The following is a 57671-nucleotide window of genomic DNA, read 5'->3' as shown; positions in this document are numbered from 1 at the left end:
GTCTGATTATTCGGCTGCGCTTGAAAGAGACCCCGGTGTTCAAAGCCGCAGAGGCGCAGGGTAAGACCACCCGCAAACCCATCCTGGAAGTCATGAGGACCAACCCCAAGGAGCTTCTCCTCGCAGCGGGAATCAGTTTTGGATTCGGCACGCTCGCGTACATCCTCGTGACCTGGTTGCTCAGCTATATCACCATCGGCCTCAAGCTTGACGCGGGGGTAAGCCTTATCGCTTTGACCATCGCTTTCGTCTTCTACGGCCTCAGCGACTGGGTCAGCTCAGCAATCTCCGACAAGGTGGGTCGTCGACCGGTCATACTCGCAGGGGGAATTGCCTTCGCTCTCTGGGCATTTCCTATGTTTGCCCTGGTTGACACCAAGAACCCGGTATTGATCACGGTGGCAATGACAGGTGGCACTATCTTGGCCGGTATGATCTACGGCCCGCTGGCCTCGTTGATCAGTGAGCTCTTCGCTACCAAATTCAGGTACAGCGGTGCTTCGATGGGTTACCAATTCGGACAGACCCTGGGCGGCGGGTTCTCGCCACTGATCGCAACGGCCCTGTACGCAGCAACGCTGGCTTCCTGGTCCGTCGCGCTCTATCTGGTGGTGGCCGGGGTCATCACAGCAGTGTGTGTGTTCTTCCTGACGGAAACCAAGGGCCGAGACCTCACACACTGACCGTCAGCCAACTGTCGCCGACTCTGCCCACCCGGACGCTGCCGCGGACAGGGCAGAGCTCGGACCAGAAGTTGGTTGGCGCATATTCGGGGGTTGTTGACGCGGACGGCTATGGCTTGGCCATGGGCCGGGCACTAGCCTTAATCAAGAACGGATCTGTGCGAAAAATTATCGCACTGCCATTAGTTCGCAGAATTCTTCCGTGCGAGCCGCACACGGAGATAAAGGAAATGAGTTTTCATGACGACAGAGAGTTCTGAGGGCGTCGGGTTTCGGTCGCGGCGAGGACCTATCCTCATCGCCTTGAYGCTCGCAACGGGTCTGGTGGCGATTGATTCGACGATTGTTGCGACGGCGGTTCCTTCAATTGTGGGTGACGTCGGCGGCTTCACGTCTTTTCCTTGGCTCTTTTCCGCTTACCTGTTGGCGCAGGCTATCTCGGTGCCGGTCTACGCGAAGCTCTCAGACATGGTTGGGCGTAAACCGATTATCCTTTGCGGTATCGGACTCTTCCTGCTCGGATCGATCCTCTGCGGAGTAGCCTGGAGCATGCCCGCCCTCATAGCATTCCGGGTTCTTCAGGGTCTGGGCGCCGGAGCAGTCCTGCCGATGGCCATGACCATCGTGGGTGATATCTACACTGTGGCCGAACGGTCTAAAGTGCAGGGCTACCTTGCCAGTGTTTGGGCCCTTTCCTCGGTTGTTGGCCCAACCTCCGGAGGCGTGTTCGCCTCGCTGGGCATCTGGCGTGGGATCTTCTTCGTGAACATTCCACTTTGCCTCTTGGCGGGTTGGATGCTGATTCGCTCGTTCCACGAGAATATTGAGCGGGCCAAGCACCGTGTGGACTTCCTGGGGGCGGGCCTGCTGTCACTTTCCCTGAGCCTGCTCATTCTTGGGGCACTCGGCGGTGGCCAGTCATGGGCCTGGAACTCTCCCATAAGTATCGCGATATTTGCTGCCGGCTCTGTCCTGTTCGCTGCGTTTGTGCTTGCCGAAAGGAGGGCAACGGAGCCGATACTGCCTGCGTGGGTAGTGTCTCGTCGGCTGCTGGCGACGACGGCGATGACCTCTTTTGGCGTCGGTGCGGTCATGTTCGGCCTCACCTCCTACGTTCCCACGTACCTTCAAGGAGCCACCTCGACCTCCCCAATCATCGCGGGGCTCGCTTTGGCTGCCCTGACCATCGGTTGGCCGATCAGTGCATCCCAGGCGGGTCGTTTCTATCTCCGCATCGGGTTCCGGAGGACCGCCCTGATTGGTGTCACGATCACGGTCGTGAGTACAGCTGTTCTTGCTCTGACTGCATCCGCGCCCAACATTTTTGTGGTGGCTGCGGGCTGCTTCGTCGTCGGGCTTGGCCTGGGGCTGGTGGCGACCCCGAGCCTCATTGCCGCCCAAACCAGTGTCGAATGGAATGAGCGAGGCGTAGTTACCGGTACCAATCTTTTTGCACGTTCGATCGGCAGCTCTGTCGGCGTCGCCGTTTTCGGGGCTGTCGCGAACGCGATATACGCCCGCGTTCCGGGCGGAGATTCTGATCCCCAGACAATCGTGACGGCATCTACCGCTGTATTCATCGCCGTGCTGGTCAGCGCCATACTCACTGTGGTCGCCGTTATCGCCATGCCCTCGGTCAACGGCGAAAGCAACACACTCGAGGCATCGGCCGAGGCCAGGGCGGCCTCTTCATCTGGTTAGGAACGAATCGCTGTATAGACCCGAATCAAATTCTTGCGCTGAGCGCCCGACCCCCTCGTCGAGGGGGTCTTTGCTTTTAACGTGTGCTCCTGATCGTGGGAACCCCAGCGGCAAGGAACGTGCAGGCCGTCCAGGCACTCGACAAATACTATGATTCGAACTACGATACGAACGTACCAAAAAACGTACTCAACAGATCAAGGGTGATCACATTGGACGTAGACCTCTTCACCGATATCAGCGGCCCCTATGTGGACGAAAGTGCGTGTGCTGCCTGGCTTCTCTGCGACCGCCATGATCCGGAGTCAACGGCCTACACGGTAGTCGAAGACAACGGAGCGGCAAAAGCGGTCACTTACGGCGAACTCCACAACGAATCGATCAGGCTTGCCAACGGCTTTCGCGACCTCGGGGTGCAGTCCGGCACCCGCGTCGCCACTCTTCTCCACAAGGGCCCCGAACTTGTGACCACAATGCTTGCGGTATGGCGACTGGGCGCGGTGTACGTGCCGTTGTTTACCGCCTTTGCAGGCAAAGCGGTCGAATTTCGGATCCATACGGCACAGGTAGGCCTGGTTATTACGGACACAGCCCAACGCGGGAAGCTTCCGGACCTCACGGGGAGCCCCATCAAGGTCGTCGTTGTCGATGGAGCCGGCGAGCCCGAAGATGTTGACTACCAAACGTTGCTGGCTAGCGCTTCCACCAAAGACCTGGAGGCTTTTGTTCAGGGTCCCGATGGCCCGCTCGTCCACATGTTCACATCCGGTACAACGGGTTCCCCCAAAGGTGTCATTCATCCGCTGCGACAGGCCGCAGGATGGCACAGCTACCTTAAATACGGGCTCGGAGTCGCCAGCGACGACGTGTATTGGTGCGCAGCGGACCCTGGATGGGCCTACGGCCTATATGCCGGAATCGTTGCCCCGCTCGCGAATGGGACGGGGGCGATCCTGCAGGCCGGAGCCTTTGGGCCCACTGCTGCATGGAAAATCATCGAGAACCTGGGAGTCACAAACCTGACGGCGGCCCCCACCGTATACCGGGCGCTACGCACTCATTTCCCGGTCCTCCCATCGCGCACCCGTCTGAAGCGCCTGTCAAGTGCGGGTGAACCGCTCACGCCGGAGGTCAACGTATGGGCAGGGGAACAGTTGGGCCTGGAGGTCCACGACCACTTCGGCCAGACAGAAGTTGGTATGGTCTTCGGCAACGTCCACCACCCCGCGATCGCCCGCAAGGTTGTCCCGGGATCCATGGGCTACCCGCTTCCCGGATGGGCGGCGACGGTGCTTGGTGAAGACGAGGCCATGGAACTCGCGCCGGGCGTGATGGGCCGGGTGGCCATCGATGTCGCGAAGAGTCCAGCGATGACATTCCGAAGCTACCAGGACCCCTCGCAGACAGCATCGCGATTCACCCGCGATGGGCGCTTCTATCTCTTGGGCGACCTCGGCCATCGGGACGCTGATGGAGCATTCCATTTCGCATCCCGCGATGACGACGTCATCATCATGGCCGGCTATCGGATCGGCCCGTTTGAGATCGAATCGATGCTCAGCGAACACCCGGCCGTCGCCGAAAGCGCTGCGATCGCCGCTCCCGACGCGGATAGGGGAGAAGTGCTGGAAGCCTATGTCGTACTCAGTGATGGGTGGGAGCCGTCTGACGCCCTCCGGCAGGACCTTCAAGGATTTGTGAAAAGCCATTATGCCGCTCATGCATACCCCCGATCCATCCACTTCATCCAAGAGCTTCCGAAGACACCCAGCGGCAAAATCCAACGCTATGTCTTGAGGCAGCAGCGACGTTCCGAGGTGGAGAAGGCAGGGCAGCTGTGACGTCCCAGCATCTCCAAGTCGAACAACGGGGAGCGGTCCGGTGGCTCTTCCTGAACCGCCCAGCCCAGCGCAACGCCATCAATGGCGCCTTAGCGAACGCCTTGGCCGCTCAAGTCGACGATATCGCCCATGATCCAGGGACGGCCGTCGTCGTGCTGGCCGGGAAAGGCAAAAGTTTCAGTGCTGGCGGGGATTTCCGGCATTTCCTTGCACTTGAGGACGAAAGCGAAGCCGGCGTGGTGGAATTCCTCGAACGTCTTTCGAACGTCGTCACGACTATAGAGCGAAGCTCCAAGCCCTGGGTCGCAGCTCTCCACGGACACGCAATCGCCGGCGGTCTTGAACTCGCTTTAGCCTGCGACGTCGTCATTGCTGCTGAAGGAACACTGGTCGGCGACGGGCACCTGAACAATAAGCTAACGCCCGGGGCAGGGTCCAGCGTTCGGCTGGAGCGCGCTGTTGGAAGGAGCCCGGCACGGTGGATGCACCTCAGCGGTCAGCCCATGACAGCGGAAGCATTGCGACCAACTGGCTGGCTGCATGACGTGGTGCCATATCAGCAGTTGCACCTGAGGGCCGCCGAGGTCGCTGCCCAGCTCGCCGCCAGGGACTCGCCGGCGCAGCAGAATCTCAAAAACCTGCTTTCGTCGATTGTCGAACTCGACGATTCAGACGCCCTTGATCTGGAACTCGCAGCATTCCAGGCCAATTGGCGTGACAACAATGTTCCAGATGCGCTCCACCAGTTCCTGGCAGCACGCGGGCTCAACCAGAAGTAGGAGACACACGCCTTGAAAACCCACAAGACCCCGGTGACCGACCGATATATAGGCAGGACCGTGGCGATAACAGGGGCTGCGCAAGGCCTTGGATTGGCTATGGCCAGCCGCTTTGCAGCGGAGGGTGCTTCCTTGGCGCTGGCCGACGTCAACGACGTATTGCTCAGCGAGGCCATGAACCAGATCCAGGTCCACGGCGACGCCACCGTCAGCCAGAATGTGGTTGACGTGACGGACTCGTCCACGGTGAATGGATGGATCTCGGAAGTGGAACAAACTCAGGGAGCAGTCGATGTGCTGGTGAACAACGCTGGGATCATCCGGGACAACCGCATCGAGAAAATCAGCGACGCGGACTGGGACGACGTGGTGGACGTCAGTCTGAAAGGTGCCTTTTACTGCTCGCGTGCCGTATTCCCGGGGATGCGGAAACGCCGCTACGGCCGGATCATCTCGTTTTCGTCGATGTCCTGGAGAGGTAACTTCGGACAGTCCAACTATGTAGCAGCCAAGGCTGGCGTGGTGGGGCTGACGAGAACCCTTGCCCTGGAAGGGGCACGAGACGGTATAACTGCCAACGCCATCGCGCCCGGGCTCATTGAGACGCCCATGCTTGCATCAATGAACGATGCAGCACGGAATCTCCTCATCAAAAAGGTCCCGATGATGCACACGGGTGACCCCTCGGACATCGCGGAAGCAGCAGCCTTTCTGGGCTCCGAGGGAGCGGCATTCATCACAGGTGTAGTTCTCGATGTTGACGGAGGCATCTCGATCGGCTCCTCCATACGTTGAACAGACCCCGATGCGGGGAAGGTGCTCGCCCACCTTCCCCGCATACTTACTGGGGCTTAGCCGTCAATCCGTGGATGACGAGCTCGCCGATTTCCGTGAACGCCTCACCTGCAGTCAGTCCCGTCGCCTCCAGGAGCTCGCCGGACTGCACACCGTCAATCAGCAAAGAAATGGCTTGTCCAGCCAGGGCTGCATCTGCGGCCCGGAACGCTCCCGAGGCCACACCATCTTCGATCATGCCTTGAACTTTTCGGGCAGCGGCACGGGAATTCAACCGATAGATCGCCGCGGTTGGCTCATAGGTAATCATGTCGAGGTAAAAGGCGCGCGAATTACGACTCATGGCGGAGCCGACACCCGCAAGATAGCGAATTATCCGGTCTGCGGGATCCTCGACAGCGGTAATTCCAGCCTCTATGGCTTTGGTAGACCGTTCAAAAAAGTGCCTTGTAACTTTTTGGATGATCTGCTCGCGGCTGCTGGCCACTGAGTAGAGCGTAGTTTTGGAGCATCGAAGCCGGCTGCAGAGTTCCTCGATCGTCAAACCGCTGAATCCCTCAGCCAAAAAGAGAGCCTCAAGCTCCACCAGTAATTCCTGGCTCCTGGACCCGTCGTCGGTCTTGCGGGATCGACGGGCGCGGCCCGTTGCCGAAGTGGCACCTTGAGGCATCATGTGACGAGCCCTCCTTGTCTGAGCTTGGGAGTACGAACGTATCATGTCCCGTACACCTCAGTTCTTCCTTGGCGCCTCGGCTTGCCGCCGTGCCCTCCCAAACTGTTAACCGGCCGCCGTCGAACATTGAATGTTCGACGGCGGCCGGGGCTCGGGCGGTTCCTAGCGGTTGATGACCGGCAAGACCAGCCGGCTGGGGTGTTCGGATCCATGCATGATCCGGTTGGTCGCTACTATCGCCTGATCCAAAGACTCCTGGGCGATAAAGCCTCCGGTGTTCGTATTCCGGTCGTACCGGGGGAAGTTGCTGCTGGAAATATCGAGCCGGATGCGGTGACCGGGCAGGAAGACGTTGGAGGTCACCGCCATCGGTACGGTCACCTCGTACACCTCACCGGGGGTCAGGGGCGCGGGGTTCGACAGGTCGTTCCGGTAGCGCAGACGCAGGATGCCGTCGCAGAGGTTGATTGCGCGTCCGTCGGGAAAGACGTCAACGAGTTTGGCGGTGATATCCGTGTCCACGGCGCTTGAAGAGACGAACACCTTGAGCTCCACGTGCCCGGTCACTTCAATGGGCTCCTCGAGGACGGGTCCGGTGTAGCAAAGGACGTCGGATCGGCCATCCACAACCTTCTGGTCAACTGGTCCCACCAATCCCGGCACACTCGGAAGAAGGGCGCCACCGGCGGTGGGCAGTGGATCACGTGGATCGTACTGGAATTCGTCGTGGCCCGCCATCGAGGATGCCGCGGACTGGAGGGTGCCATCGCCGTGGCGGGTGTTGGCCGACCCGCCACTATGCAGGTGGTAATTCGTGTAGGACGTGTCGGGGAGCGGCCAATCCTGCTCATCCCGCCATTGGTCGATGCCCATGACGAAGATCCGCACCCTGGGCGCGGGGGACTCGGGTGCGAGACCACGGAGCGTCTGGTTGAAGAAGGCGATATGCGACTCGGTGACGTCGCCAGCGCCAAGGATCCCGAAGTGCCTGTCTGCGAACTGCCCGGTGGTGCTGACGTGTTCCCATGGTCCGATTATCAGGCGGGAGTCCTCGCGCGCTGTCTCGGATGCACCCTGTGTGCGGACCCTAACGAAGTCGGAGACTGTTCCGTTGATCTTGAGGTCGTACCAGCCGCCGGTGGCCAAGACAGGAACCTCCACCGAACTGACCAGGGGCGACCAGTCCTGGGCGGCCCAGTAGCCGTCGAAGTCGGGGTGGGCCAGCCAATCGTCGAACCAGCGCCCCTTCCCAATCACCGGCAGATCAGCAATGGGCGTGGCATCGTTGAGCGAAAGCGGGTTCAGCAGTGAGCCGCCGAGCTTCATCAGGGCGGCGGGGTCAGTCGTCTTGCCACTCGCCAGGTCCCGTTGTTCTTCGCTGGCATACATCATGGCATTCCACAAGGTGTCAAGGCTCAAAGATAGGGCGCCACCCCTTGAGTACCAGAGCTCTGAGTACCAATCCGTTGCTGCCATGGTGGGGGCAATGGCTTTCAGACCCGGCGTTTCCTTGATGGCCAGGGCCCACTGGGTCATTCCCGAGTAGGATGCCCCATACATACCGATGGTGCCGTCTGACCATCCCTGCCGGGTGATCCACGCTGCTGTGTCCTGACCATCAGCGATTTCGTTGATCTTAGGCTCGAACTCACCCTCAGAACCATAGGTTCCGCGCGCGTCTTGAAGGACGACTGCATATCCTGCGTTCACGAGTGCCATCAGGCTGGGAACACTCGTTCCCGGCCCGCCGTAAATGAATGGCATCCGTTTGCTGTACGGAAGCCGCAGGAGCAGCGTCGGCGCCGTTCCCTCGAGTGGGCGCCAGATGTCAGCAACGAGGGTCACTCCGTCCCGCATCGATATCGCAACGTTCGGCTCATAGATGTGCTTCATGAGTCTCTCCTTTGAGAACTCGAACTATCAGCGCTGGCGTACGCCTCCGCTGTGTCCTGTCGTGGTCAACGTGAATGTTTTGCAGTGTGCCTGGAATGAGGCATGGCGTCAGCGGGTGAAGCGGGGGCAGATAGTGCCAACGAGGGTACGATACTTGATACGAATTACCCTTAAAACGTATCACAAAGCACGGGGAGCGCAAGAGGGGTGATTTGTCTGGCGCGCGCAGTTTGCTTACCGCTGTTACACTGAATGATGAAACCATCAATCAGTCAGGCGGCTCCCATCATGGGGCGAGAGGCAAGCATGGATGAACTTTCAGATTTCCGGGCGCCTCTGTATGAGGTGAAGGCCAACCTCTTCAAAGGTTTGGCGCATCCAGTCAGGATCAGGGTCTTGGAGTTGCTGAGCGCAGCTCCGGAGGTATCGGTGACCGACATGCTGGCCGAGACTGGTCTGGAAGCATCCCACCTGTCCCAACACCTGTCCGTGCTGCGCCGCTACCACCTTGTCACCGGTGAACGCCGTGCGTTGCAAATGTTCTATTCGTTGGCCTACCCGCAGGTCGCAGAACTGCTGGCGGTGGCCCGGCAATTGCTACATGACATGCTGGACACCACCCGCGAACAGCTTGAACATTCGACGGCGAACCTTTCTGCGTCAGCCCCTTCCGGCGCCCCGCGATGACCGCCCTTCGCGCGGCCCGGGCTCTGCTGCCGTCCTGGCGGGACTATGCGGAACTTCCCCGGTCGTGGAAGGGGGATCTCGTTGCCGGGCTTACCGTTGGAATCGTTGCGCTGCCCTTGGCTCTGGCTTTTGGAGTCAGCTCCGGGGCCGGAGCGGCCAGTGGACTGATTACCGCGGTAATCGCCGGAATTGTTGCGGCTGTTTTCGGTGGGTCCAATATTCAGGTATCCGGGCCGACCGGCGCCATGGTGGTTGTCCTGGGCCCGGTTATCGCAGCTCACGGCATCGGCGCGTTGGCGGCGGTGTCGGTCCTTGCCGGGGCCATCGTCATCGTCGCTGGTGTCCTTAAACTCGGCCGCGTGGTGACCTTGCTGCCTTGGCCGGTGATCGAAGGATTCACCCTGGGCATCGCGCTGATCATCTTCCTCCAGCAGGTGCCCGCTGCATTCGGAGTGCACGCGGGGCCCAGCAGCAACGCGGCTGTCTCGGCTTTCCAGGGGCTGGCGACGACGTCGCCGGCCGCCTTGTGGGCTCCAGTGGCTCTGGTGGTCCTGGTAGCAGTGATCATGGTCGCCGCACCGCGGATCCATGCGCAGATTCCCGGTTCCCTCCTCGCCATCATCGTGGCCAGCGTCGCTGCCCAGGTTCTGGACCTTCCGGTGGCGAGGATCGGCGCACTTCCTGGCGCGCTGCCGTCCCCAGTCGCCCCCGCCCTTGACTGGGGCACTGTGGCAGCGCTGGCAGCCCCGGCCGCAACGATCGCAGCGCTGGCTGCGATCGAGTCACTGCTTTCTGCACGGGTCGCCGCCTCGATCTCTGACACCGGTCCCTATGATGCGGACCGCGAACTCCTGGGCCAAGGCCTGGCCTCTATCTGCTCCGGGTTTTTCGGCGGTATGCCTGCCACCGGTGCAATCGCCCGTACAGCAGTGAACATCCGCTCTGGCGGCCGGACCCGGCTGTCCGCCGTCATCCACGCCGTAGTCCTGCTGGCCGTTGTCTACCTTGCTACGGGTCCAGTCTCGCGGATTCCGCTCGCTGCTTTGGCCGGTGTCCTGATGATCACCGCCACCCGCATGGTTTCCGTGGCCACCCTGCGCAGTGTGATCGGGTCCACGCGGGCAGATGCTGTCGTTTTCTTTGTCACTGCCGTGATCACCGTGTCCTTTGACCTGATTCAGGCCGTGGCCATCGGCATCGCCGTCGCGTCCTTCTTTGCCCTGCGCACGATGGTCAAGTCCAGCGGGGTGCACCGTGAGGAAATTCCCGGTCCTGTCCAAGACGGGGATGAACACATTGCCGTGTTTCGACTGGATGGGGCGTTGTTCTTCGGCGCCGCCGAGCGTGTTCTGGAACGCGTCAGTGCTATCCGCAACGTTGACGCAGTCATTATCCGCATGTCCCAACTCCAAGTCCTGGATGCTACTGGGGCGCGGGTCATCACCGACATCGTCAATGCACTGGAACGGCGCGGAATCACAGTGTTGATCAAGGGAATCCAGGCCCGGCACCTTGCCTTGGTCACGCGGGTGGGAGTGCTGGAATCCCTACGCCACCACAAACACCTGTTCGAGGACCTGGCCCCGGCCGTCGAGCACGCGCGCAGTCATGTCGCCCGGGCGATGGCCGCCCGCGCCGCGGAGCAAGCCGGCGCACCTCCAGGACGACGGTCCGATCAATGATCATGAACCCCTTCGCCGGCCTGAGAAGGCCTGTCCACTGAGGATCTATTCGAATGAGGCACGTCGGGCATCATTTGTTTTGGTTTGCCACACGTCGGGTGGGTTGACCTTGAACCGCCGGCCTGTCAGGGCGCGGGGTACCAGTCGGATGTAGTTATCCTTGGGGCCAGGTTGCCATGGTTCAAGTCCCAGCGCATCGACCTTCGCTGTCTCGTCGGGATCTGTCATGAGAATTGTTTCACCGCGGGCGACGACACTCCAGGCTTCCGTTGTCGCGGCGTCGTACCCATCGATTTCCAAAACCCCGGGCCTGGACGCCATTGCTCCCCACAGTTTCCGTCCGGGGCTGCTGCGGAAAACGATGTGACGGTCAAAGAGAACGTAATTCACCGGGAAGATTTCGGGGTGGTCATCCACCACCAGGCCAAGGCGGCCTATTGTCGCCGCAGCCAGCAAATTCCAGCACTCGTTAAAGGACAGCGACGAGTCATGACCTTCAGAGGTTCCGTCGTCCAGCGTTGGGGAATCATTCATCTCAGACCTCACATCTTCCTGTGGTTGGTTCCGGAGCTGTCGCTTCCAACAATGCCTTGTGGGCTGGTTCGGTTCAATGGCCAGGTTCCGGCCGTTTAGTGTTCCCGTCCTGTACCGAAGAAAAGTGCGACGGCGGCACTCGCCCGAGTGCCGCCGTCGTCCGGTTCCTTCTAGCTAAGCCAGGACGTCACCGTTTGCTGGTGCGCGTCCACCCACTTTTTGGCTGCGGCTTCAGGCGTCATGCCGCCCTGGATATCCGTGGCAACTGAATTTTGGTCATCATTGGTCCATTTGAAGCCCTTGGCCAGTTTGGCTGCAGGTGAGCCGCTGTCCGCGAACTTCTTGGAAATGACCTTGTTGAGGGTATAGGTCGGGTAATCGCAGGCGACCTTTTCCGCGTCGGTATCGCAGCCCTCGGTCCAGGCCGGCAGGGCGACCTTCTTAAGTGGAACCTGGGACAGGAACCACTGTGGCTCATAGAAGTAGCCCAGCAACGGCGTCTTGTTTTGCTCCGCCGTCCGGAACGACTGAATCAGGGCAGCCTCCGAGCCGGAGAACACCACCTTGTAATCCAGGTTCAGATTCTTCACCAAGGCTTCGTCGTTCGTGACGAAAGCGGGGTCGCCGTCCAGGACCTGGCCCTTTCCGCCGGACTCGGAAGTAGTGAACATCGAGGCGTACTTGTTCAGGTTCTTCCCGTCCGTGATGTCCGGGTACTTCTCTGCCATCCATGGTGGTACGTACCAGCCGATGTGGCCTTCATTGCCGGTGGCACCGGCATCTACAGCCACCTTCTGATCCGTAATGTACTGCTTGGTGAGGTCAGCATGGCCCCAGTTTTCCATGATCACGTCCACCTCACCGGAGGCGAAACCCTGCCAGGAAATCTGCTCGTTCAGGTCCTTCTGCACCACAGTGCAGCCAAGCTGGTTTTTCGCTACATAGCTGTACACGGCGGCATTGGCCGTATAGCCGACCCAAGCGTTCATCGCGACACTAACAGCTCCGCAGGGTGCATCCCCGCCACTTGCGGGGGCGGCGGCCACCTGGTTCACGGAAGCACCCCCACAGCCTGTCAGCAGCAAAGCGGCCGCGGCGACTCCTGCCATCAGCGGGATAGTTCGTTTCAACAGCGGTGGGACTTTTTTCATTTGTCGGGTCTCCTTGTTGGGGGTGGGAGTATGGCGGGCTGGATTGTTGTTTTGAGCGACTAGGTTGAGGGGGTCTTGGCCGAGGCAATTTTCCGTATCGGGGCTGCCGCTGCAGCCTGGGTCATCCTGTCAAGCAGGATGCCGAGGAACACGATGGCAAGGCCGGCGGCCAGGCCCTTGCCGAACAGGGAACTTTGGACAAAGCCGGCGACGACGTCGTACCCGAGTCCGCCTGCACCGACCAGGGCACCCACGACCACCATGGCAAGGACGTAGATCAGCCCTTGGTTGGCGGCGAGTGCCAGGGATTTCCTGGCCATCGGCAGCTGGACCTTGGTAATGACCTGCCATGGCGTTGATCCGCTGGAAATGGCAGCTTCAAGGACGGTGGGGGAGATCGCTGCGATGCCGTCGGCGGTGATTTTGATGGCGACAGGAGCTGCATAGATGATGCCTGCGATGATCGCCGTGAAACGGGTAGCGCCGAATAGTCCCAGGAACGGAACGAGGTAGACGAACGCTGGCATCGTCTGGCCGGCGTCGAGTATTGGCCGCAGGACTTGGTCCACCCTTTGCGAACGGCCCATGGCGACGCCGAAGACCACACCAAGGACCATGACCAGYACGGTGGCCACCAGCGTTCCTGCGAGGGTGACCATGGAATCGCTCCATAGGCCGAGGTAGATGATGACACCAAGGCAGGCGGTGGTCACGGCGGCGAGCTTCCAGCCGCCCAATGCGTATGCCGCCAGGGCAATGACGCCCACGAGGATGTAGAAAGGCGTGTCCGTGAGCAGGGACTGGAACGGGTTAAGGATGCCAGTGGTGATGGATTCCCGCAGGGACACCGTGAACAGGGACAGGTTGTTCTGCATCCACTGGCTTGCGGAGCTTACGGCCTGAACGATCGCCGGGCCGATGTTGAAGTCTTTGGGGAAAGCCGCGGCCCACAATGAGCTCCTGGACAACTGGACCATGACCAAGGTCAGGCCCAGCGTGACGCCCAAGAGTATGTATCGATTCCTGCGGGAGATTCGTCCGTTCCGGGCAGCGCCGGGTTCCGCACGGCGGCTGGCCGCAGTGGTCACCCGGTCCAGCACGATCGCCAGCAGGACGATGGAGAGGCCGGCATTTACTGCAGTGCCGACGTCGAGCGATTGCAACGCGCGGACAACAACCTGGCCAAGCCCTGGAGCGGCAATCAGTGCCGCAATAGTAACCATGGATAGAGCCGCCATGGTGCTTTGGTTGATTCCCATGACAACCGTCCGCCGGGCCATGGGAAGCTGCAGGGTAAGCAGCCGCTGGAGGCCCGTTGTACCCAGCGAGTCCGATGCCTCCCGGGTGTTCTCCGGGATGCTCCGGATGCCGTGGGCCGTAAGGCGGATGACCGGAGGCGCGGCGTAGATGACGGTAGCAATGACGGCCGAGGCCGGGCCGATGAGGAAGATGAGTGCCAAGGGTGCCAGGTAAACGAACGTGGGCAGCGTCTGCATGAAGTCCAGCACCGGCGTGATGACCGTAGCAACCCGGGTGGAGACGCCGGCGAGGATACCGAGCGGGATTCCGACCAGTAGTGTCAGCAGCACCGCGGTGAGGACCAGAGCGAACGTGTAAGTGGCCTCGACGAACAGACCTTGGAAGCCGAAGAAGGTAAAGACGACTACCGTCAGGAGGGCCACGCGGGCGTTCCCGACTGCGAATGCAATCCAGCCAAGCAGTCCTACGGTTCCAAACCAGCCAATTTCTGGCAGTCGCAGACCGGTGGAACTTGCGGCAAAGAGCGTGATGAAGAGGTTGGCGACGTTGTCCACCACTGCCCGCAGGGGCGTGAAGACATACAGGAAGATCGGGTTGTCCGCGCGGTTGGCAGCGACCCAGGCGTTGAACTGGTTCAGCGAACGATGCAGATCAGTCAGCTCGGAGGCAGGCAAAGTCAGAGTTGACGTCCCGTGCAGGATCAGAAATCCCAGGATCCAGACGACGCCCGCGCCCACCAGCAGAACGGTGCGGCGGCTGGGACGGCGGCGCGGTTCCTTGACAGGGGACGATGTTGGCTTGACCTTTTCCTGGTCCCGGACAAGCGTAGTCATCAGGCCGCTGCTTCCGCTGGCTGCAGCACTGAGAGGATGCTGTCACGGTCGATCTGCCCGATGATCCTGCCTGTTTCGTCCTCCACGAGGACAGGGCAGGAGGAATGCATCACCGCTGTTATGGCGTCCCGGATGATCATCCCGGAACTGAGGACCGGAGCATCCAGGGGCGTTCCATCCGTCACGGGACGGATGATCCACTTCAAGGTCAGAACGTCCGCGCGGGGAACTTCGGACACAAAATCCTGAATGTACTTGTCGGCGGGGGATCCCACTAACTCATCCCCGGTGCCGCACTGGACCATCTCGCCATTGCGCATGATCAGGATGCGGTCACCGAGCTTGAGTGCCTCGGAAAGGTCATGGGTGACAAAGACCATGGTCTTACCCATTTCCTTGTGGAGCCGGATGACCTCGGCCTGCATGTCACGCCTGATGAGGGGATCCAGTGCCGAGAAGGGCTCGTCGAAAAGGATAGTGTCTGGATCGCCAGCCAACGCCCTGCCGAGGCCAACGCGCTGCTGCATCCCGCCGGACAGTTGGTCCGGATAGTGCTGTTCGTACCCCTTCAGTCCAACCAGTTCAATGATTTCCCGAGCCCGGCCGTAGCGCTCGTTCTTGGCCGCCCCACGGATCTGCAGCCCGTAGGAGACGTTGTCCAAAACCGTCCGGTGGGGCAGGAGTCCGAAGTGCTGGAACACCATGGACATTTTGCGCCGGCGCAGTTCCCGCAGCTCCCCGACGCCTGCCTGCAGGACATCCTTGCCGTCCACCATTACCTGCCCTGACGTGGGTTCGATGAGCCGTGTGAGGCAGCGGATAAGGGTTGATTTGCCGGATCCCGAAAGACCCATGACTACAAAGACCTCACCCTTTGCGACGTCGAAACTCAGGTTTCGGACGGCCGCCACGCAGCCCGAGGCTGCCAACAGTTCAGCGGAGCTAAGGGACGAAAGCTGAGGATCGCCAGGGACCTTTTCGCCAGCGGCGCCAAAAACCTTCCAGAGGTTCCGTACTGAGATGTCGGGGCTGTTCATTGCTGTACTCCTGCTTATGGCGGCTCGAACCAATGGCCGGGCTTCGAGTGGACGTTTTGGTGCTTGTTCTTTCGCCGAAGTCAACCCACTCGGCTTGGGGAAGGCTGGGTTACATCGACGCCATGCTCCAGACGCCCGCGGGCAAATCCTTGCGCGATGTCGCTAGGGCACTGTGAATCTTCTTGCTGCGAACGGGCTTGATCTACATGCGGCTGGTTGTGCATGCATCAACATCACCCGTAATACGCAACAGTGATGTATCTCACTCAGCCTGTCAAGGTTTGGAAATAAATAAAAACGATGGCCAACAGCTTCGATGAGTCTGGGCATCAGAAAGGCCCTGGGGTGCCTGCTGCCGGCGAGAGTGTCGATTGTTCGAACTAAGGCTGCCAGCGAGCAAGGTTTCAACACGAACGTCCAGCCACCAGGAGCGAGGCTTGCGCGGTCCAAATAATTGGCGGGCTGGGTGCGTAGCCAAGGGAAAAGGTCACCTTGAGGGAAGCTGCTTTGTGACGGTACCACCGCGTCGTATTACGGCAATGACGTAGTGGGTCCCCGGACTGCACTGTTGGCAGCCAGGGGACCCACGGGTGCTACTTCTTTCCGGAAAGGAACATCGACTGTTCCATTGGCGTCACGGTCAGCGACTTCAGCTGCGCGGTACCGCCTTCTGCAAAGAGTCCCATCTTGTCGGCTCCGGCGTTCGGGAACACTTGGTCGGTGATGGTCTGCAGGCCGTTGCCAGTGAACACCTCTACTGATGAGCGGTCCACGTAGATCCGAAGGGTGACATTGCCCTTAGTGTCGAGGGCGACAGGGGCGTCATCCACGGAAGAGAATGCCGAGTGGAAAGCGGTGTTTCCGGACTTTGTTCGGTCAACGAAGATCTTTCCGGTCATGGCGTCGTAGCCGATGATGGTGGAAGAGCTGCCGTCGCCCAGTACGGTGATGCCGGACTTCTTCGCGGTGCCGGGGGCGAAGGTGATGTCCACACGCTGGACCTGGCCCGAAGTCGACGCCGGCAGCGACGTTGTTCCGGTCGCGACGGCGCCGCCCTTCTTATCGGCGTAGCTGGGCTTTTGCGCGAGATCGTCCACTTGCTTGACGGCGCTCTGGGTAAGGCGTGGTCCGTCAGGTGTCTGGGTCAGCTGCACATCGCGGGGCAGTGACATGGCGCTGCGCCACGGGTTGGTAGGGATGTCGTTGGCATAGTCCCAGTTATTCATCCAGCCCACCATGACCCGCTTGTTGTCGGGCATGTTCGCGAAGGAGACGGCCGCGTAGTAGTCGCGTCCGTAGTCCAGCCAGTCATAGGACTCCAGACGGGACGTCGCTGCTGCGGAGCTTGCGGTGAACTCGTCCGCGAGTATGTGCCCCCAGCCGAACCTGTTGTTATCGACAACCTTGATTTGTGCCTGCTGCCCAACGAATTCCTTGACATTCCATGAGGCCCAATCCAGGGTTTCACTGTCGTTGCCTGTGGCCGTACGAACCACCTGTCCGTTGACTACCAAGTTCACCGTTTCTTCATCGGACCTCGGGACGGCGGGGGTGTCGGTGAGCATGACGTGGTCAAGGGTCAGGTGACCCCACCCGCCGGTAGCTTGGTCAACCACCCGCAGCTGTGCATTCTGGCCCGCGAATTCCGAAACGTCCCAGCCTTTCCAGTTCAGCAGTCCGGCGTTATCGCCCGCCAGGGAGCGGACGACATTGCCGTTGATGAGCAGCTGGACGGCCAGGGTCTGACCGGAGTCCGCCGAGCGGTGGCCGCCCCCAACGAGCATGCTCATGAAGTTCTTCGTGATGGGGAACTCAGGGGATGTCAGGGTACCCTGACGGTCATCACCGGGTACGGTGCCGGTTTCGAACGTGTTGATTCGTTTGGCGCCAAGGTAAAAGTCCCCACCGCTGGTGGCCGGCTGGAAGTTGGGGGTCAGGTCTCCTGTGCCGGTCCAGCCGGCATCGGCCAGCGTTGTGCCATCTGGTACCTCGAAGCCGTCAAACTTGAGTTCTCCTGGGGGCGGGGTGTTGTCCAGCTTGTCGGAGACGCGAGGGTGCTTGCCGCCGCCTATGAGGAAATTCAGGTAGTCGTCGGTCACGGTAAAGGTTGGTGACTGCATGGAACCCAGTGGCCAGTCGCCGTCGTTGAATGAGTTGATCAGTCCTGTGCCGCCAAATTGGGTCACCGGATTTTGACCGGGCAGGGAACCGGCGGCGGGAGCGTCGCCGAAAGGGCCGTTCTTCCAGTTGCCGGGTTCGTTGTTGACGGTCCAGCCGCTGTAGGTGCCGTCGTTGAAGCCGGCCAGGACAGTGCCGGCCGGTGCCGCTGTGGCTGGTTTCGTGGTTTCGGAGGTGAACGTGGTGCCGTCGAAGTTGCCCACGAAGTACTGTCCAGCCGAGCCTCCGGCGACACCGCCGGGGTTGATGTTGACGACCATGACCCACTTGATGTTGTTCGTATCCCCATCCACCGCGAGCGGGAACATATCAGGGCATTCCCACTGGCCGCCGCTGGCGTTGGCGGGTCCGAATTCGCTGAGGGCAGTCCAGTCCTTGAGATTGCCGGATTTGTACAGGAGGACCTTGTGATCCTGTGATTCGACTGCGGTCATGACCCAATATCCGCCGCCGGACGGGTTGTCGTACCAGAAGACCTTCGGGTCGCGGAAGTTTGCTGAATTGCGGTTCAGCACAGGATTGCCGGAGTACTTGGTCCAGGTCTGGCCGTCATCCAGGCTGTACGCCAAGGACTGGGCCTGCAGGCCCCGGTTAGGGGAGGGCTCCTTGTAGGCACTGGTGTAGACGGCCACCAGCGGGGGGTTTTCCTTCGTCCCGAAGCCGGTTGTGTTGTCCTTGTCAACCACAATGCTGCCGGAGAATACATCTTCCTGTGCGTCGGTTGAGAGAGCGAGGGGCTGCTCCTGCCAGTGAACCAGGTCCTTGGACGTCGCATGGCCCCAGGACATGTTTCCCCACGTGTTGCCGGAGGGGTTGTGCTGGTAGAAGAGGTGGTAGACACCTTTATGGAAAATCATCCCGTTGGGATCGTTCATCCAATTCTTCGCGGGTGTGTAGTGGTAAGCAGGCCGAAATTGCTCACTTCCCACCTCTGGTCCCGCGGAGGCTGGTGTCACACCAGCCATGACGCCCGTAAGCGTCAGTCCCGCCAACGTAAACGCAGACGTTGCTACCCGCATGCTTTTGATCTTGAGTTTTCTCATTGTTTTTTTCGGTCGCCCTTCATCGCGGCGTGCCTATCCCCACTTAGACAACGTTGTCAGTGTCAGAAGCTATGGCAAGTCCATCGGACAAGTCAACGGTTTCTTTTAGCCCTCTTAGGTGGCGCTTTCCGAATCAAACGTGGTGATTGACCGCGTGGAGTAACGCGGGTAACCTCAAACACATACTCAGTCGATAACGCGCGTTACTCCGCGCTTGCTACGTTAGGCGAGGCGACCAGACAAAGACTTCAGAGATCGTCTTCGGGACGGGCAGTGAGAATCCGATGGGCGCTTTGCTGCAGGATGCCAAGCGACTCTTGGACCAGGGGCGATGTGATGCTGCCGCGCCGCACCGCGGCGACAATGCGGCGCGAGGGCTTACCCCTGCCGGTGATACGGAGGCGAACTACGTTTTCTGCACTACGCAGCGGCGCCAGTCGCGGCAGCAGGCCCACGCCCAGCCCTGCGCCCACGAAGGCGATTTGGGTTTCCCACTCAACGGCCTCATGGGCAATTCGTGGTGTTACCCCGGCCGCGGTGAACGCCGCGGTGAAGAGGGAATGGTAGGTGGAGCCGGCGGCCTCGGTGATCCAGGGTTCTGACGCCAGCTCTTGGAGAGTCACTGTTTCCCGCGATGCCAACGGATGGTCAGAGGGAATGATCACGTCCAGGGGGTCATCGAGCAGGACGGTCTGTTCGAAGCGGGGATCGTCCTCAGCGTAAGTGTCGGACTGCATGGCAACGATGACCGCAAGGTCGATCCGCTCGGCAACCAACAAGTCGAAGCAGCGGGCAGGATTGGCTTCAAGGACCTGCACCTCCAGCAGGGGACGTGTTGAGCGAAGGGTCGCGGCGAGCGGCGCGAGCAACTGGGCGGCCGCCGTCGAGAATCCGCCGAGGCCAAAATGGGACTGCACCTGGTCGCCAGCCTCCATGGCGGCTGCACGCAGGCTCTCCCAGTCGGCAATGAGGGTGTCCGAACCCGCCACGAGAAAGCGGCCAGTGGCGGTCAGTCGCACCCCCCGGCCGTCCTTCGTCAGCAGCTGCATTCCAAGCACGCGCTGGAGCTCGCGCAACTGCGCGGAGACGGCGGAGGGAGAATAGCCTGTGAGCTCCGCGGTGGCGCCAATGGTGCCGCAGCGGGCAAACACTCGAAGTGTGATGAGTCTCGCATCGATCATGCACCTATTGTGCATGGTTATCTTCCAAATGTTGCGCTTTTGTTGCAGCTCATTGGTCCCTAATCTCATGACTACAAGGATTTTGAAAACAACATCGGTTGCACCCAAGCACCCTTGGTCGCCATGAATCGCACGCTAACCCAGGCCTCCCGGGAGGAAACACATGTCTGCTCCAGTCTTGCCCMTCAATTCACGCGGAAAACTCGCTTCATCTTTGCCTGCAGAGCAGCTGGCAGAGATCAACGAGTTGTTCGAGTTCCGGCGCAAGGGGTATTCCCTCGATGCGCCTTTCTACACCGATGCCACGATCTTCAAGATCGACATGGAAGCCATTTTTGGCCAGCACTGGATCTTTGCCGCCAGCATTGCCGAGCTCCCGGAGCCGGGCGACTACGTCACCGTCGACTATGGACCCTACTCCCTGATCGTGCTGCGCAATGACGACGGCGGCGTGAACGTACTGCACAACGTCTGCCGCCACCGCGGCGCCCGCGTCTTGACTGAGCCCGCCGGATCAACAGGCAACCTGGTCTGCGGCTACCACTCCTGGACATACTCCCCGGAGGGCAACCTGATCCATGCCTCGGCGCCGGGGGAGACGAAGTTCGACAAGGGGTGCTTCGGCCTCAAGCGCGCCCACAGCCGCGTGGTTGCCGGACTGATCTTCGTCTGCATTGCGGACGAACCGCCCACCGACTTTGACGAGACCTCCAAGATCTTCGAGCCTTACCTCGCACCCCACGATCTGTCCAAGACGAAAGTCGCTTACCAGCAGAACATCGTTGAAGAGGGCAACTGGAAGCTCGTCATGGAGAACAACCGTGAGTGCTACCACTGCGACGGCCACCCGGAACTCGCTTGTTCCCTCTTCCCCACCTGGGGCCTGACGGAGGGCTTGATCCCGGCCCACCTTGAAGAGGTCTGGGACCGCAACAAGGAAGCACAGGCATCGCTCGAGGAGCGTTGCCGCCGCTATGGCCTTCCCTACGAGGTGGTGGAAGAGCTCGACACCCGAATTGCTGGAATCCGTATCTCTCGGGWATCGTTGGACGGCGACGGCGAATCGTTCTCGCCCGATGGGCACAGGCTCTCCAAGAAGCTGCTCGGCGATTTGCCCGACTTTCGGCTTGGCCGCTGCTCGATGCACCTTCAGCCAAACAGCTGGTTCCACTTCCAGAGCGACCACGTCATCACGTTCGGGGTCTTCCCCATCAACGAGCACCAGTCCTTGGTCCGCACCACGTGGCTGGTAGCCGACGACGCCGTGGAAGGTGTCGACTACGACCTGGAGAAGCTCACCTACACCTGGAAGCAGACCAATCTGCAGGACAAGGCGTTCGTGGAGCTGTGCCAGACGGGCGCCGGCAGCCCCGCCTACGAGCCCGGCCCGTACATGAAGAGTGAATACCAGGTGGAGGCATTCATTAACTGGTACGTGCAGCGTGTCCAGGAGCACCTGGCATGATTGAACTCCTCACTGAGACGGCAGTCCAGGAACCGCAGCGCATTCGCGGCCTTGAGATGCCCTGGAACCGGGTGATGGGAAGCACCGAGGGACCCGCCAGCGCTGCCCGCGCGCTGGGCCCTTGGCATCCCCAGGAGTTCATGGCCGAGTGTGTCGAGGTGGTTCCCGAGGTGGGCGGCATGATGACCTTCGTGTTCCGCCGCTGCGACGGTGCGCCGCTGGCGTTCCGTGCGGGGCAGTACGTGAACGTCGCCTTTCCCGTGAACGGCGAGGACCAGGATCCGGTGGACCGGAGTTACTCACTGTCCAGTTCGCCAACTCAGCCGTGGACCTTTAACATCACAGTCAAACGCGACGCCACGGGCCTTGTCTCTCCTTGGGTGCACGAGAACATCAAAGCCGGCACCGTCCTGGACATGCTCGGCCCGGTTGGGGCATTTCACCTGCCCGATGCCGACCGCCGGGCACGTTACCTCTTGTTGGCTGCCGGCGCAGGGATCACGCCCATCATGTCCATGGTGCGGACCATCCACTCCCTGCCCGGGCACGCCGACGTCATCGTGCTCTATCACGGCGCGGAGGCTGGAGGCTTTGCGTTCCACAAGGAGTTGGCCTACATCGCCTCCGTGGATTCGCGGGTCAAGGTCTTCTACTCCCTTGGCGACCGCAGCAAGCCGGAGGGGTGGGAAGGGCTCACCGGAAGGCTGACGGCGGCCATGTTGGACGAAGTGGCCCCCGACGCCAACGGCCGCCAAGTCTATGCCTGCGGTCCGGAGGGTTACCTGAACACCGCAACGGAGCTCCTGGGGAAGGTCGGCGTCGACGACACCTCCATCTACATGGAATTCTTTTCGGGAGACCGCCAGACGATCCTTGAATACCAGGCGGAGCTCGCGCTAGCAGCGGACATTGCCGAGGAAATCGCGGACGAAATCGCCGATTCCGCGGAGGACTACTACGAAAGCCAGCCCACAGCGTTCGGGCTCTACGAGCCAGGCTACGACGCCGAGGGAACCCTGAAGGCCGGGGGACTTCCGCTGGAAACCATCGATCCGGATGCACCTAGTGCGGAAGCGCTCGACGGCGGTGCGGACGCGGTGCCGCAGGCAGCGTCCCCGGATGCCTCAAGCTTCGACACAGTCGGAACGGGGAGCCTCACCCTGTCCTTTATGCGCACCGGAATCAATGTGCGCATCGATCCCACAGAACACATCCTGGGGGCGGCCCAGCGTGCGGGCGTCAGGATCGGGGCGAACTGCAAGGAAGGCATGTGCGGCTCGTGCAAGGTCGTCAAGCTTTCCGGTGAAGTGGAAATGAACCACCAAGGCGGGATCCGGGCTAGGGAAATCGATGCAGGCAAGTTCCTGCCCTGCTGCTCCACAGCGCGGACCGACATGGTGATCGATGCCTAGGGTCTTCCAGTCGCGGCGATAGGATCCTCCACGTTTTAAGAGTCCAGCGTTTCGAGGCCGGAATCGCCGTTCGGGTCCCACTTCGGGAACTGTATTATCTACGGCCAGGGGCCTACATGGCCCCTGACCGTGGACAAAACCACTGAAGGTGCTATCGCTCTGGGATCAAAACGGGGGAAATTCTCACCGTGAGATCGGGGATCTCAGCCGACCACGCTTCGACCTCGACGAGCGCGTGTTGCGCCGTCGTGGCCTGTGACAGGCTTGATGACGGCCTGTCTGCTGTCAGGACATTGGCATTCCCATGCCTGCAAAAGGAGGGGTCATTCGGTGCCGGATCGTACCAAGCTCCGGCCGAAAGCTGAACAACACCCCGCCGCAGAGAAGGACTGATAGTCAAACCCGCTAAACACCTTCCCCGATCATTCCGCACGAGAACAACCTGTCCGTTTTCAAGGCCGCGAGCTGCCGCGTCATCCGGGTTCATTCGTATGGGTTCTCGCCCCTGGATCTTGGATTTCTGGCTTGTGGCCCCTACATCGAGTTGGCTGTGAAGTTTTGTCTTTGGCTGGTTGGCAATGAGGTGCAGGGGATAGTCGCTTGACGAGCCAAGCCATTCGTCAGGCTCGATCCACACGGGGTGGCCCGGGCAATCGGCATAGCCAAAACCGGCAATTGTCGAGGAGAATATTTCGATCTTTCCACTCGGTGTTCCGAGCGGGTACTTCCCGGGATTCTGACGGTAGTCCGAGAGCAAAACCTGGCTGGGTTCAATGACGGGGATCTCGATCTTCTCTGATTCCCAGAACGTCTCGAAATCGACGACTTTGACGCCTCGTTCGCTGAGCTTGCTGCTCCATTGTCCGTACAGGTGGCGGAGCCAACCCATAGTGTCGCGTTTCTCCGTGAACGCGTCAACTGTTCCAAGCTTTGCTGCTATTGCGGAGAAAATATCATAGTCATCGCGGGCGATGCCGGCAGGTTCAGTCAGTGCATGCATCGGGAAAAACGAAGGGTCATTTCGGCCCGCTCCATAGTCGTTTCGCTCGATCGACATGGTTGCTGGAAGCACGATGTCGGCATGGCGTGCTGTACTGGTCCAGAACTGTTCATTCACGATGACAGTAGCTGGTTGGGCCCATGCCTTCCGGAATCGTGCCAAGTCCTGATGATGATGGAACGGGTTACCGCCGGCCCAGTAAATCAACTCGATCTCTGGCAGGGTGATTTGCTTGCCATTGAAATCTATCTGGCTTCCTGGATTGAGCAGCATGTCGGCTATCCGGGCCACAGGAATGTATGAAGTCTCGGGATTGCGGCCTTGGGGAAATGAAGGCGCACTGGAGACACCCAAAGGTAGTCCTACATCTGCGGAGGAACCGTAACCGTGCTGGAACCCTCCGCCAGGCAACCCGATCTGTCCAAGCATCGCGGCGAGGGTCACCCCGAGCCATATTGTCTGCTCACCGTGCTGTTGCCGCTGCATGGACCAACTCAGATTGATCATGGTTCGTGATGCAGCCATGTCACGTGCGAGTTGGGTAATTCGAATCGCCGGAACCCTCGTCAGCTTTTCAGCCCAGCTCGGATTTTTTGGTTCACCGTCAACATCCCCCCGAATGTAGGGCAGGAATTCATCAAGACCGACACAATACCGGGCGAGGAACTTCTCGTCGGCGAGTTTTTCATTGTCCAGTACATACGCAAGGGCCAGCATCAGGGCGGCGTCGCTTCCAGGTATCGGCGCGATCCACTCGGCACCGGCTTCCTTGTACGTGTCGTCGCTTATCGGCGTCACGTCAATGAAGCGGCAGCCCCGAGCTACTGCTTTCCGGATTGCGGCCCTTGCAACATGGCGTCCGACTCCGCCAGGAGCAATTCCGCTGTTCTTCTCGGAAATTCCCCCGAAGGCAACGAAGAGCTCTGTCTTCTCACTTACTACTTCCCATGAGGTTGCGCCAGCCATGACCTGGTTGGGCGAAGCACCGATGACGTGCGGCAGAAGCACACCAGAGGCGCCGTAGCTGTAGTCTGTTACGCCGGAAACATAGCCCCCCAACCCGTTCAAGAATCGGTGGATCTGACTTTGCGCGTGATGAAACCTGCCGGCGCTGGCCCAGCCATATGAACATCCATACACAGAGGAAGGGCCTTTTTCGGAGTAGACCCGCCCCAGTTCTGCGCTGGCCAACTCAATTGCACGATTCCAGGAAACTTCAACAAAGGGTTCATTTCCCCGGCCAGACCCGCTTCCGGGTCCATGTTCCAGCCAGCCAGCACGAATGGCAGGGCGCAGTATACGAGTCGGGTGGTGTTGTGCGGACGCCATGTTGTCCAAGAGGTCACGGGGGTCGAGGTCTTGGGACCAAGGTCTGACAGACAGCAGAGCTTTCCCGTCACTTTCGGCTTCGAAGGCTCCCCAGTGCGTCAAATGCGTGCGCATGCGTCAGACTCCCTTGGATGCTGTTCGGATGACCGTTGGCCAGTGTTGGAAAGTCACGCTCAGATGAGGGAACGGAAAATGTCCCACCCGGTGCCAATGGTTTCGTCGGTGGGAACGAACCCGCTGTACTTGAGCAGGTCGCCGTCCGGGTTGATGGCGATAGTGTCGTTTCGGGTCACGGTGTGCCCCCAATGTATAGCCTCGCCCAGGTTGTGTGTATAGCTGCCGACGCCGATGATCTCGGACATCGCGTCCCAGCCAGGGCCCCAGGTACCAGCCCCTTCCCAACCTCCTTGGCCATTGGAGCGGTATTCGTGCATGTAGCCGCTGTAATCACGTCCGAGGACATCAACATTACCGTCGCCGCTTAAGTCGCCGGGGGCAATGATCTTGTCAAAGACCTGCCACCCGGTGCCCACAACCTGTGGTCGCTTCCAGCCACCGTCGCCATCGCCGGGGTACAGGTGGAGATCACCGTCGGCGTCGCGGGCGAGCACGTCGTTGATGGAGTCTCCGTCGAAATCGCCGGCGCCCACGATCGTGTCGAATATGTTCCAGCCCGTGCCGACGACCTTTCTGTCCAGCCAGCCTCCGCGGCCATCACCCGGATACAAATAGAGGTCTCCCTTCGCGTCCCGCGCGAGGATGTCGTTATTGCCGTCGCCGTCGAAATCGCCGGGTGAGAACACGATGTTGAAGACGTCCCATCCGGTGCCAACAAGCCTGGGCTCATCCCACTGCGCCACCTCATAACTGGGGCACAGTCCTGCGTCGCAGGCTCCTAAACCATAGGTATACGTGCGTGGATAGAGGACCAGGTCCCCGTCGTCAGTACGGCCCAGCAGCTCGAAGTTGCCCCGCCCGGTCCAACCCGTTGCCCGGTTGGAGGCCGCAATTGGTGCGGTCTCCTTACTGTGCAGCAGGGTGTTTTCATCGCCCCGCAGGGAGTCGCCGCATTGTGGCTTTTCCGGAGTCGTGGCGTAGACGTTGAAGGACAGTCGGTTCCCGCGGTCCTCAGGCAGAATTTTGAGCGGTTCCACCTGACGTTCTGTAGGAAGAGGAGTTCCATTACTGAGCCATTCGATCGTGTAGCCAGCAGGCGCTGCTTCAGTCTTGTCGCAGCCCGAGAATTCTGCTGGAGCACCCATTCGAAGCTCTGACCCTACGTACGGCATTCCGATCAGGGAGACGATTCCATCCATATCAATGTGGTGGAGGGGGCGGGTATCTGCGGCCGCTGCAGGCGCAGCGCCGCCAGCAGCCACAGTGGTCACAGGCAGGGCAGCGATGACGCCGGGGCCCGTCAACGACAGCGCATGCATAGCGGCAAGAACTCGTTTGCTCAGTGATGAGGAGATCATTTAGGCCCATTCCTGGTAAGGGTCATGGTTGTTGCGGACCCATGCAGGCCCTCGGGTATCAACCTATCGGCAGACGTTCCGGGACGGCAGGATTAACGTGCCGCGAATGTGATGCTGGAAGGTGGCGGGAGCGTAACAGGTAGCGCGGCCGCGAATAGGGACGAAAGACGAGTACTGACTACTCGTGCACCAAGTTTGCATGTTGGTCTTTACTAAATGCAGCGGAACCCAAATAACTGCCAATGACCCCCCAACGCTTGGCGGTTGGTGCCCAAGGGTTCCGTCGGCCTGGACCGGACAACTGCAGCCAATGCAGATGTCCGGCCCTTAGCCAGGCCAAGACAACATTAGAAGCCGAAAGGTCCGAAGCGGGAGATCGCTACGCCAGCGGCAAGAATGGCCAAGGCCAGGTTAACGATGACGTTTGGCTTTTCGCCGCGCGCCCATGGGCTTCTTGAGGAAGGTGTGACTACGAACCGGCCGGGTGGTCATTATCCGCAAGGATTTCGCGGACCATGGGAACTACCCTGCTGCCGTAGAGTTCTACTGCTTTGAGCCGGTGGCTGATCGGCTGGGCTCCGGAAGTGAAGATGAGGTCGAACCGGCCAATCTCCATTGCGGCGACTGCCCGGGCGATCTTCTTGGCCACCGTCTCCGGGGATCCGATGTACATGGAGCCGTGCTCGATTTCCGCTTCAAAGTCTGAGCGGCGGACGGGGGGCCAGCCGCGGAGTGCTCCGATCCGATCACGGACTATTTTGTAGTGGGGCCAGAAGATCTCTTTGGCTTCGTTGTCCGTGTCGGCTATGAACCCGGGGGAGTGCATTCCTACAGGCCATGCTGTGGTGCCGAATTCTGCGGAAGCCCGCTTGTACAGATCAATGAAGGGCGTGAATCGCTCAGGCTGACCTCCAATGATGGCGAGCATCAAAGGGAAGCCATACTTTGCTGTCCGGACCACGGACGCGGGTGTGCCTCCGACGCCGACCCAGGTCTTGAGCCCGTGTTCGGTCTTCGGATAGACATCCGCGTCAACCAGCGGCGTGCGCGTGGAGCCGTTCCATGTGACGGGTTTCTCTTTCAGGAGTTGTGCGAAGAGCTCAATCTTTTCCTCAAAGAGTTTGTCGTAGTCCTTTAGGTCATAGCCGAAAAGCGGGAACGACTCCGTGAAGGAGCCTCTGCCCAAGATGACCTCGGCACGACCATTGGAAAGTGCATCAACGGTCGCAAACCGCTGGAAGACCCTCACCGGATCGTCCGAGCTGAGCACCGTAACGCCGGATCCAAGCCGGATACGGGAGGTAACAGTCGCCATCCCGGCCAGCACAGTTTCCGGGGACGACACCGAATATTCCGGGCGGTGGTGCTCGCCAACGGTGAAGACATCCACGCCGAGCTGATCAGCGATCACGGCCTCATCCACCAATTGCCGGATGGCCCGGGCGTGGCTCACTGGTATGCCTGCATCGTCCAGGGGGATATCACCGAAAGTATCCAAACCAAAGATCACGTGCTCACGGCCCTTAGCTAATTGATGCGTCAATTACCTAATTGACGCGTCAATCATCACCCGGTATTGTTGACATGTCAAGCGAGGGGAAAAATTGTGATGAAGCAAAGCAGCAACGGCGTCAGGCGGAGTCCAACTGCCGATGAGCTTGCTATTTGGCGTGAGTACGTGGAGACAAGTGAGGAAGTCAAGCAGGCGATGGCAGCAGGGCTCCAGGCCACCTCCGGCGTATCACCGGGGGATTACTCGGTGCTCCTGAGACTGAGCGAAGCGGAGGGGCATCGCCTCAGGTCCTCCGCCCTGGCTGAAGGAATTGGGTGGGAGCGGAGCAGGCTCTCCCATCATTTGGGGCGCATGGAGAGTCGGGGGCTCATCTGCAGGAAAAAGTCCAGTAACGACAGTCGCGGCGCCGTGGTGGAACTGACCGACGACGGCGCACGCACTTTCCGCGCGTCGTCTGCGCCACATCTTCGGCTCGTACGCGAGCTGTTCATAGACGCGCTCAGCACCGAAGAGCTGGACACCCTTGCCGAAATCGTCAAGCGACTGCGCCGACATCTGGAAGATGTCCTGGACGTCTCCGCTCCCGGAACCCCTGAGGCCTAACCTCAGAGTTAGCCACGGGAGGCACCTGCCGGCGTCGTGCATTTCCACCTGATTCAAGGCGATCTATCGCAAAACGTTGAGACCGACGCCAACAGGCGCCGGTCTCAACGGGGTATGTAGATAGGAGCGGGCTCGCGTTATGCGGTGGCGCGTCGCGCCACGTTGTAGAAGCGGATGTTCTCGTATTCTTCCAGGCCCTCGGCGCTTCCTTCGCGTCCGAGACCTGACTGCTTGACGCCTCCGAAGGGGGCGCCTGCGTTGGATGGGACGCCTTGGTTGATGCCGACGATCCCTGTCTGGAGACTGTCGGCGACGTTGAGGGCGCGGTCCAGGTTCTCGGTGAAGACGTAGCCGGCGAGTCCGAATTCTGTGGCGTTGGCGCGGTCGATTACTTCGGCCTCGGAGCTGAAGCGCTGTATCGCCGCGATGGGTCCGAAAATCTCGGACTGGGCGACGTCGGAATCTTCCGTAACGCCGTCCAGGACGGTCGGGGCGAAGAAGTTGCCTACGGAATCGTATCCGTGGCCGCCGGTGAGCAGGGTGGCGCCCAGAGCAACGGCGTTCTCGGTGTAGGAGTGCATTTGAGCGACAGCACGGTCATCGATCAGCGCGCCAAGCCCAGTCTGCTGTCCGAGGCCGCTTCCCACAGCGACCTGGGCGAAGCGTTCGGTGAGCGCTGCTACAAAGTCATCCGCTATTCCGTCCTGGACGTAAATCCGGTTGGCTCCAATGCAGGACTGGCCGCCGTTGCGGAGTTTTGCGGCAAACGTTCCATCCACTGCCCGCTGYAGATCGGCGTCGTTGAAGACGATGAGCGGAGCGTTGCCGCCAAGCTCCATTGAGCTTCGGAGAACATTCTGGGAGGCGAGCTTCAGGAGCTGACGGCCCACCGGCGTCGATCCTGTGAAGGATACCTTCCTGACCCTTGGATCGAGCAGGACGGCTTCGCTGAACGCCCCCGATTTTGAGGTGGTGATGACCTGGATCAGGTCTTCGGGAACCCCGGCTTCGACGGCGAGTTGTACGGCAAAGTACGTCGTGAGGGGAGTGAGGGTCGCGGGCTTGATGACTACGGGGCATCCTGCAGCCAGGGCGGGTGCGATTTTTCGGGTTGCCATCGCTAAAGGGAAATTCCATGGCGTGATCAGTACCGCCAGGCCGACGGGGGAGCGGCGTGTCAGGAGGCTAGCACCACCATCCGGCGTTTCGCGGAAGTTCCCTCCGGGACGCACGGCTTCCTCGGCGTACCAGCGAACGAAGTCGGTGCCGTATTTGACCTCGCCGCGTGCCTCTGCCAGCGGCTTGCCCATTTCGCGCGAAATCAGGTGAGCGAGATCCTCAGTGTGGGCCACGAGCTTGTCGTACCATGCATGAAGCACGTCCGCGCGATGGCGAAGACTGCTCTTGGACCAGGCCGCTCCAGCTTTGTCGGCCGTCGCAACAGCTTCCAGTGCGGCCTCGACATCGGCGTCGGGGACATGGGCTATGGTCTCACCTGTCGCAGGATCGTGGACTGCGATGCCCGAGCTGGGAAGGCTGATGGATTGAATGACGGCATCCGCGTGTTGGAGGTTGACGGGGTCTGCCGCAATCAGGGGAGTAGTGACGTCGGATATGAGGCTCATCGGTTCTCTCTTTAGTAGTGGGCTGCCTGAAGCCAATGTATCTACGACGAAAAGTAAATAAAAGCGAACCTTTTTGACGCGTATATGTAAGCGCTCCTTACATGTCGGTGGCGTGCAGCACTTGGGCTATCGCTTCCCTGACGGCGACAAGGGAAGCGCTGCGCTCAGAGCCGGACCGAACGAGGAACTGGATGCTGCGCTGTTGGTCGGCCGGCAACCAGGAACCAGGTGAAATGAGACTGCCTGCTTCGCGCACCACCATGTCAGGCAGGAAGGCAGCGGCGAGGCCTTGTTCAACCATGCGGAGGTGGAAAAGGAGATCCGAAGACACGTAGGCAATCACGGGTTCAATGCCTAGTTCACGGCAGACGCGCATTGCCCATTGTGACGAGGCCGTATGCGGCGGCTCTGCTGCCCAACGAAGCTCCTTTAGATCGTCAAAGCCAGCGAACTCCAGGCCATGGGGAAGGTAGCCGCGGATGGGGTCCTGGCCGATCACGGTGGTGTGCACTCCTCCGGGCGGCGCCACTGTTGTTCCAGGAAACGCATCGCTGACCACGGCATCGACCTGCCGCGAGATCAACTGGACGACTGCCTGCTCGGGATCCTCGCGTCGCAACCTGACGTCGAGACCGGGGAAATTTCGGGCCAACTCCGCCAGCGCAAGGGGCATCACGCTGCGGCTGATGGTGCTGAATGCCGCTATGGTCACAATCCCTTGAGGCCGCTCATGGGAGGTCGCAAGATCAGCCTCAGCGCGTTCCATCGCCGCCAATATTGCCTCCGTGTTGTGTACTAGTTCCTCGCCTGCCGGGGTGAGCCGGACGTTTCGCCCCACCCGTTCAAGAAGGACGACACCTGTTTCCTTCTCCAACAAGCTGAGCTGCTGCGAGATGGCGGAGTGGCTGTAGGAAAGTTCGCGGGCGGCGGCACTCATGCTGCCGTGCAGCTTGACTTCCCTGAGAAGGGTGAGGCGATGGAGGTCGAGCATGCTGGCACCTGTCTGATTGCTGTCGGTTGAGTTCAACGGCGCGCGATCCAGCGGTGTGACTGGGTGTGCTCCCCTCCAATCAAACCAGTTGGGGCGACATCCGAGGATACGGGTAGATGCGGCAGATCGAGATGCCGGTGTGCATGTGCCCCATGGGAATCGGGAACACCGCGGTGGACATTGGTTCGTTGTGTGGATGGATCCAGGTAGTGCCGCCTGCTGTCTCATCCCCGTTGAGTAAACGTCCGGGTCGGGCATCAGCCACCCCGGATATTTCCTGCACGGATTCCATGCCGATGTTCGATTCTCCGTCGATCGCGGTGAAAGCTATTTTGAATCCGCGGCCGATCGCCGCGAACTCATTTGATCCCAGCTGGCGGATGATCCCGTAAGCGCATGTGCCGATAGGGTCGGTTCCGATGGCAGTCATCCGCGTTACAGTCATTCGAACAGTCGAAAAGACGAGGTCGATCTGCGGCTGCTGATCAGTGAGGAAGAACCCGCGCTGTTGGCCAGCGGAGTACACGGTGTCGCTAAGTAGATGATCGGCGCGGGCGAGGAGATCGTAGGCGTCAGCAAGTGCTTGGAGATCCTCGGCGCTGCCGGAATCAACGCCGAATGGTGATACGCCGAGGGCGCCGAATTCTCCGATGGCTTCAAAGATATGCCCGACTCCAGTAATGTCGCGCCGCATTTCCGGGATGAACAGTCCCTTGGATGCGGCAACGTAGTTGCCGAAGATTGTCCTGCTGTCTCCGAAATAGAAATCGGGCGCCAGCAGATCGATGGAGGGCGCGCACGCCTGCCAGATATCGGCGACGTGGGGGAGCGGCCCACCACTTGGATAGATGCCTGGCCGCTGGCCTCCAGCAACAGCGAAACCCGGAAGGTCGACGTCGATATCGCTGTCCAGCCACGTGTTCACAAATAGGGGAAGTGCCGAGTGCTGCCGGCCGGCATGTGCGACACGTTCGATGTGGGTTGCGATCCCGTACGCCATGAAGGCCTCGTCAGAGCGGTCGGGAGAGGGAAGTACTTCCGGCCACACGGTGATATTGGCGCCCAGTGCTTCTCGTGGCCGGTTTGCCAGGGCATCAACCACAGGCTGCGGCACTGGTTTGGTGAATGCAGCATTGGCTGGATGGGAATGATCCCGCGGAGCTCCAAGAAGGCCGACCTCGTTCTCCACCTGCACCATGAGGACGGTTCTCTGCTCGCCGTCGATCATCTCGACGTGCCGCATCAGAGCGGCAAACGCCGTGGCATCCAATGGCTCCTCTGTGAAGGGAGAAAGGGTGTCAGTGAGACGCCCATCCTCCAGAACGCATCGCGTAAAGCGCGTCCAGTCCCTCTTTACCCAGGCAGGAGCATAGGTGGAGGCCCCATTCTTCCAAGCCCCGAACCAGAGGATGATCAAACGCAATCCAACACCGCGGGCCGACTCAATCAAGTGTGTAACTTGGGCCAGTTCAAAGGTGCCTTCAGTGGGCTCGACGGTCTCCCACGACACCGGTGCCAGGACTGTATTCGCGCCAACCGTGAGGGCTGACTCCAGTCCATTCCGGAACGCTTCAGGGGACGAACTGGACGAGTTATGCAGTTCGACGCCTCGGACCAGAAAGGGCGAGCCATCGACGATGAGTCGTGCCCGTCCAGTTGATCTTTCGAGCGTGGGAACATGCGTCGAATTCAACTTCATTTCGAGAAGTACTTCGGTTGACACGATTTGGACCTCCATTGGTTAAAATGTGGCAAGTGCACGGTTTTAGAGTAGCAGGGCAAAGGAACTTTTCTCAAAATGTAGCGCATGCACTGTTTTTGAGCTATCGTCTTCCTTGTCGGACGTTCGTCCCCATGCAAAGGAGCATCCTAAATGGCAATAACTTCCTCAGCCCCAGGCCAGTCTCAGGACACTGTGCCGGCCGCACGACTAGGGCGCCTCGGGCCACTACTCTTCTTGGCGCACGCTGGCTGGATGCTACCGTTCAGTGCTGCTGGGGCCCTTATCCCCGCCCTGATGGCCCAGATTGATCCCGATCAAAAGGTTGCACTCTATGCCACGCTGGCAGCGGCCGGTTCGATCGCCAGCATGATAGCGACCATCGTTTTCGGTGCCTTGTCTGATCGGACACGTACCCGTTTCGGACGGCGAAATCCCTGGATTGCAAGCGGTGGAATCGTGCTCGGCCTTGCCGCCACGATGATGTCGTTCACGAGCGAGTTTGCCATCCTGGTCGTTCTCTGGGTTGTTCTTCAGATCGGGCTTGCTGTCGTCCTCGYTCCGCTGTTCGCCGTGCTGCCCGAACGAGTGAGCGCCAAGAACCTTGGAAAGGCCTCCACCCTCATCGGACTCGGTCAGCTGCTGGCGCAGAGTCTGGGCGCGATCGTTGGTGGCGCTTACATCACGATGCCGAGGGAGGGACTCCGTTGGCTGCCGTGGCTCATAGCCGTGGCAATGATCATCTTTGTCCTCCTCTCGCGTGAGAAGGACAACCGCGACGTCGCACGCGAACCCCTGTCTCTTGGCGCACTGTTGCGCGGCTTCGTTCCGCCAAGGGACAGGGATTTCCTGCTCGCCCTTATCGGCCGCTTCCTTCTTCTCCTGTCGTTCATGATGGTCTTGCTGTACCAGCTCTTCGTCCTCACGGACTACATCGGACTGGATATTGCTGAGGCGGGCGGCGTGATCGGGACCGGCGGAGTGATCATGGCCATCTCTTCAGGAATCGCCACGCTGATCTCGGGCCCGCTCTCGGATAGGATCAAGCGACGCAAACCAATCGTGATCGTCGCTTCGCTGGTTTTTGCCGCAGCCGAACTTCCACTTGTTTTTGCCGCCGACCTTAGTGCCTTCTACCTGTTCCTCGCTGTCGGTGGTTTCGCCTACGGAATGTATATCGCCGTTGACCAGGCGCTGCTCGCTGAAGTTCTCCCGGACGCCGAGAACCAAGGCAAGGACATGGGCATCCTGAACATTGCCAATACTGGACCCCAGATCATTGCCCCGATCGTCGCCGGGATAGTCGTATCGATCGCAGGATTCCAACTGGTGTTCGGGATGGCGGTTGCGCTAGCGGTTCTGGCAGCGGTGGTGCTGGTTCCGATTCGCCGCGTCCGATGACGGTAGACGGGGGGTCTGCCACCTGGTTGACCCCCCGGTCCGCGTAGCATTGCCACGTGACTACATCCGCTACGCCGACCCCCAAAAGAGCTACGCGCGGCAGCTACGCGAAAACGGAAGCCCGCCGGCGGCAAATCATCGAAGCCGCCACCGTTGAGTTCGCCACCCGCGGTTACACAGGTGGCTCTCTCCGGGAAATCGCAAAGGCCCTTTCGTTAAGCTTCACAGGCTTGATGCACCATTTTCCGAGCAAGGAACTGCTCCTCGAAGCCGTGCTTGAGCACGCGGACCAGTTAGCTGCCAGCGAGTTCGAACGCCGTCGACTTGCCGACGGTCTCCTCGAAGCGATCCTTTGGCTGGCTGAATATAACCTTGGGCATCCTCAGCTACTACGTCTCTTGGCCGTCCTCAGTGCAGAGGCATCGTCGCCGGGGCACCCTGCGCACGGATGGTTCACAACCCGTTATACAAACCTCCGGCAGGCCTTCACCGCTCACATTCGCGAGGATCAAGCTAAGGGACTCATCGATACAAGCTGTAACGCTGAGCTCGCCGCTGCCTCCATCGTGGCCAGCTGGGACGGGACCCAGCTTCAGTGGCTCATCGATCCAAGCTTTGACATGATGCCCGCCTTTAGCCACTCAATCCGGACCGCGCTGCGCGGCATGGCGTAAAGCCCATCACAAGGTATTCCCGGATTGGTCAGCCCGTGGTTCCGGTGTCATCATGAGCCGAGCCGACGGGTTTGGACTCCGGGGATCCGCGTTGGCGAAGGTAAATCGACAGGACCACCATGGATCCGACCGCAAGGAACTCCGACTGCCAGTTCTGCAGGGTACGGTTCCAAAAGTCAGGGGACACCAGGTATTCAGCCCATGACAGGGGCTCTTGGAAGTTGCGCAGTTGCTCTTCGTTGAAGGCGACGTGACCTGCGATGGACTGGACCAGCCACGACAGGATAAAAATCAATCCCATGGTTCCAGCAAGTGAGTTTGAGAAAACGGTGAGGCGCCAACCTTTGGCCTTGGCCCATGCGGGGGACTTGGCATTGGCATGCTCGCCAACGAGTTGTTCTTGGTCGGATTCCAGGCCGGGTTTGTCCAGCTCTTTTGATTCCGGCGAGCCCTTCTGAAGCAGCCAGATGGTGGCTGTGATGTAAAGGAGAAACTGCAGGTACTCCGACTGCCAGTTTTCTGACACGTCAACGGCGAAGCTGGAAGAAGTGATGTATTGGGTGAAACTGATTTCCTCAAGGCCGGCAGTGAGTTGACCTTCGTTGAAGACGGCCTGTCCAGTAATGGCTTGACCCGCCAAGGCCAGGATGAAGATCAGACCGAAAAATAGACTCAGTCCGTTGTTCCTCAAAGCTGTTCTCACGTCGCCCCCTATCCGTGAACCAGTCCAACGGCGGCCATGTAGGCAAGCCCGCCGAAGATGAGAATGAGATAGAGAGTAAAGACCACACGCATTGCTATCTGCCTCCTACTTCACAGGAATAGGGGGTTTCCTCCCTCGGCGTGCATCCGGCAGCAGTCACACGCCAACTTGAGCCGGAAACAGCCACGAAAACCGCATCCCCCTCGAACTCCACCAACGCTTCCCGGCCATAGGCTTCGGTTTTGACCACTTGGCCGGGGACTCGAAGATGTACGGACGCCAGGTGGGTCTGGCAGTCATCACCATTCTGCTCGTCTGACTTTTCCCGGACTGTTGGCTGGAGCAAATCGCATGCAGCAGCCCAGTTTGATGCATCCACGGCATGATGGAAATCCTCGGCGACCTTCGTTGCGCCGGCAGTGTCTATGGCGCAGCCTGTTGCAGTCAGAAGGAGAAGGGTGGCGGCAGTGGCGGGGAATATTCTGCGCATGGGGCCCAGCCTAAGAGACTGGGCCAGCCAACCGTAGCTTCGACATGCGCCCATGCGTTCCTCCCCGCCACCGACACTAAGCAACCTGATGATCTGGTATGGCTTCAGTGTAAACCAAGGGACTGCTTAGCTACTCGTGGTGAAGGAACTCCACTTCTGCCAGGTTGGTGTTGCCGCCGTGTTCGTCAAGCACCCTGACCTGGGCGTAGTCGGCCCGCTGGGGAAGGCTGAAGGCGTACCAGTCGGCCGCAGACATGCCAGTAATGGTCAGGAATGTCTGCCATGTGGCCCCGCCATCGTTGGACCCCTGGACAACAGTTCCATTTCCGCGGGCCACATAGCCGGTTCGCGGGTACACGCGGACGATGTCGGCGGTAATGCGTGTCGCGTCGGTGGGCTTTACCGTTACCCAGCCGTTCGCCGTCGTGGTGTCCGTGTACGTGGTGGTGTTGTGGTCGAACATCTTCCAGCCGTTCTCTTGTGTGGTGCCTGTTCCGGGCCATGCCCGGGTGGAGGCGTTCACCCAGCCTTGAACCACCGGAACCCGCTGTATTGCGGTGTTCCACAGGGCAAGCCGGCTGTTATCGGTGGTGGCTGTGAGTGTTGTCCCGGTCTTACCAGAGGCAGTCTGATAGTCCACGGTGAACTGCACGTCACGGCCATATCCGACGTCGTTGGGCAGCTCCGCGGTGGCCTTCCAGTTGATCCCGTCGGCAGATGTGGCGACGGCAGCTTGTCCCTCGACGAGGACCTTCAGTTCGGACAGTGGCTCATTTGCGACGGCGTTGAACGTGACCGTGTCCCCGTTGGTCGCCAGACTCTTGTCCGGGTTGGAGGTGGAGATGGACAGGGAGGAAACAGCCATTGCCATCTCGTGCCGTTCCCCGTGGATATGGAACTCGCCGAAGGAGGAGATGCCAGGGTATGCGGGATCAGTAGCAACGCCGGGGTGATCCACCTGGACTTTGAAGTAGCGGAACGTCTGCCCCACGGCGTCGGCGCGCACGGGGATGGTTTCCATCGCGAACCCACTGGCCGTTGTGTCGGTCGTTTCACGCTCGGTCAACAGGGTCCAGGTTCGTCCGTCACGGGAGCCGTAGACGTTTGCGCCTTGGGAACGATTGGCGAAGTTGTACCGGGCCTGAAGCCCGAACGAACTCGCTGAAACCTGGAAGCCCTGTCCGAAGTCGACGGTAAACGGCGCGCGCAGGTCTCCAGTGGTGGTGTCAAAGCTTCCGTCCAACAGGTTCCTGGGCTGAACGCTTGCCGGGTCAGTGGTGACGAGTCCGCGGTAGTCGATGGATCCGTCGCTCGCCAGCCGGGGTGTCAGGAGTTTGAGTGCCTTGACAGCATCCTGGAGACGAACGAGCTGATCGAGGAAGCCGGCGTCGTCGGCCGCGTCCAAGGCGGAGCGGACCTCGGCCCGAACCTTTTCAAAGGCCGAAAAGGACGGCGTTTCATAAACGGCATTCGGATCGAAACCCGCTAACGCGGTGTCGACGGCGGCCTGCCGGTTCGCTRCAATGATCACTTTTGCCGGACGCGTCGCCACGGAGATACCGTCATCTGCAGTGACCTGGAACGAGTATTCGCCGACCGCTGCGATGGGCGCAGCCCACGTAAGCTGGCCAGTTGCGGGATCCAGCCCGACACCCGACGGCAGCCCTACAGCGGAGTACTGGAGTGCATCGCCACCAGCATCGGTTGCAGCGAGCGAGTGTGAGAGTTCCGCTCCCGCCAGGCCGATGAGCGCTGTTGTGGTGTCCTGGGGAAACTGCGGGACAGTCAATTGTGTCTTGGCCTCGAGGTTCACATAGTCAAAGTCGACTTGTGTATCCTCCCGTGGGCTCATAACCGTGAAGTAGGCCAGGTTTTCGCCACCAAGGCTAACGCCCGTTAACTTCTCGGCGTCAACGTCATAGGTAACGTAACGCCACTGACCATGGGTATCAGGAAGAGGGACGGATAAGCGGTTTGCCGGGTCCTTACCGATGGCCAGGGTCGCCGGCCCGTTGGTTCGGAACTGGACACCCACGGGACTGTATCCGCTTCGGCCAACGTACATCAGGGTCCGCACTGCGATCGTGCGGCCTTTGCCTGTCGCGTTGACCTGAACATAGGTTCGTCCGTCTTCACTTAGGACCTTGAGCTTCTTACCGTCCGTTGCCGAGCTGCGCGTCTCCATCTGTACCTTGGCATCCGTGGCTACGGGGCGGGCCTGGCCGGCGACGGATGGCGGCAGGGACAGCCAGAACTCGGGGCTGTAGTCGGGGTTGCTTTCCCAGGAGTTGTAGGCGCCGACGCCCCAGAAGAACTTTGGTCCGTCCGCCTTGGCGTGCAGTTCGGCGACATAGGGCGCCTCACGTTCAACATCCACGCCGAGCTGGTACTTGTAGACGTTGTAGAGCTCGTCAACGGGGTTATAGATGCGGCCGCGGTATGCCTCCGAGAGTCGGCCCGGTCCGCCGGTGGTATCGATCCAGGGAGTGTCGTAGCCGAGCATGTAACCAGTGAAAGCGTTCGCGGCCATGAGCAGGCGGTTACCAAGGAATTTGTAGGGCGAGACTGCATTGGGTGCGTTGGAGACTGTGCCGGCAGACGGATCCACTTTCGTCCCCTGGATTGTCAGGAAGCGCGCGATTGCCCCTGTGGTGTTGATGCCGTCCCAGGCGTGGGCTTGGTCGCGGCCCATCTCCTGGTGCTGAACGAAGGAATAGCCATAGGGATTCAAGGGATCATCGGCCGATATGAGGGGGAACTGGGCTGCGATGGAACCGTTCTGCTCCGGACGGGACGTGGAAGCGTTGACCGTGTACCATTCGACGGCCTCGGAATAGCGGTCCCGGTTTCCGGTGAAGATGTATCCCGCGATGGAACCGACCAAGGGATAGGTGTGTTGATTCAGGTAGCGCCAGTTCGTGTGCAGGAAAGTTTCCGTCATCGGCACGATGAGATTGCTGCTGAGTTTGCTCGTGTCCTGGTCATGCCAGCCCAGGTCATAGGCCGTGTAGCCGTCCGGAACACTGGTGGATCGGAAAATTTCGGCTGCCGCGACAAGCCTGTACAGCGGGACGCCGGAGTGGATGTGCGCATCCGGATAGTAGACGTACTTCGAGGGGTCCATATTGCTCCACGTCCGGATAATCCGCATACCGTTTTCCCAGTACACCGGATCGCCGGTAATGACGTAGAGGGTGGCCTGCGTATAGGCCCCGAACGCGTCCCGGATGAGTTTGCTCTGTACCCCTTGGGAGTTGAAGGCAGTGGTGCCCGGCTGGTCAATGATGCTGCTGGAATTTGAGGAGCGGAAATCGCGCGCTGCGAATGGTGTCTCTGCCATGGCAGCGTAGTAGCTCTTCCACGGTTCCGTGCCCGCCTTAACCATGGAGCGGGCGTTGCGCAGGCTATCGGCGCTCACACCAATTCCAGGGTGGACGAAGCCACTCGCGTCCACGCTTTCGGTAATAGTCACCTCCTGCCCGGAATCCGCAATGGCCGGGGCCGCGCTGCCAAAGACGGGGATGCCTCCAGCCGGCGCAATGAGGGCGACGGCGGCGCCAAGCGCAAGCACGCGGGCCCACCGCCTTACAGTTTGAGGATGCTTCATCGGTCCTCCTGGATCGATAAGTAATGAGAGTGAGTGGTGCAGTTCTGGCGTGGACATTTCGCCTGCCGCCTGGGGTAGGCCCAGCGGACACGAAAGGGCCAGACGGGGGTATTCGCAGACGAGCCGAATTGCGTGTGGCTCGGGACATCGGGCGGATCGGAAAGGTCTTCACCACCGTTCCGGCGGCAGTCAGCCTGCCGCAACGGGTCGAATGTCGGCAAGCTTAGCTGGGGAGAGTCATTCAGGCAAACGTTTTCCTCAAGCCGCACTGATGGCATCCCGGAGATCCCCGAGTCGCCTTTACGCCGACTACGGGCAGCCTCTTGACAGCCCGTGATTCACGCCGCAGGATAGGGGATAACGTTTTCCTCGCTATCCCTTCCACCCTCCGCCAGTACGGAAACATGCCACGGTGGCATCGTCTCCCATCACTGTGAGTCCCACCTTCTAGAGTCAAGGGAGTGTGCCATGCAACAGCGCATGACCGCCCACAACGAGAACACCGCGGATTATGCGGTCTCTGTTCCTAAAGCACGCGCCAAGCTTTCACGAAAACACCGCAGCCGGGGTTCCGGTGTCCTGCTGCTTCTGGCGGCGCCGGGAATCGCCTGGTTCCTGATTTTTGCCTATGCACCCATGGCCGGCCTGATCGTCGCCTTCAAGAATTTCGATGTCAGCAAAGGCATTTTCAACAGCCCTTGGAGCGGACTGGATAACTTCAAATACTTCATCGAAAGCGGTGATGCTCCCGCCATTGTGCTGAACACTCTTGTCCTCAATGTTCTCTTCCTCGCGGCAACCTTGGGAGCTGGCCTCGCCCTGGCCATCATGCTCAACGAACTGCGCGCCCGGGTGTTCAAGAAGTTCATGCAGTCCGCGATCTTTTTCCCTTACTTCGTGTCCCCGATAGTGATCAGCATCATCCTTCAAGTCATACTTGCCGGCGCAGGCGGCCACGGGGGAGCGGTCAATGACGCGCTGGGACTGTTCAACCTTCCTCAGATCAGTTGGTACACAGAACCAGGTCCCTGGCCTTGGATCCTTACCATCGTGAAAGTCTGGCAGCTGGGCGGCTACATGTCGGTCATTTTCCTGGCAGCCATTACCTCCATCCCCGAGGACGTCTACGAGGCGGCAATGCTCGACGGCGCCACCCGGGCACGGATGGCATTGTCCATTACGATGCCACTTCTGAAGCCGACGGCCGCCATCTTGATCGTGCTTGGTGTGGGAAGGATCTTCTACGGCGACTTCGGCACGATCTTCGCCATCATCGGCGACAACGGCACCCTCTTCTCTACCACTGACGTCATTGACACGTACGTTTTCCGTTCCCTCAGGACCATCGGTGACTTCGGTACTACGGCTGCGATTGGCCTCTTCCAGTCCGTTGTTGGATTCATCCTCGTCACGGCGGCAGTGCTTATTCAGCGCCGCTACTCGAAAGAAAGCAGCATCCTGTGAGCACCTCCACATCACCGGCCGTGACAGCAGATGACAATCCTTCAGAGGCCAGCGTAAGCGCACCCAAAGGGCCGTTCTCCCGGGCAGCAAAACTGACCAAGGTTTCGCATGGCAAAGGACCCAAAAAGACCAGGCTTGAGCCCTTCACGGCAGTTAGTTATGTGGGTGTTACAGTCTTTGGCCTCTTTGCCCTGATCCCGTTGTGGATGATCGTTGCAGGCTCTTTGACGGAAGAGTCCACTCTTGCCCGCAGCGGCTACAGCTTTTTTCCCGAACCATTTTCGTTGGATGCGTACGTTGCCATTTTCAGCGGTACGGCCCTCTTCCAAGGCTATGCGGCCACGTTGTTCATCACTGTGGTGGGCACCGCGCTGTCCCTGTGTGCCACGGCGTCGTTGTCCTGGGTCATTGCCCGCCGGATGCCCCGGATCAGCCGGCCGCTGACGGTCTTCGCCTACCTTCCCATGCTCTTCTCAGGTGGTCTGGTGCCCCTGTATCTGCTGGTAACGCAGGTGCTGCAGCTCCAGAACAGCTGGTTCGCCGTCATTCTTCCGCACATGATGGCCCCATTCCTGGTCTTCGTAGCGGTCAGCTTTTTTCGTCAGCTCCCCGAAGAAATCCTTGATTCCGCGAAGGTAGATGGCGCGGGCGAACTCAGGGTCTTCTTTGAAATCGTCCTCCCCTTGTCGAAGCCCATCCTGGCTGTCATTGGCCTGTTCTATGCCGTGTCCTACTGGAACGAGTGGTTCACGGCCATGCTCTTCATCTCGGATCCCGAGAAATATCCGTTGCAGCTGATGCTGCAGAACCTCATCGCCAACGTCACCAACGCCGCGATGCTGCCCGGATCCGGCTCGGTGGCCCCTATTTACCAGCTCCGTCTGGCACTGACCGTGGTAACCATCGGTCCCATCCTCCTGGCGTATCCGTTCGCGCAGCGTTACTTCGTCAAAGGCCTCACGCTTGGCGCCACCAAAGGCTAGTCGCTCCGCAAACACCAGCTCTTCGTTCCAGTCTCCAGCCCCAAAACTCTTTAGCCCCACAAAGTGTCTGGCCCACGATGCCAGCGTACAAAGGAGTGCAGCACATGATCCCCAACTCATCAGTTTCCCGGCGCGGTTTCCTTGGTCTGGCCGGTGGACTTGGAGCAGCGGCAGCGCTTGCCGGCTGCGGTACATCAGGATCGTCCTCCACGGGCGGCGCCGTCACGGGCACGTCGGTGGCAGTCCTGCCCAGCACTGCTCCGGCCACGTGGAATGCTGTCCTGGCAAAGGTGAACAGCAAGCTCAAAAGTGATCTCGGCTTCGACTTGGACGCGCAGTTCATTAACTGGTCCAACTACCAGCAGCAGTCCCTGCTCAAGTTCACGGCGGGAGAGAAATTCGATTCTGCCCTGCAGGCGCTTTGGCTGAACATGGCGCAACTACAGCAGAGCGGGTCCCTGGCGGATCTCACCAATGAGGTGGCCAAATACAAGAACCTCAGTGCAACACTGCCCAAGAAACTGTTGGACTCAAACAGCTGGGACGGGAAGCTCTGGGGGATCCCGCAGGTCAACAGTGCAGCCCGCGTCCAACACTTCGTCATTCGTCAGGACATTGCCGACTCCGTTGGTTTCTCCACGATCGCAGACTTTGACCAGCTCGAGCAGTTCTTCTACGCCGTGAAGCAGAAAAACGATGGCACGGTTGCTTATGGAGCGGCTTCCAACAGTGGTTATCTTCACGCGCTCCCCGTTCCCACGGGAATGTTCAATGCCTCCTCATGGGAGAACCCGGACACGATCGCCCGCGCCTTCAGCGGAAAGGGTATGTTCTTCCTGCTCGCCAAGGACGCGGCCAAAACGGGGTCCTCAGCGCCCAAGGCCTTTTGGGACGACGAAGGCATCGTGGATACCCTGCACCGGATCCGCAAGTACTACAACGACGGAATCATCAACGCCGATGCGCTGAACACCGATGCAGCAACCCTGAAGAGCCAATGGATCGCCGGTAAGTACGCAGCTGGATGGGCCATGACCGATGGCACCGCGAGCAACTCACTCAGCACCCTGCAAAAGGCCGTTCCCAAGGCAGCGTTGGCCAATATCATGCCCCTCACAGGTGGCTTGTCCGCAAAACCCAACCAAACATTCCAGGCCGACAATCTCGTCGTGGTCAATTCCAAGGGCGGCAATCTGGACCGGACCATGCAGCTTCAGGACTGGCTCTCCATCAAGGAAAACCACGACCTCATCACGTATGGGATTGAAGGCACTGACTGGGAACCTGCAGACGGGAACAAATTCAAGCCCCTGAACGACTACGCGTTTCCGGGTTACGCGCTGTCCTGGCGGTCCAGCCTGGAGCGGAAATCGATGTCCATCAGTCCCACGGAAGAGAAGATCTTCGACTGGGCACAGAACTTCGACAACTTCACTCTTGACCCCTTTGCTTCCTTCATCCCGGACACCACACCCGTGAAACAGCAGGTGGCGGCGATGTCCAACGTCATCACGCAGTTCGCCAACCCACTCTTCTACGGTGTGGTGGATGTAGACGATCAATTGGACAAGCTGAAAAAAGCAGCCGACGGTGCCGGTGTCGCGAAATTGCAGGAAGAGATGGAAAAGCAAGCCAACGCCCATCTCAAAAAGCAAGCCTGACCCTGCCTGAATAACTGACAAAGAGAAAGGTTCCTGATGCTGTCATACCGGTTGGCGCTGCCCGAGTCACCGGCCACTGCCGTCGTCATCGCCATCCACGGCCTGATGGAGTCTGCAGAGTGCCTCGAAGCTGCCCGTCCGCACTGGATTTCCCGGCAATGGGCAGTCCTGACAATGGATCTTCGCGGGCATGGCAGTTCGCCCCGCTGGTCAGAACAAGAGCTTCGGGAACACCCTGGGGATGTCATGGTCAGGGATGTCCTGGACCTCCTCGAGTTGGAGGAACTGCAGGACGTGGCACAGCTCCCGGCTCTTTACTATGGGCACTCTGCCGGCGGTGGCGTTGCAGCCGCCGTTGCCGCCAGCGCGTTGAAAAGGCCACCTGCCGATTTTCGCCCGGCGGGTGTCCTCCTCGAGGATCCATTCTGGCGGCTACCAGTGACGACGCTGCAGGACCGTGATGTTGCAGAAGCCGCCTACGCTCACCTCGTTGACGTTCAATCCCGCACGCCGGAAGAACGTGTGCAGATGAGGAGACGCGAGTGGCCCAACTGGAGCGAGGCCGAGATTCAGCGCAGTTGCAAGGCGCAGGAGGATTGCGACACAAACCTGGTGCGCAACGGCAACGTCATTCCAAGCACGCCATGGCCGGAGTTGCTGGCGTCATTCACGGCATCCGACGTTCCTACGCTGATTATCACTGGCACCGTCAGAACCGGGATCACGCCGCGGCACCAGCAGATCGCCCGAACCGCAGGCGCCGCGATTGAGGTATTCGACGGCGCGTCCCACTTCATCCGGCGCGATATGGAATACAGATTCATGGACACCGCAACCAACTTTTTCACGAAATCCCTGGAGGGGAAGGGCAAGCAACGGGCAAAGCCCGTCGCCATGGCAGTCATGGCACCGCCTGAACTCTTCTCCAAGCTTTTCTCGAATGCCGCGATGAGCACGTTGGACCGGTTGGTGGACCTTCCCGGACCGGTTTTCAAAGACTTCTCGACGCCGGGCGCCCAGGCAGCACTTGCCGACGTCGAAGTCCTCATTACCGGCTGGGGATGCCCGAAAATCGATGGGGACGTCCTTTCCGCAGCCCCCAAGCTGCGTGCCATCATCCATGCCGGTGGGGTCATCGCGGGAAACATAGGGCCGATTCCCGCAGGCAGGAAAATTGTGGGTTCCAATGCTGGTGAGGCGAATGGACGTCCCGTCGCCGAGTACACGCTGGCCATGATCCTGCTCGCCAACAAACAAGCTTTCGAAAGCGCCCGCATGTATGGGGAACGCCGTGGGCCGATAGACCGTGAACAGGAATTTCCCCGGGCGGGAAACTACGAGAAAACCGTGGGTCTGGTGGGAGCTTCCCGCATCGGCCGCCAGGTTGCCAAGCTGCTGCGGCCGTTCGATCTCGACGTAGTTATTCATGACCCCTATCTGGACGAGGCAGAAGCAGCCGCCTTGGGCGTGACGTTGCTGCCATTGCAGGAACTGATGACCCGGAGCGACATTGTCTCCCTGCATGTTCCCGTCACGCCGGAAACCACAGCGATGATCGGGGCGTCCGAACTGGCGTCAATGAAGGATGGCGCCACGCTCATTAATACGGCGAGAGGCGAGGTCCTGGACCAGGCAGCCCTCGAAAAAGAGCTGGCCAGCGGACGGATCAACGCGATCCTCGATGTGGCAGTGCCAGACGTGCTGCCCCCGGAACATCCTTTTTACGAGCTGCCCAACGTCATGCTCACGCCGCACATCGCTGGTTCCATGGGCACCGAACTGCTCCGCATGGGGGACCACGTGGTGRCCGAAATGGAACGGTACGTCAAGGGCCAGCCGTTCGCCTACCCCGAAGAGCTTTCCTAGCATGGAGAAATTAGTGACCCCCATTAGCAACCCTGTCCTGCCAGGGTTCTCGCCAGATCCGTCCCTTATCCGTGTAGGTGAGTGGTTCTACCTGGCCAACAGCTCCTTCGAGTGGTACCCAATTGTCCCGATCCACCGCTCCCGGGACCTGAAAACCTGGGAGTTTGCCGGCTCGTTCAGCGGCCCGGACGCGGTTCTGGAACTCAGGGGACTGGGGGATTCGGCAGGTGTCTGGGCGCCCTCGTTGAGTTGGTCTGATGGCCTTTTTTGGCTGGTCTTTACCGTGGTCCGGAGTTTCGGGGGACCACACAAAGACATGGACACCTACATCACACGTGCGGCCGACGTCGCCGGTCCTTGGTCAGCCCCTGCCCGTGTGACCACCACGGGTTTTGATCCATCCATCTTTCATCACGAGGGCCGCCACTGGCTATTGAACATGGAATGGGACCACAGGCCAACCGGGCGCGGAGGTTTCGCCGGCATCAACCTCCAGGAGCTGAACGCAACCGGGACAGCGACCATTGGCGAGCCTCGCATCATTCATCGTCGTGCCGAGCTCATCGAGGGACCCAATCTCTACTTCTTCAAGGACCGCTTCTACCTCATGCTCGCCGAGGGCGGAACGGGTCAGAACCATGGCATCGCCATGATGCGTTCCGGTTCTCTTTTCGGCCCTTATGAACCGGATCCGCACGGTCCGGTGCTGACCTCCCGCGACGATCCCACCCACATGCTGCAAAAGGCCGGGCACGGTGAAATCGCCGTCGCTGAGGATGGGACCCTTTTCCTGGCACATTTGGCTAGCCGGTGGGCTGAAAAGGACGGCAAGCATTATTCCATTCTCGGACGCGAGACGTGCATTCAGCGGATGCGGTTTACTGACGACGGCTGGTTGCGCCAGAATCAGGATGGCTGGCATCCGTCGCTGACGGTGGAAGGTCCAAAACCAACGTTCGACGGCGCCGCTCCGGTTTCGACGTCGATGCCGGCCGCTCGGGCTGCTGATACCAGCACCGTTGGCGGGTTCGCCACAGAAGCGGTGACCAATGATGGCCACCTGACTCTGGGTTGGCCCTGGAGTTCCCTGAGGCATCCCGTCTCATCACAGTGGGCCAGCCTTTCGGAACGGCCTGGATGGCTTCGCCTCAAGGGCCGATACAGCACGGACTCGGTCCTGGAGCAGTCACTGGTGGCGCGCCGCTTGACCAGCGGCAGCCTGAGGGCGGGGGTGACCGTTGAAGCGCAACCAACCAATTTCACTCAAAGCGCCGGACTCATTTTCTACTACAACACCTCAAGTTACTTCTACCTCAGGACGACCGTACGGGAAGCCGGGGGAGAACTGCTTGATGGCGACGCACCAACTGAGCAGATTCTCGAAGTGTTCGAGAAAGACCCGTATAAGGGCCTGCATTCCTTCGGGTCCGTTATGGTGGAATCGAGCTTTCCCCTCCGTTTGGAAGCCACTCTTGACGGCGGACGTTTGCAATTCTTCTGGTCCGACCTGGGTAAACCGCTGCAACGGATTGGGCCCGAACTCAATGCCCTCCAATTGTCCGATGATCATGGGGACACATTGCGGTTCACTGGGGCCTTCGTCGGCGTCGCCGCACAGGACCTGCGCGACCAGAGCTTTACTGCCGACTTCACGGACTTTCAGTTCCAGCCACTGGCAGGGCAGTAAGGCCCATGAGCGAGAGCCCTAAGAAGCAGACCCCCACGCATCAGAAACCTCCCGTCCTCGGGGATGTCGCGAAGGCTGCCGGCGTTTCCGTTCCAACGGTTTCCCGTGTCTTGACGAGCAGCAAGTACGTTGCCCCCAGCCTCCGGACCCGGGTACTGAAAGCAGTCAATGACCTCGGCTATCGTCCCAACGTGGCCGCTCGAGCCACAAGGTCCGGAAAGCGTTCCATGGTGGCGGTTCTGACGGGCGCTACGTCCAATTATGGATACGCCCAAACCATTGAAGGCATTGAGAGAGCTGCACGCCAAGCGGGCATGTCAATCATCATCGCGGTCGTGGAATCCGATGCCGAAGAAGCAGTCAACGCCGCAATCGACCTCGTCCTCTCCCAACCCGTGGCCGGCGTAGTGATCCTCGAATTCGATCGCCCCGGACTTGCTGCCGTCCAGGCTTTTCCGCGCTCCATTCCCATGGTGGTGGCCGGCGGAGGAACACCCCGTTCCACCAGAACCACCAGCGCTCTGCTCGATGAACATGGTGCCGGGAAGGATGCTACCGACCACCTTCTTTCGCTGGGGCATCGGACAGTGCACCACATAGCAGTTCCCACCATGGGCAAGCAGTCCGGCCGAACAGAGGGTTGGAAGGCAGCTTTGACAGCAGCGGGGATTCCTCTTCCCCGCATTCTGCACGCTACCTGGGAGCCTTCCAGCGGCTACAGCGTGGGCCGGAAACTCGCCGCCCAAAGTGATGTTACGGCTGTGTTCTGCGGGAATGATGACGTGGCGATTGGCGTCATCAAGGCATTCGTGGAATCCGGCAGGCGCATTCCCGAGGATGTTTCCGTGGTGGGCTTTGACGACCAGCCGCATGTGGCCATGTGGCGCCCAGCTCTAACCACCATCCGGCAGGACTTCCAGGACCTCGGTTCCCGCGCGTTCGGGCTGCTGGAAAAGGCTTTGGACGGCAATCCCAAGCCGCCGACTGCTTCCACCGTTAAACCAAAACTTATCATCCGCGGCTCCACTGCTGCCGTCGGATCCATCTTCAGCGACTGACAAAAGGAGAGCTTTACCCATGAACACTTCCTGGAGGGCACCGTGACCCTCACGCACGCCAGTTCAGAGCTTGAGAGCAAGCCGCCAACCGCGGGTGTTCCCCAAGGAGGGGATGTCCTGGCGTGGGGTAATGATTGCCTGACCTTGCACATTCTCCATGGTGAGCATATGGCTCCGAGGCTGCTTGCCATCGGGCACGTTCAGCTTTCACTGCCGGACCTGGAGGGGTTGCGTCGGTCCGCGTTGCCCATTGTGGAGATTGCACTGGCTGGTGACGGTCGGCATGGCACCGCGGGCAAGCGGCACGTCGACGGCGCTGCTGCCCAACGTTTGCGACTCATCGAAGTGCGTGAATCTGAGACCGGCGGCATCGCCCGGCTGTGCCTGCTTGCCCGCGATCCGGAGACCGGCCTTGAGGCAACTGTCTATTATGAGCTGGCGCCGGGGTCCTCGGTCCTGCGAAGCTGGACTGAGCTACGGGCCGGGGCATCCGCCGTCGGGCTTGAATATGTGTCTTCCCTGGTTCTTTCGGGGCTGGGCCGCTCCCGGGACTGGGAGGAGGGCATGGGTCTATGGCAGGCAGCGAACCCGTGGTCCGGCGAATTTCGTTGGCGGCGTGCCAGTCTTGCCGAGCGGGGCCTGTACAACGTGGGCATGGTGGAATACGAGCAAGTCGGTTCCAAGAACCGGATCGCTTTGACGTCCACCGGTGCATGGTCCACGGCAGAACACCTTCCCATGGGAATCCTGGAAGATCTTGCCACGGGGGCGATGCTGGCGTGGCAGGTAGAGCACAACGGAGCCTGGCACTACGAATTGGGGGACCGGTACAACGACCTCTACCTCGCAGTTTCCGGTCCGACGGCCGCTGAACACCAGTGGGCGCTGACGCTCCAACCGGGCGAAGCTTTCACCACTGTTCCGGCGGCGGTGGCTGTGGTGCCCGCCGGCGGTATTGATGCTGTCACGGCGGAACTTACTGCCTACCGTCGCCGGATTCGCAGGCCTCACACCGACAATGTTGAGCTTCCCGTTATTTACAACGACTTTCTCAACGGCCTCATGTCGGATCCCACAACCGCAAAGGAGCGTCCGCTGATTGCAGCAGCATCAGCACTTGGCGTTGAAGTCTTCTGCATCGACGCCGGCTGGTACGACGACGAAAACGGCGGCTGGTGGGATTCGGTAGGGGAGTGGGAGCCCTCCGTGACCCGCTTCCCCGACGGCGGTCTGGCCGGCCTGATTGCAGAAATCCGGGCCGCCGGCATGAAACCGGGGTTGTGGCTGGAGCCTGAAGTTGTGGGTGCGCGAAGTCGAATCGCTGAGCAGTTGCCTGCCGAGGCCTTCTTCGTGCGCCGTGGCCGACGGGTCAAGGAATGGGGACGCTACCAGCTGGACTTGCGGCACCCTGCTGCGAGGTCACATCTGGACGGGGTAGTCGACCGGTTGATGGCTGACTTCGATCTTGCGTATCTCAAACTGGACTACAACGTCGATATCGGCGCAGGCACAGACCTGAACGGTGCCACTGGTGCAGGTCTCCTGGAGCACAACCGTGCCTATCTGGAGTGCGTGTCCGCTGTGATGGATCGGCACCCCGGACTGACTGTTGAAGGTTGCGCGGCCGGTGGATCCCGAACCGACGGTGCGTCCGGTGCCGTCTTCCCCATCCAATCGCTGACGGATCAGCAGGACTTCGTCAAGACGCCGCCCATCTCAGCTGCCGCACCGCTTGCCATCACCCCCGAACAGTCCGGTGTTTGGGCCTCCGTGGATGGATCAATGGGTGATGAGCAACTGGCGTTCTCGATCGCCAGCGCGCTCCTCTCCCGCGTACACCTCGGGGGCCGGATCGATACCCTCAGCCCCGGGCAGTTGGGCGTGATCCGTGCGGGCCTTGATGCCTATAAGGCCCTGCGCGCCGATATTTCATCCAGCGTGCCAACCTTCCCCTTGGGACTGCCGGGCTGGCGGGACAAGTGGATCGCGCAGGGCGCGCGGCTTGGAGAACGGACGCTTGCCGTCGTTGTTCACAGGCGGGGAGGTGAAGAGCAGCAATCAATTGACCTGCCTGCCTGGCTTGGAGAGCACCCCAGCGTAACCGTGGCGTATCCGCCCTGGGGCGCGGCAGACGCCGTCGTAATTCCGGCGGTGGCCGGTGCGACGACGGCCGGTGCGGCGACGCTCAACGTCACGCTCGTCGAAGAAAACAGCGCACGACTGATCCTCCTGCATGCCTAAGAACACGTCCATTAACTCCAGAGTCAGGTGTAGATATGAGCCCTTACCAACAGACGGCGGCCACCGTCCGAACAGCCACAGCAGTGACCGACCAGCACGGTGACGTCGCCCAACTCCATGGAGTGGGTGTGCTGTTCCACGAGGGCCGATACTACGCATGGGGTGAAGAAAAAAGTGCAGGAGCACTCTTTACTTCCGTCGAGTGCTACTCAACCGAGAACTTCGCCGTATGGCGCCACGAGGGGACTTCCCTTCGCAGAGAAGGCGCCGGCGATCTGGGTCCACAAAGGATCGTTGAGAGGCCGAAGGTGCTTTTTAATTCCGCCACAGGGTACTTCGTGATGTTCCTGCATATCGACTCACCCGACTACGCCGAAGCCAGGCTTGGTTATGCCCGATCAACCTCACTCATAGGCCCCTATGAGTACCTGGGGAGCTCCCGTCCGCTGGGCAATTCAAGCCGCGATATTGGGGTGTACCAGGAGCCCTCCGGCCTCGGTGTGCTGATGTCTGAAGACCGGGAAAACGGGTTGCATCTGTACCGCCTGGCCCCGGACTATCTGAGTGTTGAGTCGGTTCTTTCCACCACCCTGAGAAATGATGGAAGCCATGGTTACGAATCGCCTGGTTTGGTGCGCGTTGGTGATTTGTATTATCTGTTTGGATCAGACTTGACCGGCTGGAACACGAACGACAACAAATTCGCAACAGCCGCTTCCCTTGAGGGGCCATGGTCTGAATGGCATGATTTCGCTCCGCCCGGCAGCCGAACGTTTGATTCCCAGGTCAGCGCCGTAGTCCCTGTCCTCGGATCCAGCAGTGTTTCCCACATCTACATCGGCGACCGCTGGAACCAGCACGACCTCTATAACTCCCTCCCCATCATCCTTCCCATGAGCATCGGAGGCGGGCACGCCAGTCTTAGCTGGCGGGACGAGTGGTGGTTGGACTGACGGCGGCAGTTGACTCCCGGATAACGAGCTCGGGTTTGACGGCGGAGGAACCAGGCACCTCGCCAGTGGCAACCGTCGCGGCAAGAAGTGCAAAAGCCCTAGCTCCCAGGTCCCGGAAATCCTGCCGCACGGTGGTCAAGGCGGGCCGCCACATAGCCACGTGCGGCTGGTCGTCGAAACCAACCACAGACACGTCCTCCGGGACGCGCTTACCGCTGTCGAGGAGGGCACTGATCACGCCAATGGCGACATCGTCATTGCCGCAGAAAACCGCAGTGACGTCGTCTCTGGCTGCAAGCTCTTTCCCCACGCGGTAACCGCTGGCCGGTTCCCAGGTTGCGTGCAACACCGGCGGGACCGGGGCACCCGCAGCGGTCAGGGCTGCCCGCCAGCCTTCGGTGCGGCCCGAGTGCTTTCCCATCGTCGGAACTGAAACGTGATGGACGGTCTGGTGCCCGAGCGACAGCAGGTGGTTGGTTGCGTCCCTCCCGGAACCGCGCTCATCCAGAAGCGCCGCCGGAGTTTTTCCCGTGCGCCTGCTTCCCCCTCCGGCCGAGACCAAGGGGACAGATTTCGGGAACGCTTTCACTGCAGCCAGGCCCGGCCGGTCGAACTCAAGGATGATGACGCCAGCCACGGGCTGGGAAAGGACGAGGTCGATGGCCGCGTTGAYGGCGTCGTCGTCGTCGGACTCAATCACTGAAATGATCACTGAGAGGCCCGCGGCCCGAGCCGCCTTCTCGATGCCCTCGATGGTCTTGGCATAACCGTAATTCGAGGTCGCTCCAGTCAACACGGCGACCATGGATCGTTTCCCGGATCTGGTTGCCCGGGCAGCGCCGTTGGGCCTGTAGCCGAGCTCGGCGACCGCTGTCATTACCCGTTCGCGGAGTTCCGGTGCAACATACTTGCTGCTGGTCAGAACACGCGAAACCGTGGGAACGGACACCCCCGCTGCCTTGGCGACGTCGCTCAGCACGGGAATCTTCTGCTTCAAGGGGTAGTCCGGAATCTTGGTCACAGTCCCCAGAGTAGTGCCAATCCTGCGTCTCCGGGCGAGACTCTCGGTTCAGTGGGTAATCGTTATCTTCACGTCAGGTCGTCGAAGTCTCCTCGCGCCCAGGCTGCATGCCGTTGGGCCGAATCGTGTAGAACGGCTTTGGCTCCGGAGGCGATGATGTTGTTGAAGTTGCCGTAGATCCTGTCGAACGTGAGTTCTTCCAGCTGCGCGGCGACCCGCAAGGCTACCGCTCCCGATAGCGGCAGATGATTCGGGTAGCTGCGCATGAAGGCGATGGATCGGCGGTCTGGATTAGGAAAGACGCTGTCGCCGGTCAGCAGGACTCCTTTGCCGCCCGCTCCTGCAGTCCAGTGCGCCACTGCGCTGCCGGGAAAGTGGCCTCCGGTCTGGTGCAGTGTCAACCCTTCGGTGATGGTCCTGCTGCCGGTCCAGTAGGAGATGGCTGGATCATTGCGGCCAACCCATCGCCGGTCGGCGTCCGCCACAAGCACGGGCACGTCGCCAAGCAGGCGTGACCATTCCACCTGTACCCCGAACATGTGGGGATGACTGGCTGCGATCGCCACAACGGGGCCTCGCTCAAGGACTGCTTTCACAGTGATGTCATCAACGAATCCAACGGGATCCCACAGCAGCGAACCCTCTGGTGTCACGACAAGCTGGGTAGTTTGGCCGATCCCGACTTTCGGCGCGGTTCTGATGCCGATAAGTCCGGGCTCGTTCTCCTCCAGCAGTAACTGCTGGCCGGCCTGCGCCAACTCGTCGAGCGAAAGCCACTTTTGCCCGTCCTCGGGCACGTACTGCCGCTCGTCGGTGCAGATCGGGCAGAGTTCGGGCGCCGGCTCGTCGCGTTCGACGGCGCAGGTTGCGCAGATCAGCATAGGTTCCCCTTCCCGGCTTAGGACCCGGCCGGATCCGGCCGGCGCCCGGATAGATTTTCAACGGCTTGCTCGATCCCCACTGCCTCCGCTTCGACGTCCTCCATATACAGCCTGCCGGACGTGATCAGGCCGTCGTTTACTTCGAAGAGTGTGACCCCACGGGCTTGGAAGGGTTGCCCGTCGGTACGATTACCGGTCCATGACCATTCTGTCCATGTGGTGTTTCCGTCGTCGACTGAGCGGATCGATTCTGTCCGAAAGTCAGGTATTCCAGCGAACATGGCAGCCCAGTTCGCGTGCATCTGACCCCTGCCTGTGAAAGTCCGGCCAGGGTGGGCAGGCTGCTCGCTGTGGTAGTTCTCGTGGAACAGAGCTGCCATCCCCTCGGGATCGTGCGCGTTCATCGCCAGCAAGAGCCTGTCTATGACTTCACTCAACCTTGGTTTCCTTCCGCTTTCTGATTGCCACCTTCAGCCTGCTTCTGGACGCGCGGGATGAGATGCCCAGCCTGGCGCCAATTTACGCGCAATCAGCCCTCCACTCCAGTCCCTGTATCTCGGACCATGCGCGCACTGCTCGATGAAGAGTTCCGCTCGGTTTTCGAAGGGTCGACGCCGGTCGCTACACCGTGGGCGGGCCTCTACTTCATCTAGCCCGCCACCAAAACCCGGCACGCCAATCGGGGCTGTAGCCTAAGACCCTAAGTCCATCCCTGAACCAATAGAGGTAGCGCTGAATGGCCAAGGCCGACGCCGCGCCGGACGTTGCCCCGACGCCGCGCCACCAACACTTGATCGTCACTGTCTATGGCTTGTATGCCCGGCATCAGGACGGAACGTTTGCGATCGCGGACCTCGTACAACTCCTGGGAGACCTGGGAGTTGAATCAGCCGGAGTACGTTCGTCCGTGTCGCGGTTGAAGAAACGCGGAGTCCTGGTCAGTGTCAAACGCGGGAATTCTGCGGCATACAAGCTATCGCCGGAACTCGAGGACGTTTTCAATGCCGGTGACGAACGGATTTTCGCTCCCCGCCGTGCGGACAAAGACGACGCATGGCTCCTCGCCTCTTTCTCGGTCCCCGAGACACAGAGGCACTTGCGGCACAAACTCCGGAGCATCCTGACCCGAATTGGCTGTGGACAGGTGTCACCGGGGTTGTGGATCGCACCCGGAAATCTTGCGTCCGACGTCGAACACCAGCTGCGGCGGGCCGCGCTCATGGAGTACGTGGAGCTCTTCAAGGCAACCCACCTGACCGGCGGCCACCTGGAGGAGAAGGTGGGCCAATGGTGGGATCTGCCGTCATTGGAGGCCCTGTACACGGACTTCATTGCACGGCATCAGCCCGTACTCCGTCGCTGGGAGAAGCACGAAGAGAAGGCTGGGGCGGCCGAACCGCTGAAGCAGGCCTTTATGGATTACGTTCCCCTGGTAACCCAGTGGCGGAGGCTTCCCTATATGGACCCCGGGCTCCCGGAAGAATACCTGCCTGAAAATTGGCATGGACTGGCCGCGCAGGAGCTCTTCACCAAGCTGCACGAGCTATTGGGTCCCAAGGCCCATGATTATGCGCTGTCCGTCGTCGGATCACCTGCAGAACCAGATGCGGTAGCAGTCGCATCCCTTTAAGAACTGTGTGAAAGTACGCAACGGCGGAAAAGGTTGGGGCAGCATTGCGCCCCAACCTTTTCCAACGCCCCACCCAGGATCAGTGTCCTTGGAAGGCCTCCGCCAGCCACCAGGAGCCACCATCCGAGGCGATCTTGGCATCGATCACCAAGGGCCGGTCCTGTCCGCCATCGCGGAACGCGGCAACCCATTCCCGTACTGGTTGAAGGTCCTCCAGCGTCCGGACGGTCACGCCGTCGGCTCCGTATCCCCGGGCGATCGCGGCAATATCCGTCTCGGGGAAGGACACGCTGCCCAATTCCTCTTGCGGGTGGTGCTCCGCGAAGTGGTGGACCTCAGCGCCGTACGCGGCATCGTTGTAGACGATGCAGACCAGCGGCAACTTAAGCCGGACGGCGGTCTCCAGTTCGCTGATGCCCATCAGGAACCCACCGTCGCCGGCGCCCAGGACCGGCAACCGCTGTGGTTGCGCTATGGCCGCACCGATTGCCGTGTAGAGGCCAAGGCCAATGGCCTGGAATGCCTGGGTAAAACAGAACCCGAATTCGTCCGGCACCGCCAAGTACTGGCTGGGGTAGCCCATGAAGTTGCCCGAATCCACTGCGACAATCCGGTCGGCGGGAAGGATGGTATCCAGTTCCCGGCTGATCACCCGTGGATCGATCGACGTCGCAGTGCCAAGGTCCGGAGTCTCCACGTCCCGCCACCGTGCACTTTGTTTGATGGCCAGGGCGTTCTGCTCGGTGCGGTACTTTTCCGCCGCTGCGGGCTGGATGGTCCTGAGTTCGTCCAGGGCGTCCTCGGCGGTGAGGGCGGAATCACCCAGCACGCCCAGGCTGATCTGCCTGTTGGCGCCCAATGAGGAATCTTCGACGTCGATCTGGACTACTTTTGTTCCGGCCGAGATCAGCCGGCCGTGACGCATGGTCCACATATTCAGGGTGCAACCCCACCCGATAATCAGGTCCGCTGAGGTGATGAGTTCCGCGGTCAGGGGAGAGGAGAACCCGCCGGAGATGCCCAAGCTGTGGGAATCGCCGTTGAACAGTCCGTTGGCTACAGCCGAGGTCGCCACGAGCGCCCCCGCATGCCGGGCCAGGGCCAGGATGGAATCCCGGGCGCCCCTGCCGCCGCGGCCCGCTACAAACACGGGACGTTTCGCACTCGAGATCAGCTCCACCAACTGGTTCACTGCGCTCGTATCCGGACGAAGCCGCGCCGGTACAGGCACGACGACGGTACTCACCGTGTCCGCGGCGGTTCCGCTTTGGACATCCAAGGGCAAGCTCAGGACCACGGTCCTGCGTTCGTTCACCGCTGTTCGGAACGCCCGGACGGTATCCGCTACAGCCGTTTCGGGGGAGTGGATCCGTTCCGCCACGGCACCGACGCTGCGCGCCAGTGCATCCTGGTCGATCTTGAAGTTGGACCGGATCGCCGCCGCCTGCGTATCGGCAGTCAGCACAATCATCGGTGTGCGGCTCTTGGCAGCTTCTCCGACGCCGGTGATCGCGTTGGTCAGCCCACATCCTTGGTGCGTGGTCACCACACCCACCTTGCCCGACATCCTGGAGTAGGCATCGGCCATGGTGGCAGCGCCGCCCTCATGGCGGGCAGCAGTGTACGGAATTCCGGCGGTCATGAGCGTGCTGGTGACATCGAAGTTGCCGCTACCCACCACCCCGAAGACGTGACCGACTCCCAGCTTTGCCAGCGTCCGGCCCACCAGCGTAGAGACCCTTACCTGCTCGCTCATGCGCCCGGCTCCGATGCTGTGCTTGCGGGGCTCTCAACCAGCGCATAAACGCGGCTGGGGCTGCCGGTCCCGCCAACGATAGGCAGGGGTGCAACCACCAGCGTCGCGCCGGTGACCGGGAGGCGATCAACGTTCCGCAGCGACGTCACACCATATTTGTCAGCGCCGAGCAGGAACGAATGGACGGGGAACATTGGGTCCAGCGTCGCGGCTTGGCCGGCGTCAATGCCGACCGTTTCCACGCCGAAGCCGCTGATGGAGGCATTTCCGGCAAGCCATTTGGCTCCAGCCGCAGAGACCCCCGGAGTGTGGGGGCCGGCGTCGTCAGCGTTCATGAAGTCCACAGCGTTACCGCCGCGGGCGGACCAGCCGGTGCGGAAGATGACCCAGCAGTTTTCCGGGAAGGGGCCATGCTCCTGCTGCCACTGCTCGAAGTGTTCGGGCTCCAGCAGGAAGTCGGGGTCCTGGGCGGCTTCGGCGCTCTTGTCAATCACCACGGCCGGCCCCACCA

At 60.4% G+C, this 57671-nt stretch carries 43 protein-coding genes (1 of these 43 running past the window's edge); 21 read left to right on the top strand and 22 right to left on the bottom strand.

What is annotated here, in order from left to right:
- The 5 genes from AB4Y87_RS22455 to AB4Y87_RS22435 form a co-directional block, all read left to right on the top strand.
- On the top strand, positions 1 to 683 hold the end of the coding sequence (locus tag AB4Y87_RS22455) for an MFS transporter (RefSeq protein ID WP_442006468.1). The gene continues 688 nt to the left of window position 1, outside the view; 683 of the gene's 1371 nt are visible here — the last part of the coding sequence; the start codon falls outside the window, past its left edge; the stop codon is at positions 681 to 683.
- A gap of 240 nt (positions 684 to 923) precedes the next feature.
- Positions 924 to 2384, top strand: coding sequence for an MFS transporter (locus tag AB4Y87_RS22450; protein WP_442006467.1), 1461 nt, complete (start codon positions 924 to 926; stop codon positions 2382 to 2384).
- A 203-nt stretch (positions 2385 to 2587) separates the two neighbouring features.
- Positions 2588 to 4225, top strand: coding sequence for an AMP-binding protein (locus tag AB4Y87_RS22445; RefSeq protein WP_442006466.1), 1638 nt, complete (start codon positions 2588 to 2590; stop codon positions 4223 to 4225).
- A complete protein-coding gene (locus AB4Y87_RS22440; protein WP_442006465.1) occupies positions 4222 to 5004 on the top strand; it encodes an enoyl-CoA hydratase/isomerase family protein in 783 nt (260 codons plus the stop codon). The genes AB4Y87_RS22445 and AB4Y87_RS22440 overlap by 4 nt, the downstream gene beginning before the upstream one ends.
- A gap of 12 nt (positions 5005 to 5016) precedes the next feature.
- Complete coding sequence (locus AB4Y87_RS22435) at positions 5017 to 5799, top strand: SDR family oxidoreductase (protein WP_442006464.1); 783 nt, start codon at positions 5017 to 5019, stop codon at positions 5797 to 5799.
- A gap of 46 nt (positions 5800 to 5845) precedes the next feature.
- Here AB4Y87_RS22435 and AB4Y87_RS22430 read toward each other — a convergent pair whose 3' ends face one another.
- Positions 5846 to 6472 carry a TetR/AcrR family transcriptional regulator gene (locus AB4Y87_RS22430; protein ID WP_442006463.1) on the bottom strand — a complete coding sequence of 209 codons (627 nt, stop codon included), beginning with the start codon at positions 6470 to 6472 and terminating at the stop codon, positions 5846 to 5848.
- 162 nt (positions 6473 to 6634) lie between these two features.
- Positions 6635 to 8365 carry a CocE/NonD family hydrolase gene (locus AB4Y87_RS22425; RefSeq protein ID WP_442006462.1) on the bottom strand — a complete coding sequence of 577 codons (1731 nt, stop codon included), beginning with the start codon at positions 8363 to 8365 and terminating at the stop codon, positions 6635 to 6637.
- A 306-nt stretch (positions 8366 to 8671) separates the two neighbouring features.
- Between AB4Y87_RS22425 and AB4Y87_RS22420 the strand changes: the two genes are divergently transcribed.
- The gene (locus AB4Y87_RS22420; RefSeq protein ID WP_442006461.1) at positions 8672 to 9052 is read left to right on the top strand and encodes an ArsR/SmtB family transcription factor; all 381 of its coding nucleotides are present in this window, start codon (positions 8672 to 8674) and stop codon (positions 9050 to 9052) included.
- Positions 9049 to 10734: a SulP family inorganic anion transporter gene (locus tag AB4Y87_RS22415; protein WP_442006460.1), complete on the top strand. Its 1686-nt coding sequence runs from the start codon at positions 9049 to 9051 to the stop codon at positions 10732 to 10734. Before AB4Y87_RS22420 ends, AB4Y87_RS22415 begins: the two co-directional genes overlap by 4 nt.
- A gap of 45 nt (positions 10735 to 10779) precedes the next feature.
- Here the strand turns inward: AB4Y87_RS22415 and AB4Y87_RS22410 are convergent, their stop codons facing one another.
- The 6 genes from AB4Y87_RS22410 to AB4Y87_RS22385 form a co-directional block, all read right to left on the bottom strand.
- The gene (locus tag AB4Y87_RS22410; protein WP_442006459.1) at positions 10780 to 11268 is read right to left on the bottom strand and encodes a pyridoxamine 5'-phosphate oxidase family protein; all 489 of its coding nucleotides are present in this window, start codon (positions 11266 to 11268) and stop codon (positions 10780 to 10782) included.
- A gap of 170 nt (positions 11269 to 11438) precedes the next feature.
- The gene (locus AB4Y87_RS22405) at positions 11439 to 12419 is read right to left on the bottom strand and encodes an ABC transporter substrate-binding protein (protein ID WP_442006458.1); all 981 of its coding nucleotides are present in this window, start codon (positions 12417 to 12419) and stop codon (positions 11439 to 11441) included.
- Between the two features lie 59 nt (positions 12420 to 12478).
- Positions 12479 to 14512: an ABC transporter permease gene (locus tag AB4Y87_RS22400; protein WP_442006457.1), complete on the bottom strand. Its 2034-nt coding sequence runs from the start codon at positions 14510 to 14512 to the stop codon at positions 12479 to 12481.
- A complete protein-coding gene (locus AB4Y87_RS22395) occupies positions 14512 to 15549 on the bottom strand; it encodes a quaternary amine ABC transporter ATP-binding protein (RefSeq protein WP_442006456.1) in 1038 nt (345 codons plus the stop codon). The genes AB4Y87_RS22400 and AB4Y87_RS22395 overlap by 1 nt, the downstream gene beginning before the upstream one ends.
- A 593-nt stretch (positions 15550 to 16142) precedes the next feature.
- Positions 16143 to 18746, bottom strand: a complete 2604-nt coding sequence (locus AB4Y87_RS22390) for a GH32 C-terminal domain-containing protein (RefSeq protein WP_442006455.1) — start codon at positions 18744 to 18746, stop codon at positions 16143 to 16145.
- A 272-nt stretch (positions 18747 to 19018) separates the two neighbouring features.
- Complete coding sequence (locus AB4Y87_RS22385) at positions 19019 to 19951, bottom strand: LysR family transcriptional regulator (protein WP_442006454.1); 933 nt, start codon at positions 19949 to 19951, stop codon at positions 19019 to 19021.
- A gap of 163 nt (positions 19952 to 20114) precedes the next feature.
- Here AB4Y87_RS22385 and AB4Y87_RS22380 point away from each other — a divergent pair, with 163 nt between their 5' ends.
- Both AB4Y87_RS22380 and AB4Y87_RS22375 read left to right on the top strand, forming a co-directional pair.
- Entirely contained in the window at positions 20115 to 21416 is a 1302-nt protein-coding gene (locus AB4Y87_RS22380) for an aromatic ring-hydroxylating oxygenase subunit alpha (RefSeq protein WP_442006453.1), read from the top strand.
- The gene (locus tag AB4Y87_RS22375; protein WP_442006452.1) at positions 21413 to 22828 is read left to right on the top strand and encodes a ferredoxin reductase; all 1416 of its coding nucleotides are present in this window, start codon (positions 21413 to 21415) and stop codon (positions 22826 to 22828) included. The genes AB4Y87_RS22380 and AB4Y87_RS22375 overlap by 4 nt, the downstream gene beginning before the upstream one ends.
- A 151-nt stretch (positions 22829 to 22979) precedes the next feature.
- Here AB4Y87_RS22375 and AB4Y87_RS22370 read toward each other — a convergent pair whose 3' ends face one another.
- From AB4Y87_RS22370 to AB4Y87_RS22360, 3 genes are all read right to left on the bottom strand, one after another.
- Complete coding sequence (locus AB4Y87_RS22370) at positions 22980 to 25271, bottom strand: molybdopterin-dependent oxidoreductase (protein WP_442006451.1); 2292 nt, start codon at positions 25269 to 25271, stop codon at positions 22980 to 22982.
- 59 nt (positions 25272 to 25330) lie between these two features.
- Complete coding sequence (locus AB4Y87_RS22365; RefSeq protein WP_442006450.1) at positions 25331 to 26632, bottom strand: FG-GAP repeat domain-containing protein; 1302 nt, start codon at positions 26630 to 26632, stop codon at positions 25331 to 25333.
- 469 nt (positions 26633 to 27101) lie between these two features.
- Positions 27102 to 28175, bottom strand: coding sequence for an LLM class flavin-dependent oxidoreductase (locus AB4Y87_RS22360; protein WP_442006449.1), 1074 nt, complete (start codon positions 28173 to 28175; stop codon positions 27102 to 27104).
- Positions 28176 to 28241: 66 nt separating this feature from the next.
- Between AB4Y87_RS22360 and AB4Y87_RS22355 the strand changes: the two genes are divergently transcribed.
- Positions 28242 to 28748 (top strand): MarR family winged helix-turn-helix transcriptional regulator, encoded by a 507-nt coding sequence (locus AB4Y87_RS22355; protein WP_442006448.1) that lies wholly within the window; start codon positions 28242 to 28244, stop codon positions 28746 to 28748.
- 137 nt (positions 28749 to 28885) lie between these two features.
- Here the strand turns inward: AB4Y87_RS22355 and AB4Y87_RS22350 are convergent, their stop codons facing one another.
- From AB4Y87_RS22350 to AB4Y87_RS22340, 3 genes are all read right to left on the bottom strand, one after another.
- Positions 28886 to 30373, bottom strand: a complete 1488-nt coding sequence (locus AB4Y87_RS22350) for an NAD-dependent succinate-semialdehyde dehydrogenase (RefSeq protein WP_442006447.1) — start codon at positions 30371 to 30373, stop codon at positions 28886 to 28888.
- Positions 30374 to 30470: 97 nt separating this feature from the next.
- A complete protein-coding gene (locus tag AB4Y87_RS22345; RefSeq protein WP_442006446.1) occupies positions 30471 to 31364 on the bottom strand; it encodes a LysR family transcriptional regulator in 894 nt (297 codons plus the stop codon).
- Positions 31365 to 31443: 79 nt separating this feature from the next.
- Positions 31444 to 33087: a DUF5597 domain-containing protein gene (locus AB4Y87_RS22340; protein ID WP_442006445.1), complete on the bottom strand. Its 1644-nt coding sequence runs from the start codon at positions 33085 to 33087 to the stop codon at positions 31444 to 31446.
- 150 nt (positions 33088 to 33237) lie between these two features.
- Between AB4Y87_RS22340 and AB4Y87_RS22335 the strand changes: the two genes are divergently transcribed.
- Together AB4Y87_RS22335 and AB4Y87_RS22330 are read left to right on the top strand one after the other, a co-directional pair.
- The gene (locus tag AB4Y87_RS22335; protein ID WP_442006444.1) at positions 33238 to 34485 is read left to right on the top strand and encodes an MFS transporter; all 1248 of its coding nucleotides are present in this window, start codon (positions 33238 to 33240) and stop codon (positions 34483 to 34485) included.
- 56 nt (positions 34486 to 34541) lie between these two features.
- Entirely contained in the window at positions 34542 to 35159 is a 618-nt protein-coding gene (locus tag AB4Y87_RS22330) for a TetR/AcrR family transcriptional regulator (RefSeq protein WP_442006443.1), read from the top strand.
- 28 nt (positions 35160 to 35187) lie between these two features.
- Here AB4Y87_RS22330 and AB4Y87_RS22325 read toward each other — a convergent pair whose 3' ends face one another.
- The 3 genes from AB4Y87_RS22325 to AB4Y87_RS22315 all read right to left on the bottom strand — a co-directional run bounded on the left by AB4Y87_RS22325 (position 35188) and on the right by AB4Y87_RS22315 (position 39959).
- Positions 35188 to 35862: a DUF6766 family protein gene (locus AB4Y87_RS22325; protein WP_442006442.1), complete on the bottom strand. Its 675-nt coding sequence runs from the start codon at positions 35860 to 35862 to the stop codon at positions 35188 to 35190.
- Positions 35863 to 35956: 94 nt separating this feature from the next.
- Positions 35957 to 36352 carry a hypothetical protein gene (locus tag AB4Y87_RS22320; protein ID WP_442006441.1) on the bottom strand — a complete coding sequence of 132 codons (396 nt, stop codon included), beginning with the start codon at positions 36350 to 36352 and terminating at the stop codon, positions 35957 to 35959.
- Between the two features lie 130 nt (positions 36353 to 36482).
- Positions 36483 to 39959, bottom strand: coding sequence for a putative Ig domain-containing protein (locus AB4Y87_RS22315; RefSeq protein ID WP_442006440.1), 3477 nt, complete (start codon positions 39957 to 39959; stop codon positions 36483 to 36485).
- 468 nt (positions 39960 to 40427) lie between these two features.
- On the opposite strand from AB4Y87_RS22315, the gene AB4Y87_RS22310 reads away from it, so the two are divergent.
- The 8 genes from AB4Y87_RS22310 (at position 40428) to AB4Y87_RS22275 (ending at position 51872) form a co-directional block, all read left to right on the top strand.
- Complete coding sequence (locus AB4Y87_RS22310) at positions 40428 to 41423, top strand: ABC transporter permease (RefSeq protein WP_442006439.1); 996 nt, start codon at positions 40428 to 40430, stop codon at positions 41421 to 41423.
- Positions 41420 to 42406, top strand: coding sequence for a carbohydrate ABC transporter permease (locus AB4Y87_RS22305; protein WP_442006438.1), 987 nt, complete (start codon positions 41420 to 41422; stop codon positions 42404 to 42406). The genes AB4Y87_RS22310 and AB4Y87_RS22305 overlap by 4 nt, the downstream gene beginning before the upstream one ends.
- A gap of 104 nt (positions 42407 to 42510) precedes the next feature.
- Positions 42511 to 44067: a DUF3502 domain-containing protein gene (locus AB4Y87_RS22300; RefSeq protein WP_442006437.1), complete on the top strand. Its 1557-nt coding sequence runs from the start codon at positions 42511 to 42513 to the stop codon at positions 44065 to 44067.
- Between the two features lie 36 nt (positions 44068 to 44103).
- Positions 44104 to 45933, top strand: coding sequence for an alpha/beta fold hydrolase (locus AB4Y87_RS22295; protein ID WP_442006436.1), 1830 nt, complete (start codon positions 44104 to 44106; stop codon positions 45931 to 45933).
- Positions 45934 to 45946: 13 nt separating this feature from the next.
- The gene (locus tag AB4Y87_RS22290) at positions 45947 to 47620 is read left to right on the top strand and encodes a family 43 glycosylhydrolase (RefSeq protein WP_442006435.1); all 1674 of its coding nucleotides are present in this window, start codon (positions 45947 to 45949) and stop codon (positions 47618 to 47620) included.
- 5 nt (positions 47621 to 47625) lie between these two features.
- On the top strand, positions 47626 to 48678 hold the full coding sequence (locus tag AB4Y87_RS22285; RefSeq protein WP_442006434.1) for a LacI family DNA-binding transcriptional regulator: 1053 nt from the start codon (positions 47626 to 47628) through the stop codon (positions 48676 to 48678).
- 42 nt (positions 48679 to 48720) lie between these two features.
- Complete coding sequence (locus AB4Y87_RS22280) at positions 48721 to 50919, top strand: glycoside hydrolase family 36 protein (RefSeq protein ID WP_442006433.1); 2199 nt, start codon at positions 48721 to 48723, stop codon at positions 50917 to 50919.
- 35 nt (positions 50920 to 50954) lie between these two features.
- Positions 50955 to 51872 carry a family 43 glycosylhydrolase gene (locus AB4Y87_RS22275; RefSeq protein ID WP_442006432.1) on the top strand — a complete coding sequence of 306 codons (918 nt, stop codon included), beginning with the start codon at positions 50955 to 50957 and terminating at the stop codon, positions 51870 to 51872.
- Here AB4Y87_RS22275 and AB4Y87_RS22270 read toward each other — a convergent pair.
- The 3 genes from AB4Y87_RS22270 to AB4Y87_RS22260 all read right to left on the bottom strand — a co-directional run bounded on the left by AB4Y87_RS22270 (position 51841) and on the right by AB4Y87_RS22260 (position 54211).
- Positions 51841 to 52893 carry a LacI family DNA-binding transcriptional regulator gene (locus AB4Y87_RS22270; protein WP_442006431.1) on the bottom strand — a complete coding sequence of 351 codons (1053 nt, stop codon included), beginning with the start codon at positions 52891 to 52893 and terminating at the stop codon, positions 51841 to 51843. The two genes, AB4Y87_RS22275 and AB4Y87_RS22270, sit on opposite strands and share 32 nt — an antisense overlap.
- A 68-nt stretch (positions 52894 to 52961) precedes the next feature.
- The gene (locus AB4Y87_RS22265; protein ID WP_442006430.1) at positions 52962 to 53774 is read right to left on the bottom strand and encodes a hydrolase; all 813 of its coding nucleotides are present in this window, start codon (positions 53772 to 53774) and stop codon (positions 52962 to 52964) included.
- A gap of 17 nt (positions 53775 to 53791) precedes the next feature.
- Positions 53792 to 54211 carry a nuclear transport factor 2 family protein gene (locus AB4Y87_RS22260; RefSeq protein ID WP_442006429.1) on the bottom strand — a complete coding sequence of 140 codons (420 nt, stop codon included), beginning with the start codon at positions 54209 to 54211 and terminating at the stop codon, positions 53792 to 53794.
- A gap of 299 nt (positions 54212 to 54510) precedes the next feature.
- On the opposite strand from AB4Y87_RS22260, the gene AB4Y87_RS22255 reads away from it, so the two are divergent.
- Positions 54511 to 55404 (top strand): PaaX family transcriptional regulator, encoded by an 894-nt coding sequence (locus AB4Y87_RS22255; protein ID WP_442006428.1) that lies wholly within the window; start codon positions 54511 to 54513, stop codon positions 55402 to 55404.
- A gap of 79 nt (positions 55405 to 55483) precedes the next feature.
- Here AB4Y87_RS22255 and AB4Y87_RS22250 read toward each other — a convergent pair whose 3' ends face one another.
- A complete protein-coding gene (locus tag AB4Y87_RS22250; RefSeq protein ID WP_442006427.1) occupies positions 55484 to 57160 on the bottom strand; it encodes a thiamine pyrophosphate-binding protein in 1677 nt (558 codons plus the stop codon).
- On the bottom strand, positions 57157 to 57671 hold a 515-nt coding region (locus AB4Y87_RS22245), incomplete at its 5' end, for a cyclase family protein (protein WP_442006426.1). The genes AB4Y87_RS22250 and AB4Y87_RS22245, both read right to left, overlap by 4 nt.

Source organism: Paenarthrobacter sp. RAF54_2 (assembly GCF_052113945.1).
GTDB lineage: Bacteria > Actinomycetota > Actinomycetes > Actinomycetales > Micrococcaceae > Arthrobacter.
This window is presented reverse-complemented; position numbering and strand designations above follow the sequence as displayed.

What these genes read in the sequence shown, in the direction of transcription:
- AB4Y87_RS22430 (WP_442006463.1), bottom strand. Translation starts at nt 6,472, where the DNA reads ATGATGCCTCAAGGTGCCACTTCGGCAACGGGCCGCGCCCGTCGATCC.
- AB4Y87_RS22425 (WP_442006462.1), bottom strand. Translation starts at nt 8,365, where the DNA reads ATGAAGCACATCTATGAGCCGAACGTTGCGATATCGATGCGGGACGGA.
- AB4Y87_RS22420 (WP_442006461.1), top strand. Translation starts at nt 8,672, where the DNA reads ATGGATGAACTTTCAGATTTCCGGGCGCCTCTGTATGAGGTGAAGGCC.
- AB4Y87_RS22415 (WP_442006460.1), top strand. Translation starts at nt 9,049, where the DNA reads ATGACCGCCCTTCGCGCGGCCCGGGCTCTGCTGCCGTCCTGGCGGGAC.
- AB4Y87_RS22410 (WP_442006459.1), bottom strand. Translation starts at nt 11,268, where the DNA reads ATGAATGATTCCCCAACGCTGGACGACGGAACCTCTGAAGGTCATGAC.
- AB4Y87_RS22405 (WP_442006458.1), bottom strand. Translation starts at nt 12,419, where the DNA reads ATGAAAAAAGTCCCACCGCTGTTGAAACGAACTATCCCGCTGATGGCA.
- AB4Y87_RS22395 (WP_442006456.1), bottom strand. Translation starts at nt 15,549, where the DNA reads ATGAACAGCCCCGACATCTCAGTACGGAACCTCTGGAAGGTTTTTGGC.
- AB4Y87_RS22390 (WP_442006455.1), bottom strand. Translation starts at nt 18,746, where the DNA reads ATGCGGGTAGCAACGTCTGCGTTTACGTTGGCGGGACTGACGCTTACG.
- AB4Y87_RS22385 (WP_442006454.1), bottom strand. Translation starts at nt 19,951, where the DNA reads ATGATCGATGCGAGACTCATCACACTTCGAGTGTTTGCCCGCTGCGGC.
- AB4Y87_RS22375 (WP_442006452.1), top strand. Translation starts at nt 21,413, where the DNA reads ATGATTGAACTCCTCACTGAGACGGCAGTCCAGGAACCGCAGCGCATT.
- AB4Y87_RS22370 (WP_442006451.1), bottom strand. Translation starts at nt 25,271, where the DNA reads ATGCGCACGCATTTGACGCACTGGGGAGCCTTCGAAGCCGAAAGTGAC.
- AB4Y87_RS22365 (WP_442006450.1), bottom strand. Translation starts at nt 26,632, where the DNA reads ATGATCTCCTCATCACTGAGCAAACGAGTTCTTGCCGCTATGCATGCG.
- AB4Y87_RS22355 (WP_442006448.1), top strand. Translation starts at nt 28,242, where the DNA reads ATGAAGCAAAGCAGCAACGGCGTCAGGCGGAGTCCAACTGCCGATGAG.
- AB4Y87_RS22345 (WP_442006446.1), bottom strand. Translation starts at nt 31,364, where the DNA reads ATGCTCGACCTCCATCGCCTCACCCTTCTCAGGGAAGTCAAGCTGCAC.
- AB4Y87_RS22320 (WP_442006441.1), bottom strand. Translation starts at nt 36,352, where the DNA reads ATGCGCAGAATATTCCCCGCCACTGCCGCCACCCTTCTCCTTCTGACT.
- AB4Y87_RS22310 (WP_442006439.1), top strand. Translation starts at nt 40,428, where the DNA reads ATGCAACAGCGCATGACCGCCCACAACGAGAACACCGCGGATTATGCG.
- AB4Y87_RS22300 (WP_442006437.1), top strand. Translation starts at nt 42,511, where the DNA reads ATGATCCCCAACTCATCAGTTTCCCGGCGCGGTTTCCTTGGTCTGGCC.
- AB4Y87_RS22285 (WP_442006434.1), top strand. Translation starts at nt 47,626, where the DNA reads ATGAGCGAGAGCCCTAAGAAGCAGACCCCCACGCATCAGAAACCTCCC.
- AB4Y87_RS22275 (WP_442006432.1), top strand. Translation starts at nt 50,955, where the DNA reads ATGAGCCCTTACCAACAGACGGCGGCCACCGTCCGAACAGCCACAGCA.
- AB4Y87_RS22265 (WP_442006430.1), bottom strand. Translation starts at nt 53,774, where the DNA reads ATGCTGATCTGCGCAACCTGCGCCGTCGAACGCGACGAGCCGGCGCCC.
- AB4Y87_RS22255 (WP_442006428.1), top strand. Translation starts at nt 54,511, where the DNA reads ATGGCCAAGGCCGACGCCGCGCCGGACGTTGCCCCGACGCCGCGCCAC.
- AB4Y87_RS22250 (WP_442006427.1), bottom strand. Translation starts at nt 57,160, where the DNA reads ATGAGCGAGCAGGTAAGGGTCTCTACGCTGGTGGGCCGGACGCTGGCA.